39 protein-coding genes (2 of these 39 cut by a window edge) are annotated in these 57,671 nt (G+C 65.6%); 37 read left to right on the plus strand and 2 right to left on the minus strand.

Annotated elements, in window-relative coordinates; genetic code table 11:
* From DSM100688_RS06445 to DSM100688_RS06455, 3 genes are all read left to right on the plus strand, one after another.
* Nucleotides 1–289: the 3' portion of a gluconokinase gene (locus DSM100688_RS06445; protein ID WP_239519313.1), read on the plus strand. 275 nt of this gene lie to the left of the window's left edge; only the last 289 of its 564 coding nucleotides appear in the window; the start codon falls outside the window, past its left edge; the stop codon is at nt 287–289.
* A 111-nt stretch (nt 290–400) separates the two neighbouring features.
* On the plus strand, nt 401–1,294 hold the full coding sequence (gene gnd / locus DSM100688_RS06450; protein WP_152358325.1) for a phosphogluconate dehydrogenase (NAD(+)-dependent, decarboxylating): 894 nt from the start codon (nt 401–403) through the stop codon (nt 1,292–1,294).
* Between the two features lie 393 nt (nt 1,295–1,687).
* Nucleotides 1,688–2,173, plus strand: a complete 486-nt coding sequence (locus tag DSM100688_RS06455) for a GNAT family N-acetyltransferase (RefSeq protein ID WP_163146798.1) — start codon at nt 1,688–1,690, stop codon at nt 2,171–2,173.
* A 516-nt stretch (nt 2,174–2,689) separates the two neighbouring features.
* Here the strand turns inward: DSM100688_RS06455 and DSM100688_RS06460 are convergent.
* The gene (locus DSM100688_RS06460; protein ID WP_152358327.1) at nt 2,690–4,120 is read right to left on the minus strand and encodes an amino acid permease; all 1,431 of its coding nucleotides are present in this window, start codon (nt 4,118–4,120) and stop codon (nt 2,690–2,692) included.
* Nucleotides 4,121–4,372: 252 nt separating this feature from the next.
* Here DSM100688_RS06460 and alr point away from each other — a divergent pair, with 252 nt between their 5' ends.
* The 27 genes from alr (at nt 4,373) to DSM100688_RS06590 (ending at nt 45,872) form a co-directional block, all read left to right on the plus strand.
* Nucleotides 4,373–5,731 (plus strand): alanine racemase, encoded by a 1,359-nt coding sequence (alr, locus tag DSM100688_RS06465; protein ID WP_152358328.1) that lies wholly within the window; start codon nt 4,373–4,375, stop codon nt 5,729–5,731.
* Nucleotides 5,732–5,802: 71 nt separating this feature from the next.
* Nucleotides 5,803–7,080 carry a deoxyguanosinetriphosphate triphosphohydrolase gene (locus tag DSM100688_RS06470; protein WP_152358329.1) on the plus strand — a complete coding sequence of 426 codons (1,278 nt, stop codon included), beginning with the start codon at nt 5,803–5,805 and terminating at the stop codon, nt 7,078–7,080.
* Between the two features lie 57 nt (nt 7,081–7,137).
* Nucleotides 7,138–7,827, plus strand: a complete 690-nt coding sequence (locus DSM100688_RS06475; RefSeq protein ID WP_152358330.1) for a TetR/AcrR family transcriptional regulator — start codon at nt 7,138–7,140, stop codon at nt 7,825–7,827.
* A 613-nt stretch (nt 7,828–8,440) separates the two neighbouring features.
* Nucleotides 8,441–12,571 (plus strand): PD-(D/E)XK nuclease family protein, encoded by a 4,131-nt coding sequence (locus DSM100688_RS06480; RefSeq protein WP_338070087.1) that lies wholly within the window; start codon nt 8,441–8,443, stop codon nt 12,569–12,571.
* Nucleotides 12,568–15,870, plus strand: coding sequence for an ATP-dependent helicase (locus DSM100688_RS06485; protein WP_163146797.1), 3,303 nt, complete (start codon nt 12,568–12,570; stop codon nt 15,868–15,870). Before DSM100688_RS06480 ends, DSM100688_RS06485 begins: the two co-directional genes overlap by 4 nt.
* 68 nt (nt 15,871–15,938) lie before the next feature.
* Nucleotides 15,939–16,814 (plus strand): PD-(D/E)XK nuclease family protein, encoded by an 876-nt coding sequence (locus DSM100688_RS12370; RefSeq protein WP_170286281.1) that lies wholly within the window; start codon nt 15,939–15,941, stop codon nt 16,812–16,814.
* A gap of 140 nt (nt 16,815–16,954) precedes the next feature.
* A complete protein-coding gene (locus tag DSM100688_RS06490; RefSeq protein ID WP_239519311.1) occupies nt 16,955–17,680 on the plus strand; it encodes a GNAT family N-acetyltransferase in 726 nt (241 codons plus the stop codon).
* A gap of 110 nt (nt 17,681–17,790) precedes the next feature.
* Nucleotides 17,791–18,975 (plus strand): MFS transporter, encoded by a 1,185-nt coding sequence (locus DSM100688_RS06495; protein ID WP_239519325.1) that lies wholly within the window; start codon nt 17,791–17,793, stop codon nt 18,973–18,975.
* A gap of 208 nt (nt 18,976–19,183) precedes the next feature.
* Entirely contained in the window at nt 19,184–19,936 is a 753-nt protein-coding gene (gene dapB / locus DSM100688_RS06500; protein WP_152358332.1) for a 4-hydroxy-tetrahydrodipicolinate reductase, read from the plus strand.
* Nucleotides 19,937–20,213: 277 nt separating this feature from the next.
* The gene (dapA, locus tag DSM100688_RS06505; RefSeq protein ID WP_420837490.1) at nt 20,214–21,104 is read left to right on the plus strand and encodes a 4-hydroxy-tetrahydrodipicolinate synthase; all 891 of its coding nucleotides are present in this window, start codon (nt 20,214–20,216) and stop codon (nt 21,102–21,104) included.
* Between the two features lie 88 nt (nt 21,105–21,192).
* On the plus strand, nt 21,193–23,220 hold the full coding sequence (locus tag DSM100688_RS06510) for a ribonuclease J (protein ID WP_420837487.1): 2,028 nt from the start codon (nt 21,193–21,195) through the stop codon (nt 23,218–23,220).
* Between the two features lie 78 nt (nt 23,221–23,298).
* Nucleotides 23,299–25,908 carry an aminopeptidase N gene (gene pepN, locus DSM100688_RS06515; RefSeq protein WP_152358334.1) on the plus strand — a complete coding sequence of 870 codons (2,610 nt, stop codon included), beginning with the start codon at nt 23,299–23,301 and terminating at the stop codon, nt 25,906–25,908.
* A 240-nt stretch (nt 25,909–26,148) separates the two neighbouring features.
* The gene (locus DSM100688_RS06520) at nt 26,149–27,768 is read left to right on the plus strand and encodes a PucR family transcriptional regulator (protein WP_152358335.1); all 1,620 of its coding nucleotides are present in this window, start codon (nt 26,149–26,151) and stop codon (nt 27,766–27,768) included.
* Between the two features lie 324 nt (nt 27,769–28,092).
* Complete coding sequence (locus DSM100688_RS06525; protein WP_204316639.1) at nt 28,093–29,391, plus strand: aspartate aminotransferase family protein; 1,299 nt, start codon at nt 28,093–28,095, stop codon at nt 29,389–29,391.
* Nucleotides 29,392–29,461: 70 nt separating this feature from the next.
* Nucleotides 29,462–30,412, plus strand: a complete 951-nt coding sequence (locus DSM100688_RS06530) for an ABC transporter permease (RefSeq protein WP_163146795.1) — start codon at nt 29,462–29,464, stop codon at nt 30,410–30,412.
* A gap of 2 nt (nt 30,413–30,414) precedes the next feature.
* On the plus strand, nt 30,415–31,314 hold the full coding sequence (locus DSM100688_RS06535; protein WP_152358337.1) for an ABC transporter permease: 900 nt from the start codon (nt 30,415–30,417) through the stop codon (nt 31,312–31,314).
* 2 nt (nt 31,315–31,316) lie between these two features.
* Entirely contained in the window at nt 31,317–32,273 is a 957-nt protein-coding gene (locus DSM100688_RS06540; protein WP_152358338.1) for an ABC transporter ATP-binding protein, read from the plus strand.
* 1 nt (nt 32,274) lies between these two features.
* On the plus strand, nt 32,275–33,102 hold the full coding sequence (locus tag DSM100688_RS06545; protein ID WP_152358339.1) for an ATP-binding cassette domain-containing protein: 828 nt from the start codon (nt 32,275–32,277) through the stop codon (nt 33,100–33,102).
* 80 nt (nt 33,103–33,182) lie between these two features.
* Nucleotides 33,183–34,745 carry an ABC transporter substrate-binding protein gene (locus DSM100688_RS06550; protein WP_163146794.1) on the plus strand — a complete coding sequence of 521 codons (1,563 nt, stop codon included), beginning with the start codon at nt 33,183–33,185 and terminating at the stop codon, nt 34,743–34,745.
* A 102-nt stretch (nt 34,746–34,847) separates the two neighbouring features.
* Complete coding sequence (locus tag DSM100688_RS06555; protein ID WP_152358341.1) at nt 34,848–36,872, plus strand: amidase; 2,025 nt, start codon at nt 34,848–34,850, stop codon at nt 36,870–36,872.
* Nucleotides 36,873–36,884: 12 nt separating this feature from the next.
* Nucleotides 36,885–38,534: an amidohydrolase gene (locus tag DSM100688_RS06560; RefSeq protein WP_152358342.1), complete on the plus strand. Its 1,650-nt coding sequence runs from the start codon at nt 36,885–36,887 to the stop codon at nt 38,532–38,534.
* A gap of 13 nt (nt 38,535–38,547) precedes the next feature.
* Entirely contained in the window at nt 38,548–39,906 is a 1,359-nt protein-coding gene (locus DSM100688_RS06565; protein ID WP_163146793.1) for an MFS transporter, read from the plus strand.
* A gap of 97 nt (nt 39,907–40,003) precedes the next feature.
* Nucleotides 40,004–41,047, plus strand: coding sequence for a zinc-binding dehydrogenase (locus tag DSM100688_RS06570; RefSeq protein ID WP_152358344.1), 1,044 nt, complete (start codon nt 40,004–40,006; stop codon nt 41,045–41,047).
* A 64-nt stretch (nt 41,048–41,111) separates the two neighbouring features.
* Complete coding sequence (locus DSM100688_RS06575) at nt 41,112–42,167, plus strand: phosphotransferase (protein ID WP_163146792.1); 1,056 nt, start codon at nt 41,112–41,114, stop codon at nt 42,165–42,167.
* Between the two features lie 82 nt (nt 42,168–42,249).
* Nucleotides 42,250–43,626 (plus strand): aspartate aminotransferase family protein, encoded by a 1,377-nt coding sequence (locus DSM100688_RS06580; RefSeq protein WP_152358346.1) that lies wholly within the window; start codon nt 42,250–42,252, stop codon nt 43,624–43,626.
* 152 nt (nt 43,627–43,778) lie between these two features.
* On the plus strand, nt 43,779–45,164 hold the full coding sequence (gene glmM, locus DSM100688_RS06585; RefSeq protein ID WP_152358347.1) for a phosphoglucosamine mutase: 1,386 nt from the start codon (nt 43,779–43,781) through the stop codon (nt 45,162–45,164).
* A 54-nt stretch (nt 45,165–45,218) separates the two neighbouring features.
* Nucleotides 45,219–45,872, plus strand: coding sequence for a peptide deformylase (locus DSM100688_RS06590; RefSeq protein ID WP_152358348.1), 654 nt, complete (start codon nt 45,219–45,221; stop codon nt 45,870–45,872).
* Between the two features lie 136 nt (nt 45,873–46,008).
* On the opposite strand, the gene DSM100688_RS06595 is transcribed toward DSM100688_RS06590, so the two are convergent.
* On the minus strand, nt 46,009–46,872 hold the full coding sequence (locus DSM100688_RS06595; protein WP_163146791.1) for an AraC family transcriptional regulator: 864 nt from the start codon (nt 46,870–46,872) through the stop codon (nt 46,009–46,011).
* A 218-nt stretch (nt 46,873–47,090) separates the two neighbouring features.
* Here DSM100688_RS06595 and DSM100688_RS06600 point away from each other — a divergent pair, with 218 nt between their 5' ends.
* The 7 genes from DSM100688_RS06600 to DSM100688_RS06630 all read left to right on the plus strand — a co-directional run.
* On the plus strand, nt 47,091–50,438 hold the full coding sequence (locus DSM100688_RS06600) for a DUF5107 domain-containing protein (RefSeq protein ID WP_152358350.1): 3,348 nt from the start codon (nt 47,091–47,093) through the stop codon (nt 50,436–50,438).
* Nucleotides 50,439–50,856: 418 nt separating this feature from the next.
* Entirely contained in the window at nt 50,857–52,110 is a 1,254-nt protein-coding gene (locus DSM100688_RS06605) for an ABC transporter substrate-binding protein (RefSeq protein ID WP_152358351.1), read from the plus strand.
* An 11-nt stretch (nt 52,111–52,121) separates the two neighbouring features.
* On the plus strand, nt 52,122–53,108 hold the full coding sequence (locus tag DSM100688_RS06610; RefSeq protein WP_204316637.1) for a carbohydrate ABC transporter permease: 987 nt from the start codon (nt 52,122–52,124) through the stop codon (nt 53,106–53,108).
* A 74-nt stretch (nt 53,109–53,182) separates the two neighbouring features.
* Nucleotides 53,183–54,010 carry a carbohydrate ABC transporter permease gene (locus tag DSM100688_RS06615; protein ID WP_204316648.1) on the plus strand — a complete coding sequence of 276 codons (828 nt, stop codon included), beginning with the start codon at nt 53,183–53,185 and terminating at the stop codon, nt 54,008–54,010.
* Between the two features lie 180 nt (nt 54,011–54,190).
* A complete protein-coding gene (locus tag DSM100688_RS06620) occupies nt 54,191–56,500 on the plus strand; it encodes a beta-galactosidase (RefSeq protein ID WP_152358352.1) in 2,310 nt (769 codons plus the stop codon).
* A 110-nt stretch (nt 56,501–56,610) separates the two neighbouring features.
* Complete coding sequence (locus DSM100688_RS06625; RefSeq protein ID WP_163146790.1) at nt 56,611–57,513, plus strand: AraC family transcriptional regulator; 903 nt, start codon at nt 56,611–56,613, stop codon at nt 57,511–57,513.
* A 96-nt stretch (nt 57,514–57,609) separates the two neighbouring features.
* Nucleotides 57,610–57,671 carry the beginning of an HAD family hydrolase gene (locus DSM100688_RS06630; protein WP_152358354.1) on the plus strand. Its footprint extends 610 nt past the window's final position, so the window shows 62 of its 672 coding nt (coding positions 1–62); its start codon is at nt 57,610–57,612; its stop codon lies beyond the right edge, outside the window.

The following is a 57,671-nucleotide window of genomic DNA, read 5'->3' on the forward strand; positions in this document are numbered from 1 at the left end:
GGGGGAGCCGGCCGTCGTCACCTGCTCAGCGCTCAAGAAGGTCTATCGCGACCGCCTGCGCCGCAAGGGCGTCGTGTTCGTGTACATGAAGGGCACCTACGACGAGGTGCTCGCGCGCATGTCCGGCCGCAAGGGCCACTTCATGAAGACCAGCATGCTCCAGTCGCAGTTCGACATCCTCGAGGAGCCGGGTGCGGATGAAGTGCACGTCGACGTCGAGATCGGCCACGGCACCACGCCCGATCAGGAGGCCGCCGCGGTCGTTGCGGCGCTTGGGCTGCACGACTGAGCCGTGCGGCCTGCGGGACTCGCCCAATCCCACCCAACTTCAACCCACTCACTCAAACAGTTCACCCAACCAACTCACCCCAACAACCACACCAAGGAAGGTGCATCCATCATGCAAATGGGAATGATCGGCCTCGGCCGCATGGGCGGCAACATGGTCAAGCGACTGCGCGAAGGCGGCCACGAGATCGTCGGCTTCGACATGAACCCCGACTCCGGCCGCGACGTCGACTCGCTCGAGGCGCTCGTCGGCGCGCTGAAGACCCCGCGTGTCGTGTGGGTCATGGTGCCGGCCGGCGTGCCCACCGAATCCACGATCGCCAAACTCGGCGAGCTGCTCGAACCGGGCGACATCGTCGTGGACGGCGGCAACTCCAAGTACACCGAGGATCGCGAGCATGCGGCCTCGCTCGCCCAGCGCGGCATCGGCTTCCTCGACTGCGGCGTCTCCGGCGGCGTGTGGGGCGCGGAACGCGGCTACGCGCTCATGGTCGGCGGCTCGGCCGAGGACTACGCCACCGTGCTGCCGATCTTTGAGACCCTGAAGCCGAAAGGCGAGTATGGCCTCGTGCACGCCGGCCCGGTCGGTGGCGGCCACTTCGCAAAGATGGTGCACAACGGCATCGAATACGGCATGATGCAGGCGTTCGGCGAGGGTTTCGCCACGATGATGCGCAGCGAATACGTGACCGACCCGGCCAAGACGATGGCCTCGTGGCGTTCCGGCTCGGTCGTCGCCAGCTGGCTGCTCGACCTGTTCGAGAACGCGACCAAGGACGACCCGACCCTGCACAACGTGCCGCCGGTCGCCAACGAATCCGGCGAGGCCAAGTGGATGGTCGAGGCGGCCCTCGAACTCGGCGTGCCCACGCCAACCACCGCGGCGGCCCTGTGGCAGCGTCAGGATTCGCGCGGCGCGGCCGACGACATCCTGCGCGTCGTCACGGCCCTGCGCGCCCAGTTCGGCGGCCACGTCACCAAGGTCGACGAGATCGCCACGCATTGACGGACGTGCCGGTCTGGCGTGCCGCATCCGTTCCCGGACGGCCGTAACTCAACACTATGACGAATCTCATGTTGAGTTACGGCCGTTTCTGGGCTTGGAAACGGCCGTAACTCAACATGATGGCGTTCCTGTCATTGAGTTACGGTCGTCCGCGCCTGCTGAAACGACCGTAACTCAACAGGACAGTGACGTTGTTGTTGAGATACGGCCTCCGCGGCGGTGCGATGACCGTACCGGATCGCGCCGACGGGCGACAGCGCGGATCGGACATGGAACGCCCGGACGGTTTGTGTAATGGGCGTGGTAGCCTATCGGCTCAGTTACGTATTCGCCAAGTCCGTGAGGTGAGCCGTGGTCGCCAATGCGTCCCCCAGAAAATTCCGTCATGCGACCATGCGTGACTTTCCGCAGATGCAGAAAATCTACGCCCACGCCCGCGAACTCATGGCCCGCAACGGCAATCCGACCCAGTGGGGCAACACCTTCCCGCGCGAGGAGGTCGTGCGCGACGACATCGCGCACGGGCGCACCATGCTGCTCGTCGACACCGTCGGCGGCCACGAACGCATCCTCGCGCAATTCGCCCTCTGCCCCGGCGAGGACCCGACCTACCAGCATATCGACGGCGCGTGGCTCGACAACGACACCTACGTCACCATCCACCGCATCGCCTCATCCGGGCTGGTCAAGCATGCCGCCCGCGACTGCATCCGCTGGGCACTGAAGCATTACGGCAACGTCCGCGCCGACACCCATCCCAACAACAAAGCCATGCAGCACGTGCTCGAAACCAGCGGTTTCGCCCGCTGCGGCCTTATCCAGCTCATCGACCGGCCCACCGACACCACGCGTATCGCCTACCAGCGCCACGAGTGGTAACGAAAACGGCGTGCCGATGGTGTGTCGTCTGCGTTGCTCCTCGGTCGACGTACGAAGTACGCCTTCCCTCGGCGCGCCTTGATGCCGCACGCATCGGCACGTCGTTTTCGAGATTGGCATGTGTACGCCTTCGCGCGTTTTCGGCTTCGGACGGCCGTCTCCGCACGCGTCATCGTCGTTTACCGCTAATGCCCTCTAACGGACATACAGCCGACAATGAGGGTGTAATCGGCTGGTTGTCCGTTAGGGGGACGTGAAGGCACGGGATTTCCTGTGACCTGCATCGCCCAAAAGGATCACCGCTGCTTGCGTCAACCCAAAAACGGACAGTCAGCCGATTACGAAGGTGTAATCAGCTGACTGTCCGTTGCAATGGAAGGAACCAGCCAAACTCTAACGGACATACAGCCGATGAGATATGTCATTTCGGCTGGTTGTCCGTTGAGGTTGAGCGGCATGCGAATCAGGAATGCAATGATGCGTGGAAAAACGTCGTGCTGCCGGAGAAACGGCGCGCTACGCGGCGACGGGTTCGTCGTTGAGCTTGGAACGCTTACGGCTATAGCCGAAGTACACGACCAGACCGAGTCCGAACCAGACCGCGAACCGCAGCCACGTCTCCCAGTTGAGTCCCGCGATCAGGATCAGACAGAACACGATCGCGCAGATCGGCGTGAACGGCACGAGCGGCGCACGGAAGCCGCGGTGCGCATCCGGCTGCGTCCTGCGCATCCACAGGATGCCGGCGGAGACGATGATGAACGCGGACAGCGTGCCGATGTTCACCAGCTCGAACAGCACGTTGATGTTGATGAAACCGCCCGCGATTGCGGTCAGGATGCCGAAGAACCACGTGCCCTTGAACGGCGTGCGGTACTTCGGGTGCACCTCGCCGAAGAACTTCGGGAACAGACCGTCGCGGCTCATCGCATAGCAGATGCGGGACTGGCCGTACAGCTGCACGAGCATCACGGTGGTCATGCCGATGAGCGCGCCGAGGTTCACGATGAACGCGAGCCAGTTCATGCCGGTCGCGAGGATCACGCCGGCCACCGGCGCGTCGATGAAGTTCGCGAACTCCTGATACGGCACGATGCCGGTCATGATGAACGTCATGACGATGTACAGCACGGTCGACACGGCCAGCGACAGCAGGATGCCGCGCGGCAGCGTCTTGTTCGGTTCGACGGTCTCCTCGGCGGACGACGACACCGCGTCGAAGCCGATGAAGCTGAAGAACACGATCGACGCGGCCGGCACGATGCCGTACGGCTGGGTCGAGCCGGGCTGGAACGTGTACACGCCGTACGGGGAGAACGGCTTCCAGTTGGCGGGGTTCACGTACCAGACGGTGCACACGATGAACAGCACGATGATCGCGAGCTTGATCATCACCATGATGTCGTTGGTCTTCTTCGTCTGGTTGATGCCGATCGACAGCACCCACGTGATGAGCAGCACGATCACGAAACCGGGCAGATTGAAATACGTCGTCACGCCCGGCGTGGTGCCGTACGCGGCGGTCAGTTCGACCGGCAGATGCAGGCCGAAGCCTTCGAGGAACTTATTGAAATAGCCCGACCATCCGGCGGACACGGTGGCCGCCTGCAATGCGTATTCGAGAATCAGATCCCAGCCGATCACGAACGCGATCAGTTCGCCGAACGCCAAGTACGAGTAGGAGTAAGCGGAACCGGAAACCGGGGCCATCGACGCGAACTCCGCGTAGCACAGACCGGCGAAACCGCAGCAGACCGCGGCCAGCAGGAACGATACGGACAGTGCCGGGCCGGCGGTCAGCGCGCCCTTGCCGGTCAGTACGAAGATGCCGGTGCCGATGATCGCGCCGATGCCGAGCATCGTCAGATCGAACGTGTGCATCGTACGCTTCAATGGAGTGGATTCAGCGACCAGCTGATCCACCGATTTCTTGCGAAAAAGATCCATGATGAGTCTTCTCTCAATACGGAATGGATATGGGCTGGACCGGACGGTTTTCCGGGACCCCGGCACGCCTCAACGCCGGGAATCAGAGATGTTCGCATCGTATGTGCGTAAGGTTACGACGATGCGAACGAGTGGTGCCCAGTGTATTGCCGTGCCATGGACAAGGGCTGGATTCGCGTGGTATTCGTCTCGATTGGTGGGATGCGGCGGTTTGCCGCCGATTCGTCATTGTGCCGCGCCACAATAGGGCGTATGACTTTGAGCGCAGTATCGAATTGGCAGTTCTCATCCCCGGCCGGCGAAGCGAATTATGAGGCCGCGCGCCGACGGTATCCGGCGCAGGCGATCGTCGACCTCGCCGCATTGCGCGACAACATGCGGCATCTGGTGGACGTGGTCGGCGGGCCGCACTCCGGCACCGCGGTGATGGGCGTGGTCAAGGCGGACGCGTACGGTCACGGCCTGCTGCCGACCGCGCTGGCGGCGCTTGCGGGCGGTGCGACGTGGCTCGGAACCGCGCAGTCGCATGAGGCGCTGCTGCTGCGCAAGCTCGGCATCGGCCCCGACCGCTGCCACATATTGACGTGGGTCTATAACGGCATGGAAGTGCCGTTCGACGAGCTCATCGCCAACGACATCGACGTGTCGGTCGGGTCCCTGCCGGGCATCGACGCGGTGGCCGCGGCCGCCCGCAAGCTCAATAAGACGGCCCGCGTGCACGTGAAGGTCGATTCCGGCTTCGGCCGCAACGGCTTCACCGAGGAATCGTTCGACGCGGCGCTGGCCAAACTCGTGCCGCTCGCCAGGGAAGGCGTGATCCATGTCGTCGGTCAGTGGAGCCATCTCGCGGTGGCCGATTCGCCGGACGTGCCCGAATTCGTGGCCGCCACCGACCACCAGATCGAGAACTTCAAGGCGTTCACCGCACGCATGGAGGCCGCCGGCATTCCGCCGGAGATCCGCCATCTGGCCAACACCGCCGCCACGCTCGATCGCCCCGAGATCCATTTCGAACTCACCCGCCCGGGCATCGGCCTGTACGGCTACGAACCCGACCCGGCGATGGGCACGCCGCGTGACTGGCATTTGAAGCCCGCCATGACCCTGCAGGCGCAGCTCGGCACCGTCAAGCACATCGACAAGGGCCACGGCATCTCCTACGGCCGCACCTACCTCACCCCCGACGACACGTCCACCGCGATCGTGCCGCTCGGCTACGCGGACGGCATCCACCGCTCCGCATCCGGCTTCGACATGCAGGGCGCCAAGCACGTCGAGAAGCTCGGCGGCCCGGTGCGCGTCATGACCACCGAAGGCCCGAAGCTGTACCGCGTCTCCGGCCGCGTGTGCATGGATCAGTTCATGATCGACCTGCACGGCTCGTGCGACGCGCTCGGCGTACACGAAGGCGACACGGTCGAGCTGTTTGGGCCGGGCCGCGGCGAACAGTACGCCGAGCCGACCGCGGACGACTGGGCGCGCGCCGCCGACACGATCAGCTACGAGATCTACACCTGTCTGCGCAACCGCATCCCTCGGCTGTATCTGCATGCCGCGGACGTGCTGCCGGCCGACGACCTCGCCAAGCTCGACCCGACGACGCTGCTGTAGGCGGCGAACGGTCGGCGACCGGCGGATGTTACGGTCACGAATGACAGAAGCCGAAAGGAACGGAGACGACGATGCGCGAGATAATCCCCGCCGGTGAGGCCTACGGCGCCGCCGACGAGGAACGCTGGGCCCCGGAGCCGCCGAAGTCGCGTTCGCGCACCGCGTTCGAACGCGATCGTGCGCGGCTCATCCACTCGTCCGCGCTGCGCCGGCTCGGCGCCAAAAGCCAGGTGCTGGTCGCCGGCACCGACGACTTCGCGCGCACCCGGCTCACGCACACGCTCGAGGTCGCGCAGATCGGCCGGCAGATCGGCAAACTGCTCGGCTGCGACCCCGACGTGGTCGACTGCGCCTGCCTCGCCCACGATCTCGGCCATCCGCCGTTCGGACACAACGGCGAACGGGCGCTGGCGGGGATCGCCGCGAACATCGGCGGCTTCGAAGGCAACGCGCAGACCCTGCGCCTGCTCACCCGGCTCGAACCGAAGATCTTCCACCCCGACGGCCGGTCCGCCGGGGTGAATCTCACCCGCGCCTCGCTCGACGCGGCCGTCAAATATCCGTGGACGTTCGCCGAAGCCGGCAGGCTCGCCGTCGCGCACGGCGCGAAGCCCACGAAATTCTGCGTGTACCCGGACGACGAGCCGGTGTTCCGCTGGCTGAAGGCCGATGCGCCGGCCGCGACCAAGCCGATGGAATGCCAAGTGATGGATCTGGCCGACGACATCGCATATTCGGTGCACGACGTCGAGGACGCGATCGCCACCGGCGCGTTCAACCCGATCGCGCTCACCGACACGCGCGTGCTCGACCATGTCGTCGAGGCGACGCGCGCATGGTACGGCGAGCGATGGGATCCGGACCGGCTGCTCGCCGCATTCGCCCGGCTGCAGCGGCTGCGGCTGTTCCCCACGCATTTCAATGGGTCGCGCGCCGCGCTGGCGCAGCTCAAGAACATCACCAGCGATCTCATCGGCCGGTTCGCCTGGTCGGTCGAGGAGGCGACGCGCGCCACGTACGGTGACGGGCCGCTCGTGCGATACACCGCGAATCTGGTGATCCCCGAGGAGACGAGCTACGAGATCGTCGCGCTCAAGGGCATCGCTGTGCATTTCGTCATGGCGCCGCGCGAACACGAGCCACTGCATCGGGAGGAGCGGCGGATCATCGAGGATCTGGTCGACGTGCTCATGGCCGATGCGCCGCGTCCGTCCGACGCGCTCGAAAGCGTGTTTCTCGACGACTGGCGCGAGGCCGCGAACGACGACGAACGGCTGCGCGTCGCCGTCGATCAGGTCGCGTCGCTCACCGACAACTCCGCGCTCGCCCTCCATTCGATTCTCTGCTGAACGTCGCCCGAGGCGTCGCATGTACCGTCGCCCATACTGTCGCCTACACTGGGCGATATGTCGACAGCAGTGTCCAGTCAACGACCCTCCAACCAGCGCGGTTCCGATGCCGAAACGATCGAACCGCGTCCCAAACGCGTCCGCAAGGATCCCGACGAACGTCGCCGCGAAATCCTGCGCGCCGCGGTGCGGCTGATCTCGGAACGCGGCTACAACGGCATCTCCATCCAGGACGTCGCCGACGAAGTGGGCGTCACCAAGCAGGGCGTGCTGCGGTACATCGGCAGCAAGGACAACCTGCTCGCCAAGGTCTACCGCGACAACTACAACGCCACCGGCAACGTCGAGGACTTCCTCGAGTCCGGGCTGCCCGGCTCGCGGCCCGACGACCTGCGGTTCCCCGCCTACCTGCGGTATCTCGTCCGGTACAACGCCGGCCGGCGCATGCTGGTGCAGCTGTTCTCCATGCTGCAGGTCGAGTCGTTCAACCCCGATCACCCGTTGCATGATGAGTTCGCGGGGCGGCAGGACGCGATCTGGCGGTATTACTGCGGGTTCGACTGGCGTATTCCTCCGGCGGTCGGCGCGTGGGAGGAACGGATGCGACCGACCGTGCGGCATGCGATGGAGATCATGGACGGCGTCCAGCTGCGGTGGCTGCGCGAGCCGGCCATCGATCTGGTCGACGAATGGCTGGAGCTGGAGCCGATGATCTTTCCGTCGCCGCTCTGGGACGGCTATCGCTGACGGGCTGCGCTGTTGGCTGTGTGCTGTTTACTTTTGCTGTTTGCTGACAGATGATTTGGCCTGTCTGCTAACGGGTAATTGGCCCGTCGGCCGTCCTGCCGCTCGACCTCAACGGACATCCAGTCGACAGGGGCGTCGAAATCGGCTGGATGTCCGTTGAGGGGAGCGACGGAGACACGCCGGTGACCGCCGGTCGTAGCGGTCGTATGTGTGGATTGTGTTCAGCATCATCCCCCCGTAACGGACATGCAGTCGAAAACGATGCCCGAATCGGCTGGATGTCCGTTATGCGGGGGAGCCGATGGAATCGGCGTCTGATTGAATGGTAGTGACCTGCGGATCGGATGGCGTCGGATAAGGAGCGTGGACCATGACGGGAACGACGGGCGTGTGCTACGGGTTGCGTGAGTTGTGCGGCGACACGCGCCGTACGACGCGCGATGGTGCGGCCGACGTTGCCATGGTCGGTGGCGTTGCGGCGGCTGGTGACGCGGCGTCGCGCGACGACGTGCCGGTCGATGACGTGCTGGCGTTGTTGTGTTCCGACGATCCGGGCACGACGGACGTGTTGCTGGCGGCCGGCGCGCCATGCGTGGGCAAGACCGCGTTCGCCATGGACGCATTGACCTACGGCCTGCGTGCGTTCGGCCAACATGCGGCGGTGATGGCGGTATCCGGCCGACAGGAGGCCGATCGGCTCGGCGATGCCGTCATCCGTGAGTTCGGTTCGATGACGCAGGCCCGACCCGTCACCACGCTGTCGGCCATCGCCTTCCGGCTTATCGCCGACCGTCGCGCCGCGCTCGGCGAACCGCTGCCGAAACTGCTCAACGGTGCCGAACAGGACGCGTTGCTGCGGCAGGTGGCCGTCGCACACGTCCGTCATATGGAGGCCGGCGAACCGTGTGACACCTGCGCGCTGCTGCGCGAATACTTCGCCTCCGATGATTGGGCCGACGTGGTGACGCGCGAGGACGCGACCGTTCCGCGCCGTCAGCGCCGCGGCACCGGAGCCGGCGACACCGATGCGCAGGACCGTCCGTCGTCGGCACGCGGCATCAACGACGCGTTCGTTCGGCAGCTGCGCGACATGATCGCTCGCATGAACGAACTCGGCGCGGCGCCCGACCGCGAGGCCGCACTCCTGGGCGCCTTGGGGGAGTGGTCGCCGCGAACGGAACGCCTGCACGTGCAGTGGCGGTTGGCATTCGAATTACGTCGGGAATACGCGCGGACCGTCGTCGCCTCGTACCCCGGCGAATACCGTCTCGATTCGTCCCGACTGCTCGCCGAAGGCGTGGCCGTCGTACAGGCCGGCGTCGAACTGCCGCGGCTCGTGGTGGTCGACGACGTGCAGGATCTGACGCTCGCCGGCTTCGCGTTCCTCGACGCGCTGCGGCTGCACGGCGTGAAACTCGTGTTGGTCGGCAATCCGGACGAGGCGGTGCAGATCTTCCGCGGATCCTATCCCGAGTACGTGTTCGCGCAGGTGCGTGACCGGTTCGGCGCACGCGAGCTGCGCATCGTACCGGCGACTGCGGGGCGGGAAGCCGCGACGACAGCCGTGCGGCACACGTACCGTGATCTGGTCGCGTCGCGCGTGTCGCTGTCGATCCGTTCGCCGCAGGACGAACCGTTGCCCCTGCCGGACCGCCCCGGCAAACTGCCGCGATGGGATGGCAGCCTGCCGATCGCACGGCTGCATGGCGGTGATCCGCTGCCGGAGGACGGCAGCGTCATCACCGCGCTATACCGCTCGCCGGCGGAGGAACTCGACGACGTGGTGTGGCGCATCACCCGCGAGCATCTCCTTGCCGGTCGCGATTGGAACGACATGGCGTTGATCGCCCACGACAACGCGACGGTGCGCTTGTTCGGCGAACGACTGCGCCGTGACGGCGTGCCGGTGCGCTATTCGTCGGTGACCCGCCCGCTCAAGGACGAACCGTTCGTTCAGGGATTGTTCGCGTTGCTTGAACTGGCCCGGTTGCGCAACCGCGTCGCCGAAGGCGGGCCGGCCGCGATGCCGATGGGACTGTCCGGCACGGCGGCGTTCGTACGGTCATGCGTGACCACGCTGATGTGCTGCCCGCTGATCGCCGTCGGCGGCGGTCGCGATCACGAGGGCTATCCGGCGCGGCTGACCGGCGTGGAGGCTGCCATGACCGCACTCGGCTCCCTCGCCGCCGTACTCGGTGACACGGATGACCCGCCGTCCGAGTTTCCTCTGCCGGAGGAAACCGCTCGGCACCATGGGGCCGAGCGCGCGCAAACGCCGGCCGCCCACTCCCTCGCCCGTCTCCTCGACGCATGGCACGCCATGCGCTCCGCGGCACTTACCGCCCGCAGCGAGGCCACCGTCACCACCGACGACAGCCTCGTCACCCCGGCGGCCCCATCCGACGACGATCTGCCCTTCGGCACACAGGCACTCTATCTCCTGCTCGCCTTCGGCGACACCGACGCGGCGCTCGCCTCCATCCAAGCCGTCTGCGGCGTCGATCCGCATGCACAGGCATTCGCCCGCCTGTGGAATCTCGTCGCCACGGTCGCTAAAGGGTTGCGCGACCTGCCGTCACCCGAACCGCAATACGCGCTGTGGCTCGCATGGGACGCCTGCGGCGTGGCCTCCCGTTGGCAACGCGAAGCGCTGAACAACACCGATGCCGGCCGTGCCGCCAACGATCGGCTGGATGCGGCGATGCGCCTGTTCGACTACGCCTCCGGCTCGGCAGCCGCCAAGGACCTCACCGGATTCATCGCACAGGTGCGTGCCATGCGCATTGAAGCCGACTCGCTCGCCAAAACCGCGCCCGTCGATCAGGCGGTCACGCTCACCACGCCGGCCGGCGCGGCGGGCCGGCACTGGCCACTCATCTGGATGCCGGCCCTGCAACAGGGCGTATGGCCGAATCTCGCGGCGCGCAACACGATGTTCGGCGGCGAAGATCTCGCCGACGTGATCCTTACCGGCGCGCTCGCGGACACGGTCGACGCGCAGCTGGAATCCGTGCTTGCCGGCGAGCAGAAGGGTCTGCTGGTCGCCGTCACCCGTGCCACGGAACGGGTGACGATCAGCGCCGTATACAGCGACGATCTCACGCCGTCCGACTTCCTATACGCCTATCTGCCGGAACGGTTCGACCGTGCTGTGCATGCCGATCCCGCACGGCGTGCCTATGCGGAGGTCGGCGAGTCGAGCCGTTTCGACGGATTGGACATGACGCCGCGCGGACTGGTCACGGCGGCGCGCGTCGCGTTGGCGACGTTGCCGGACGACGCGCCGGCACGGCGGGATGCGCTTGCCGCGTTGGCGGTGCTGGCGGATGGTGGTATCGGTGCGGCCGATCCGGCGAACTGGCCGTTTGTCGGTGGCCTCGATGCATCTGACGCACGTGACGCGGGTGATGCCGGCGGTGCGAGCGAGGATGCGGATGCCGATATGGCCGACGACATCGATCCTGCAGCCGCCGGCCGCGTCGATGCCCGATCCGGCGCGGCCCCATCCGCGTATCCGGCCGACGGGCCGATCGTCACGCTGTCGCCGTCGTCGGTGGACGGCATCTGGGCGTGCCCGGTCTGTTGGCTGCTCGAAAACCGGTTCTCGGGGCCACGCGCCGGCAGCACCGCCACCGCGTTCGGCTCACTCATTCACGCGGTCGCGCAGCGGGCCAGCGAACAGGGCCTCGACCTGCCGGGCAAGCGCGCCGACGCCGCCGGCACGGTGTTGCCCGATACGCCGGATGCACGCATCGACGCCGTACGCGACGCGATGACGGCCATCTACCAGTCCATGCGCCCCGACCCGTCGCAGATCGTCGACCCGGTCGAACGCTACCGCGCCATCGTCAAGGACCGCGACGCCGATGCCGTGCTCGGCCGCATCGCCGGCTACTTCGTCAACTCCAATACCGTCGACTATCCGACGAAGAACACGAAGAACTTCACCGTCGGCACGCTCGACCACGCCGAATGCGAGCGTCAGTTCCGCGCGATCATCACATTGGACGACATTCTCGCCGCCTATAATGCGCTCGACGGCGTCGATCCGATCGATCGTGCCACGCTGCGCGCCATCATGGGAAGGCTCGTCGACGGATGGCCTGAAGGCATGCGTGACGATCTGCGCGTACGGCTCACCGGCCGCATGGACCGCGTCGAATACCGTGTCATGCCTGGCGGCGCCATGCGCATCCGCCTCATCGACTACAAAACCGGAGCGGTGCCGACCGCCAAGGCCATCGTCAACGACCTGCAGCTCGTGTGTTACCAGCTGGGGCTCACCTTCCCCGAAACGCCGGACGGCCGACGGCCGCAGCCCCCACATATCGCCCAAAGCGTACTGTTCCACGTAGGCGCCAAGGATGCGCCGGCCCTGAGCTATGGCGCCGAAAGCCTCTACCAGCCGCCGCTGTTCGACGGCATGAGGCTCAACGACCACGGTTTTCTCCCGCGTGCCGGATACCGCGACGCGGCCCGGTTGCTGGACGTTCCCGACCTCGACGGGCCGACGCCCGAAGGCGTGCCCGAAGCGGCCTGGCGGCAGCTCCTCGCACTGCGCGGCACACAGGCCGTCTGGTCGCTCACCATGATCGCCCGCGTGTTCTACGCGGCCGCGGCCAGTCGGTCCGCGCATCTTACGGCCCATCCGCAACCATCCCATGTGGCGTTCTGCCGCATGTCCACCGTCTGCCCGGCCTGCGCCGGTCAGATCGACACCGTCTTCGAAACGAGGCAGGCATGAACGACACCGCAGCTCATTCGTCCGATTCCGCCGACCCGATCGCAGTCCGCCCATCCGCCGCTCCCACCGACAGCCCCGAACAGGCGCGGGTCGTCAACGCGCCCGCCGATGACACCGTGCTTGTCGTCGCCGGCGCCGGCAGCGGCAAGACCTACACGATGACCCGGCGCATCATCAACCTCATCGCACAGGGCGTGCCGCCCGAACGCATCCTCGGCCTCACCTTCACCCGCAAGGCAGCATCCGAGTTGCTCGCCCGTGTGTCCGCCGCCGTGGTCGCCGGTGACGGTACCGGTGACCACGCCGGTGTCGGCACCGCCGCACGCCGCGCCTTCCTCAAACCGGAGGTCGCCACTTATGACGCGTTCTTCCAGTCGATCGTGCGTCAATACGGCCTGCTCGTCGGTTTCGACCAGAACACGCAGCCGTTGAGCGAAGCCGGTGCGATGCAGCTCGCCTCCACGGTGATCGACCGGCATATGGACACGCTGTTCGCCTATGATTTCGGTTCGTTCGCGAGCGTCGTACGGCAGGTGCTTGGCTTGTCGCATGCGATCGGCAACGCGATGATCGGCGGCGGCATCGTCACCGTCGATCAGGCCATCGCACGCATTCGTGCATGGGACGCCGACTTCCTGCGCCAGCTCGACACGGCCATCGGCGACCAGCTGGTGCCCGAGTCCGAGCCCGCGCCGAAACCGCCGCGTCGGCTTAAAAAAGACACCGACCGGCAGTATGCGGCCAAATGCGAGGACTATCGCGCCGCACTGCACGACCTGTGCGTCTACCGGTGCGCCGCGTTGCGCGACGTCACGCGGCGCCGCGAGATCCTGCTGACCCTGGTCGAGGATTACGAGCACGAGAAACGCCGGCAGAACATGGCCGAATTCAGTGATTTCACCCTCGCCGCATACCGGCTCGTGTCACAGTTCCCGTCAATCGGCGAACGCTACCGCCGCCGGTACACGCACGTGCTGCTCGACGAATACCAGGACACCTCCACCACACAGGCCATGCTGCTTGCCGCGCTGTTCCATCCCGATACCGGTCACGGTGCGGCCGTGAACGCCGTCGGCGACCCGTTCCAGTCGATCTATGCGTGGCGTGGCGCCAGTCCGGGCGCGTTCCGCATGTTCCAGCGCGATTTCGACATGGGGAAGGACGCGCGGCCGTTCCCTCTGAGCGTGACGCGCCGCAATGCGCGCATCGTGCTCGCCGCGGCCAACGACCTCACCAAGCCGCTGCGCATCACGCCGCGACGGCCGGGCAGCTCGCTCATGCACGAGGTCGGCGTGACCGAACTGACCGCGCTGCCCACGGCTCCCGAAGGCACGCTCGGCGTGCTGGGCCTGACCACCTTCGGGCAGGAGGTAGACGCGGTGGCGCGGTTCGCCAAACGGGCGATCGCACGGTACACGCCGGGCGGTGCCGAGGCGGTGGTCGATGCCAGTGCGAAGGACGTGCGCCCGCACGTGGCGGTGCTGTTCCGGGGCGGCAAGGAGCGCATGGCCGATTTCGCGCAGGGACTCGAACAGGCCGGGCTGACCACGATGGTCGTCGGTTATTCCGCATTGCTCGACCGGCCCGAGGTACGCGACCTGCTCGCCCTCCTGCACGCCGTGGCGGACCATACCGACACGAACGCGCTCATGCGGCTGCTCGCCACGCCGAGGTTCGGGCTGCGCGGCGCCGATCTGGCGGCGTTGGCCGATCTTGCGGACCGGTTGGACACCCAGTACCGGTACCGCGCGCTGGTCGAAGCCGGCGTGATCGAAGGCTGCGCGGCGTCCGGCGGCGTATCCGATCTTACCGATGCGGAACGGGAACGTCGCGCCCGCATCGTCAAGGAATACCGCGATCAGGTGCCGCACGCCGTGTTCCTTGCCGATCTGCTCGCCCGCAAGGATTTCCCCGATCTACTCGCCGACGATCCGGCATTCGGCGCGGCGGCCGCGGCCGGTCTGACACGCGCCGGCGCGATGATCCGGCAGGTGCAGGCCGTGGCGAACCATCCGCTCGCCACGGTCATCGACACCGCCGTGCAGGCCCTCGACCTTGACATCGACCTTGTCGTCGCGCAGGCGATCAACCACCCCGACCGCCCGGTGAACCCGACACGGGCGCGCGGCGCACTCGACTCGGTTGCCGCTCTGGTCACCACGTACACGCAGGAGATCGTCGAAGGACAGAACCCGACCCTGCGCGGCTTCGTCGGCTGGGTGGATTCCCTCAAACAGATCGAGGAGGAGACGCCGGAGGCGCCTGATACGCCCGTTGACGTGGTGCTCATGACCATCCACCAGTCCAAGGGCTTGGAATGGGATGCGGTCGCCGTGGTCGGCATGGCCGACGGACGGTTCCCCAGCGGTCAGGGAGGCCTGTCGATCACGCCCGACGAACGACATCCGGGCGGTGCCGACGGCGATGTATGGACGCCGCCGGAATACCATGCCACCGTGCCGACGTGGCTGGATGACCCGTCCTCGGTGCCGGTGCCCGTGCGCGTGGACGCAGGCATCCTACCGAGGTTCCCGCACGACGCGGAGCCCGGCGGCGATGCGACCGACGCGTTGCGGATGCTCGACGACGTGGAAGTCATCGACGACGAGATCTACGGCGACCTGCGCGCCGCCGACCTTGGCGACGAGACGGACGCCGTGGACCCGGACTCCTGGTACCTCACCCAGCAGGAGGAGTACGGCCGGCGGTTGTTGGCCGACGAACGCCGGCTCGCGTATGTGGCGTTGACACGCGCCCGGCGTGACGCGTTGCTGACGTACAGCGTGTATGCGAGCGCCGATCGGGACCCACGGCCATTGTTTGCCGACGGCAAGCCGCGCGGTGCGCGCAAGCCGTCCGTGTTCTGGACTGAAGTGCATGACGCGTTGGCCGGACACGCTGGTGCGATCGGCGTTGGCGGCGGTGACGGCATGCCTGATGGGCCGTCCGGCATGGGGGGCGGCGATGCCGGCCAGCCGGCGGCTCGGGAATCCGGTGCGGCGGGGGAGCCGGAGACATTGGCTTCGATCGGCGCGGACCGACCTGAGGGATTTTTCATGGGGGAGGCGGCCGAGTCCTATGCACACGCCGTGGTGGACGATGCGTGGGATGCGCCGCTCGAACCGCATGCCGCCGATACCGCAGCGCTCGTCTGGCCTGCTGCATTGTCCGCCGAGGTGCGCGCCAAACTGGGTGTGGAGTCCACCCCCCCTGCTCCCCTCAGGCCGCTGCGCGGCCAGCTCCCCTCGCCGAGGGGAGCCGCGTTGCAGGAATCGACTCCCCTCAGTCAGCGCAGCTGACCGAGGGGAGCGGCGCCACTACCTCCGGCGCCGTCCCAGCCTCCGACTCGCTCCTCACCCGCGCCCGCATGCTCGTCGCTGACCACGACCTCATGCCGTGGTCCGTTGTTGATGACGTCCAACTTGACGCGCGTGTACGCAGCCAGGCCGAGCGGCTGCTCGCCCGTGGCCGTCAGAACGTCACCTCGCTGCAAGCCCGCGCCGGCACGCTCAATGCGCGCGAATCGCGGCTGCTGTGGCGCGGTCTGATTCGCCCCATCCCACGCGTCGCCTCGCCGGCCGCCGAATCCGGCACGCGTTTCCACGCGTGGGCCGAGCGGTTCATCGATGCGTACGACGACGATCAGATCATGGATGCCGCCTCGATCGGCACGTCCGCAGATGCCACGGCATCCGATGCCGTCGGCACCGGTCGCGTCGCACAGTCGCGCGATGCGATGCTCGCCGATCTCGACGCGCGCGAGGCGACGGCCGACGGCAAGGAACGACGGCTCATCCTGTGGCAACGCCGGCTCGCGGCGTCACGGTGGGCAAGCCGACGGCCGGCATGGACGGAACGGCAGATCGTCGTCGCCATGCCGCAGCTGTCCGGATCCATCGTCAACGGCAAACTCGACGCCGTCTTCTACGGCGGTCTCGACGATGCGGATGGGGCGGCGGGCGACACGCAAGGCGTCACGAAACGCTACACCATCGTCGACTGGAAAACCGGCAAACGTCCGACGTCGCCGGACGACATCGCGGAAAAGCTCGTGCAACTCGACTGGTACCGCCTGCTGCTCGCCGCCGTCGAACACGTGCCGCTGGACAGTATCGACGCGACCCTCTACTATCTGAATGAGCCCGATGAGGGCCGGCGCGAGCTGCACGCCCGCGCGAAAACCGAAGATGAGATCCTTGCCGAGTTGAGCTCCGGTATCCCGGAACAATCCGACAACGACTGACGCCGCGGCGAACAAGGGCCGCGGAGCTGCCTGCGGAGGGAACGCATCGCAGGCGTCGTTGCGGATGGGAGCCGCGACCCTTGGAAGCATGTGTGGGCGGGCACACGTGCAGGACGCAACACAGTTAAGGAGAACAACCCATGGCTGCGACGAACGCAACCACCATCACCGCCGAGCACGGCGGTTCCGCCAACCTCAATCCCACCCATCCGAACGCTCCCGGCGCATCCGGCATCACCTACCGCCGCATGGCATGGAGCGACGTCGACGCCGTCGTCAAGGAATTCGACGACACCTGGGGCGACTGGTCCAGTGCCGCTGGCACCCCTGCTTCGATCGCCCTGTCGCGACACTTCGTCCTGCACTACCTCGAACCGGCCACCGGCGCGACCATCGCCGAACGCGACGGCCGGTTCATGGGCGTGCTCATCGTCCGCGTACCCGGACGGCCCATCCTCTTCCCGCAGGCGAAGCAGACGCTCGCCGACACCGATCAGGCGCTCGCCGCCGACAAGGCGCACGGTGCGGCGGCCCTGCGCGAAACCCTGCAATGGCATGCGCTGGAAACCGACCTCGAACGCGACACGCACGTCAACGACACCACGCAGGCCGAGATCGAGCTGTTCCTCGTCGCCGGCGCGGCACGCGGCCACGGCGTCGGCGGCACCCTGTGGCGTGGCGCGATGCGCGACTTCGCCGGTCTCGGCGTCCGCCGGTACTATCTGCACACCGACTCGAGCTGCGACGTGAGCTTCTACGACCATCAGGGTCTCGACTGCGAGATCGCATGGTATGCGGCCGACCATCCGCAGTACGGCGACGACATGGACGACATCTTCATCTACAGCGGGGAGGTGGCCGCGTGACCGCCGCCACCGCAACGCAGTCCCGGCCGTCGCCGTACGCGCAGCTGTTCCGCATCCCCGGCACCAAGGCGTTCTGCGTGGCCGGAGCGGTCGCCCGACTGCCGATCTCCATGATGAGCCTCGGCATCGTGCTTGCCCTCAATCATCTGTACGACAACTGGACGATCGCCGGGTCGATGAGCGCCGCGTACATCCTCGCGGTCGCCGTCGTCACGCCGTTCTACGCACGCCTGTTCGACCGGTTCGGCCAACGCCGCGTCGGCGCGGTGGCCCTGAGCGTGCAGGTGATCGCCATGCTGTCCTTCGCCTTCGCCGCGCTGAACCGTGTGCCGATCCCGCTGCTGTTCGCGCTGGCGGTCGTCATGGGACTGACGCAGTTCTCGTTCGGCGCGCTCGTGCGCACCCGCTGGGCGTACGCGTTGCGCGATTCCGGCAACGAATCGCTGCTGAACACCGCGTACGCGATGGAGTCGGCCATCGACGAGATCGTGTTCATCGTCGGGCCGATCCTGGCCGCGTTCCTTGCCACATCGGTGCACCCGGTGTCCCAGCTGTTCGTGCCGACGCTCGCATGCGGCATCGGCGGCGCAGTCTTCTTCTCGCTGCGGCGCACCCAGCCGCCGGTCCTCGAGCCGGTGAACGTCGGGCCGGCCGGTGCGCCGGCCGGTGCGCGGCAGGTCGACGATCTGACCATGCGCCAGCTGCGCACCGGCGCGCCGAAGGCGAAAAGCGCGTTGCGATACCCCGGCGTGCTGCCGATCCTCATCGTCTTTCTCGTGTTCAACATGAGCTTCACCGCGTTCGACGTGTCGGTCACCGCGTCGATGAAGGCCGCCGGCGTCGAACAGTGGCTCGGCCTTCAGCTCGCGATGTTCGCGGTCGGCTCGTGCATCGGCGCGGTGATCTTCGGCTCGCACGAGGTAAAGGGGTCGCACTGGCGGCACATGGTCATGTTCCTGACGTTGCTCACCGTCGGATTCGTACTGCTGCGGCTCATGATGGACAGCTTCGTCGTGCTCGGCCTGCTCGAAATGCTCACCGGCCTGTGCGTGTCGCCGCTGTTCGCCACCGGCAACCTCATCGTCAAGGACGCCGTTCCCGCGCGTTCCCTGACCGAAGGCCTGTCGTGGCTCACCACGGCCGGCTCGGTCGGCACGTCGTTCGGTTCGACATTCGCCGGCGCGGTGCTCGACGCGGCCGGTCCGCACGTGAGCATGATGATCCCGTGGATCGCCGTCGGCTGCTCGGTGCCGCTCGCCCTGCTCGGCTGGGCGTTGGCGCGTCGTCGCGGCTGACATCGGCCGTGTGCCGCCAGCGGACGCACCGCTGGCTTGCCGTGGTGTTGGACGTGCGATATCGGACGTCCAACACCGGATGGTATTGACGGATGATACGTGCGCCGGTCGGCGGTCGTGCGAACGATACGATGGTGCACGTATCTGATTCAGCCGATGGACGCGGGCCGGCACCGCCGGAACATCGGCCCGCACGCAAGGAGGACATATGATTCGAGTTTCCGTGGTCGGCGCCAAGGGGCGCATGGGCTCGCACGTGGTCGAGGCGGTGAACGGTGCGGCCGACATGCAGCTTGCGCTCGCGCTCGACGCCGGCGATGATCTCACCGCGATCACGCCCGACAACACCGACGTGGTGGTCGAGTTCACCGTGCCGAGCGTCTCGCTGGGCAATGTGCTCGCACTCGTGAGGCAGGGCGTGGACGTCGTCGTCGGCACCACCGGCTGGGCCGACGAGAAGCTCGATCAGGTGCGCGCCGCGTTGGACGGGGCGCCGCGTGAGAGCCAGACCGTGTTCATTGCGCCGAACTTCGCGATCTCCGCCGTACTCGCCGATCATTTCGCCAAGGTCGCCGCCCCGTACTTCGAATCCGCCGAGGTCATCGAACTGCATCACCCGACCAAGGTGGACGCGCCGTCCGGCACCGCCATCCACACTGCGCAGGCCATCGGCGAAGCCCGTCGCGCGGCCGGACTCGGCGAGATGCCCGATGCGACCCAGACCGACGGCGGCTCGCGTGGTCAGGTGGTCGACGGCGTGCACGTGCACGCGGTGCGCCTGCGTGGCCTCAACGCCCACGAGGAGGTGCTGTTCGGCAACGCAGGGGAGCAGCTGGTCATCCGCGCCGACAGCTTCGACCGCATCAGCTTCATGCCCGGCGTGCTCCTCGCCGCCCGCAAGGTCGCCTCCGGCGCCTACCCGGGCCTCACTGTCGGTCTCGACCACTTCCTCGACCTGTGATCCTGTAATGCAGGTAATGCGCGTGGCCTCACCGCAAGAGCCTCGTCTCATGCGGCTTCGCTTCGTGCTCAATCCCTCACCCCCCTCCAACGGACATACAGCCGATTCTCCCACCCGAATCGGCTGTATGTCCGTTGGAGGGGAGAGGTGATGAAGCGTTGCCAAGCGCCTCGGGGAGGCTTATGCCTCATCGGGAGCGGGCGGCGGATGGGCGGTTCGGGCCGGCATCGGGCACGCGTCCCGGGCGAGAAGTACCGTAAACCATATGAGTGAGACGATGCATCTTCTTGATCCGGCCCCGTTCGGGCGCATTCTGCCGGCCATGGTCACCCCGATGAAGGCCGACGGCTCCGTCGACTACGAGGCGGCCCAGAAGCTGGCCAAGCAGCTGGTCGCGGACGGTGCGGACGGCATCGTCGTCAACGGCACCACGGGCGAATCGCCCACCACGCATATGGACGAGAAGGTCGAACTTGTCACGGCCGTCCGCGAAGCCGTGAACGTGCCGATCATCTCCGGTGCCGGCTCCAACGACACCGCGCACACCGTGCGCATGGTCGAACAGACCCAGGAGGCAGGCGCCGACGCGGTGCTCGTCGTCGCGCCGTACTACTCGCGCCCGTCGCAGGACGGCGTCTTCCAGCACTATCAGGCCGTCAACGAGTCGGCCGACAAGCCGATCATCATCTACGACGTGCCCGGCCGCACCGGCCTGCACATCCAACTCGAAACCTATCGCCGCATGGCCGAACTCGACCATGTCGCGGCCGTCAAGGACGCCACCGGCGACATCGCCGGCGCGGTCCGCAAGCGCATGGAGACCGGCCTGACCTGGTACTCCGGCGATGACGGCCTCTTCCTGCCGTTCCTGTCGGTCGGCGCGGTCGGCATCATCTCCGTGATCGCCCACGCGGCCGCCGGCCCGATGCGCGACCTCGCCAACGCGTTCGACCGTGGCGACATCCACGAGGCGCAGCGCCTCGCCGTCCAGCTCGCCCCGCTCGTCGAAGCGATGAACGGCAACGGCTTCCAGGCCGTCATGGCCAAGGCTGCGCTCAAGGTGCGCGGCATCCTCGACGACACCACCATGCGCCTGCCGAACGTCGGCCCCGGTCCGGAGGAACTGCACCGCGCCGAAGAGGGCATGAAGGCGTCCGGTCTGCTGTAACCGCAAACGGCCCGCATCCGGCGCCGCCCCGACATACGTCGTTCCCAGCACAGGCGGGAACACCAAGTAACAGAAACCCAACAAGGAAATGGTCACAGAACAAGCAACCACTACCACCGCGCGCAAACGCGCATCCAAGCACACCGACAAGCCGACCGAATCCGAGCAGATGGCCGCCGCACAGGCCGCCGTCGATCTGCTCGATGATCTCGATCTCGGCGTCGCCGACAAGAAGCCGGCCAAGTCCACCCGCACCCGCAAGTCGTCCGCCAAGGCCAAGACCGCCGACCGTGACGACGCCAAGTCCTCCGGCCGTAGCCGTTCCTCCCGCTCCTCCAGCCGAGGCGGCACCCGTTCCGGCAATGCCGGCGGCCGCCGCGTCTCCCGTGCCGGCCAGCCGGCCACCGCGCCCCAGCAGGACGCCGTGCTCATCGCCCCGCCGAAGTACCGCAAGGGCTCGCTGCGCATCGTGCCGCTCGGCGGCCTCGGCGAAATCGGCCGCAACATGAACGTCATCGAATACAATGGCCATCTGCTGCTCATCGACTGTGGTGTGCTCTTCCCCGAGGAGGAGCAGCCGGGCGTCGACCTGATCCTGCCGGACTTCGACTACATCAAGGACCGTCTCGACAAGGTCGAGGCGCTCGTGCTCACCCACGGCCACGAGGACCACATCGGCGGCGTGCCGTACCTGCTCAAGCTCCGCCCGGACATCCCGCTCATCGGCTCCAAGCTCACCCTCGCGTTCGTGGAGGCCAAGTGCAAGGAGCACAACCAGCGCCCGACCATGGTGCCGGTCACCGGCCGCGACAAGATGAAGGTCGGCCCGTACCAGCTCGAGTTCATCAACGTGACGCACTCCATTCCGGACGCGCTCGCCGTGTACGTGAAGACCCCGGCCGGCACGCTCATCGATACCGGCGACATCAAGCTCGACCAGCTGCCGCTCGATCACCGCATCACCGACCTCGTCGAATTCGGCAAGATCGGCGAGCAGGGTGTCGATTTGCTCATGATGGACTCCACCAACGCCGAGGTGCCGGGCTTCGTCAAGCCGGAGACCTCGATCGGCCCGGCACTCGACCAGGCGTTCGCGCAGGCCAGCCGCAAGATCATCGTCGCGAGCTTCTCCTCGCACGTGCACCGTGTGCAGCAGGTCGTCGACACCGCCCACAAGTACGGTCGCAAGGTCGTGTTCGTCGGCCGTTCGATGGTGCGCAACATGTCCATCGCCGCCGACCTCGGCTACCTGCACCTGCCGGAGGATACCGTCATCGACTTGAAGCAGGCGCATGACGTGCAGGACGACAAGATCGTCTACATGTGCACCGGTTCGCAGGGCGAGCCGATGGCCGCGCTGGGACGCATCGCCGACGGCAACCACCGTGACATCACCATCAACGAGTTCGACACGGTCATCCTCGCGAGCTCGCTCATCCCGGGCAACGAGCACGAGGTGTACAAGGTCATCAACAAGCTCGTGCAGCTCGGCGCGCGCGTCGTCAACCGCGACAACGCGGCCGTGCACGTCTCCGGCCACTGCAACGAGGGCGAGCTGCTGTACATGTACAACATCGTCAAGCCCAAGTGCGCGATGCCGATCCACGGCGAGAACCGCCATCTGGTCGCCAACGGACTGATCGCGGTCAAGACCGGCGTGGACCCGGACAACGTCGTGCTCGCGGAGGACGGCGACGTGGTCGACCTGTACCACGGCAAGGCCGCGGTCGTCGGCTCCGTGCCGTGCGGCTATGTGTACGTCGACGGCGACTCGATCGGCGAACTGACCGACGAGGAGCTCGAGAAGCGCCGCATCCTCGGCACCGAAGGCTTCGTGTCGAGTTTCGTGGTGGTCGATACCGACAACCGCGAGGTCGTCTCCGGCCCGAAGATCTTCCTCAACGCCGTGGCCGAGGACGAAAGCGAATTCGACAAGGTGCGCCACCAGATCGTCGAACAGCTCAACGACGCGATGATGAGCGGCACCCGTGACACGTACAAGCTGCAGCAGATCATGCGCCGCACGCTCGGCGGCTGGGTCGCACGGCAGCTGCACCGCAAGCCGATGATCGTGCCGGTCGTGGCGGACATCGCCACCGACGTGATCGAACGATAATCCCACAAGTTTGCAATAAATCCGAGGCGGCGTGACCGGCATAACCGATCACGCCGCCTCACGTTGACAAGGAGTGACATGCCAGGAGCAAACCTCACCCGCATCGAGGCCGAGGAGCGAGCCGGAATCGTCCTGAAGCCCATCCACTACGCCGTCGCGCTCGACCTGACCGTCGGTGCGAAGCACTTCGGTTCGACCGCCACCATCACGTTCGACGCGACGCCGGGCGCCACCACCTTCCTCGATCTCATCGCTGACGACGTGAGCGCCATCACGCTCAACGGCCAGCCGCTCGACCCAGCCACGGCCTACGCCGACAGCCGCATCACGCTGCCGAACCTCACCGCACACAACGAGGTCACCGTCACCGCCCTGTGCCGCTACTCGAACACCGGCGAAGGCCTGCACCGCAGCGTCGACCCGTCCGACGGCAACGTCTACTTGTACTCCCAGTTCGAAGTGCCGGACGCCCGCCGCGTCTACGCCGTCTTCGACCAGCCCGACCTCAAGGCCACGTTCGACTTCTCCGTGCTCGCCGCCTCGAGCTGGATCGTCACCTCGAACATGCCGGTCAAGTCCGTCACCGCGACCGACCACACCACCGCGGAAGGCACGCTCGGCGATCACGAGGCCGAAACCACCAAGGAATGGGTGTTCGAGACCACGCCGACCATGAGCTCCTACCTCACCGCGATCTGCGCCGGCCCGTACGCCGAATGGCACACCGCCTACCGCAACGAGGACGGCCGCGTCGTGCCGATGGCCCAGTACTGCCGCCAGTCGCTCGCCGCCGCGTTCGCCAAGGACGTCGACTACCTGTTCGACATCACCAAGAAGGGCTTCGCGTTCTACGACAAGACGTGGGGCGTGCCGTACCCGTACGCCAAGTTCGACCAGATCTACGTGCCCGAATACAACGCGGGCGCGATGGAGAACATCGGCATGGTCACCATCCGTGACTCCTACGTGTTCGAGTCCAAGGTGACCGACGCGCTCGCCGAGCGCCGCGTCGTGACCGTCCTGCACGAGCTCGCGCACATGTGGTTCGGCGACTACGTGACCATGAAGTGGTGGAACGACCTGTGGCTCAACGAGTCCTTCGCCGAGTTCACATCCACGCTCGCCACCGCCGAGGCGACCGAATGGCACGACGCGTGGGCCACGTTCTGCTCCGGCGAGAAGAGCTGGGCGCTGCGCCAGGACCAGCTGTCGACCACGCACCCGATCGTGGCTCCCATCAACGACCTCAACGACACGTACGTCAACTTCGACGGCATCACGTACGCCAAGGGCGCCTCTGTCTTGAAGCAGCTCGCGTTCTACGTGGGCCGCGACAAGTTCTTCCAGGGCATCAACGCGTACCTCAACAAGCACGCGTACGCCAACGCGACGCTCGCCGACCTGCTGCACGAGCTGGAGCTCACCTCCGGCCGTGACCTTAAGGCGTGGAGCGCGCAATGGCTCGAGCAGTCCGGCATTAACACGATCACCACCGAGGTCGCTACCGCGGCGGACGGCACGATCGAACAGCTCACGCTGCGCCAGAGTGCGCCGGCCGAGCATCCGGTGCTGCGCGCTCACCGTCTTGCCGTCGGCTTCTACAACGAGGATCCGGCGACCGGCAAGATCGTGCGCACGGATCGTTTCGAACTCGACGTGGACGGCGAGACGACGGTCGTCGCCGAGGCCGCGGGCAAGGCCCGTCCGGCGCTGATCCTCGTGAACGACGACGATCTGACCTACACCAAGCTGCGCTTCGATGACGCGTCGCTGAAGTTCGCGATCGACAACCTGCACCGCTTCGACGACGCGCTCGCCCGCGCCGTGATCTGGCTCGCCCTGTGGGACATGACCCGTGACGGCGAACTGGCCGCCGCCAAGTTCGTCGACACGACGCTGCACCTGCTCGCCACCGAAACCGAGTCCACCACGTTCCGCTACGCGCTCTCCTGCATGAGCACCGCCGCCTGGCACTACACCGCGCCGGCCGCCCGCGCGTCCGTGATCGAGCACGTGGCCGCCGAACTGTGGAAGCTCGCGTCCGCCGCTCCGGCCGGTTCCGACCAGCAGTTCCAGCTCGCCACCGCCTACCTCGGCTACGGCGAGGAGGGCGACGAGGCGTTCGCCGCGAACGCCCGCGGCCTGCTTGACGGTTCCGTTGCGCTGGAGGGTCTCGAGATCGACAACAACTTCACGTGGACGCTCATCAACGCGCTCGCCTCGGTGAACGTGTTCGGCGAGGCCGACATCGACGCGCAGCTCGCCAAGCGCGACACCACCGAGAACCGTGAGTTCGCCTACGGCGCGCGTGCGGTGCGCGGCGCCGCCGATGCGAAGGCGTGGGCGTGGGATCAGGCCCTGCACAACGACGAGCTGACCAACTCGCAGCTCGAGGCCGTGGCCCGCGGATTCGCCGCGACCCCGCGCGCCGACCTGGCCGAGCCGTACGCCGAGAAGTACTTCGCGACCGTCGACTGGATCTGGGAGCACAAGACCTTCCACATGGCCGAGGCGCTGCTCGAGGGCCTGTACCCGGGCTACGCCGATCCGGCCACGCTGGTCGAGCTCGGCAACGAGTGGCTCGCCAGCCACGAGACGGCCGACAACGCGCTGCAGCGCATCATCCGCGGCAACGTCGAGTCCTCGCAGCGTACGCTCAAGGTCCGTGACTTCAACGCGGCGCTGTAACGCGGCGCGATTCGGCCGATCGGTGACGGCAGACCTGGGCGGCCGCCACCGATCGCCGCGACTTGCTCACGGCGGGTTCCCTGCGCACCCTGCGCATCACGGGGAACCCGCCGTTGTCGTATCCGGACCTCATCCGACCGTATCCAGGCGGTCTCAATCGTGATCCGGCCGACATTGACGTCATGTTCCGGTAATCCGCGGGCAATACCGCCGACATGCATCCTGCCGCACTATGGGAGCATGCCCATCACCATCAGACAGCTGCTCGACGATCCGCAGCTCAAGCTCGTCACCGTCTATGACGGCGGCGGCGAGACGCTCGACAACGGTGTGATCTGGGTGCATCCGACCGACGTGGTCAACGCCGCGCGGTACGCGGAACCCGGCGAGGTGCTGCTTACCTGTTCCACGAATTTCCCGCTCGAAAGCATGGGCAATGTCAACGACCTCTCCCTGCTCAAACGCGATCTGCGCAAAATGGGGCTGCCCACGTCGATCAAGAATCCGCAGGAGGCGTACGCGCGCCTATATATGCAGTACGTGGCCGATCTGAGCCGCGCTGGCGTGCTGGCCATCGGATTCGGCGTCGGCATCAAGCACGACCGGATTCCGCAGGCGCTGACCGACGCGGTGCGCCAGCATCACATGGTGCTGTTCGAAGTGCCCGTCGAGATCAATTTCTCGCAGATCGTCAAGACCGTGCTGCGTGCGCAGGCCGAGGAAAGCGAGAACCTGCAGCGCGTCATGTATGCCGCCCAGCGTGAGCTGTTCGAGGCCTCGAACGCTGCGGAACCGATCGAATCGGTGGTGGACGCGTGCGCCAGGCTCACCGGCGGATGGGCCGCATTCGCGCGCCCCGAAGGCGATATCGTGGCCATTTCCAATCAGGTGATGCACCGGCAGGCGTCCGATCTGATCCACCAACTGATCCGTGCCCGCAGCCAGTCCGGCTCCCGGCAGAAGACCATGTTCGGCTCGGCGAAATCCCGTGGCCAGTACTGCGTGTGCGCGGTGGAGCATGATGGTACCCTGTTGGGCATGATCGTGGTGATGGCCGACCGGACGGAGTCGGGAGGCGCGCTGCTGCGGTCGGTGGATATCGCCGCGGCGGATGCGTTGGCGTGCGCGCTGCCGCGCAGGATGAACGAATACCGGATGCGCTCGCGGCTGCGTGCCATCGTCATCGAACAGATCATGGCCGGGCGGGCCGAAGCGGGAGCGGCGTTCGCCGGCGAGCTGTGGCGTTGGCGGTTGCGGTTCCCGGTATGCGTCTACTGTTTCGAATGCGCGCATGACGACGGCCGGATGCTTGATCTGCTGGATTCGATGATCGCGGACGAGGCGATCTACGGCCAGGTGAACGGACTGATGTGGATCGTGACCGGCCATGAGTACGCGCTGCATGTGGAACGGTTCGTATCCGACCAGCTCAGCGACGGCGAATACGGTCGGGCCGAATCCGGTTCGATGCCGATGCTCGCCGAGGCGTGCCGCGAGGCGCAGCAGAACCTCAGGCTGCGCTGCGCCTCGGGCAGGGACGGCGTAGTCGATATGCCGGCGCACGAACTGGTCAGCCCGGGCATCGCGCAGCTGTATGCGAAGGAACTGTTCTCGCCGCTCGGCGCACTGACGGACGACGACCGTGCGTCGCTGATCGGCACGCTGCGCACTGCGCTGGCCACCGCGTTCAACGTGGGCGCGACGGCCACTCGTCTCGGCGTGCACCGGCATACGGTCGAAAACCGGCTCGGCAAGCTCGAACGGCTGCTCGGATTGGATTTCTCGAAGGAATCCGACCGGGTGAAGGTGTGGATCGCATGCTCGTTCATGCGTGACGGCGCCATGTCAACTTTACGTTAACTTCGATGACGAAGTGAGGTCGCCCCGCGTAACACCGCCGATACGCGGGGTGACCTCGTATCTGCCTCATATCGAATCCCGGCAAGACGAAAACGGCGTCGTTGCAACGTTGCGCGATCGTCGTCGACGCTACGACATCAATCGGTAACATCCAGCACGCGTTGGACACGCCGTCCAGCCCGCCCGCCCGCCGCTGGCGGATCGTCCATTGAACGCGCATGCCGGACGGCGGACAATACACCGTACCAGCGCTTGAAGTGCACGGCGCTCCTCAACCATCACCCATCATCACACGGCAAACGACAACCAAAGGAAGTGTTGCAGATGTCACAGGAAATCAAGGATTCGGATATCGTCTTCGCCGACTACAAGGAATACCTCAGCCCGGCCCTGTCCAAGGCCACTAGCCTGGTCGTGGAATCCGGCAAGGGCATGTACCTGACCGACGTGAACGGCAAGCGGTACATCGACTGGGTGCAGGGCATCGCCGTGAACGCGCTCGGTCACGCGCATCCGCGCGTGATCGCCGCCGCCAAGGCACAGATCGACAAGCTCGTCACCGCGAGCTTCAACGTGGTCAACTATCCGTCCACGCTGAAACTGGCCAAGCGCATCGCCGAGGTCACGCCCGGAAACCTCGATTCCATGCTGTTCGCCAACGGCGGTGCGGAAGCCACCGACGCGGCCATCAAACTGGCCCGCGTGCTCACCGGCCGTCCGGCGGTCATCGCGTTCAAGGGCTCCTTCCACGGCCGCACGATGGGCGCGATCAGCATCACCGCATCCAACTCGTTCTACCGCAAGGGCATCGAACCGCTGATGGGCGGCGTCTACTTCGCCCCGTACCCATCCAAGGACCTGTGCCCGGCCGGCTACGACGCCAAGCAGCGTGCCGACTGGTGCCTCGACGAGGTGCGCCGGCTGTTCAAATACTGCGTGGCCCCCGACCAGGTGGCGTGCATCTACGTCGAGCCGGTGCAGGGCGAAGGCGGTTACGTGGTGCCCGACCCGAGCTTCCTGCAGGGACTGCGCGAGATGTGCACGGCCAACGGCATCATGCTGGTCTTCGACGAAATCCAGTCCGGCTATGGCCGCACCGGCAAGATGTTCGCCGGCATGCACTCCGGCGTGGTGCCGGACATCATGACGGTCGGCAAGGCCATCGCCGGCGGCTTCCCGATGAGCGCCGTGATCTCGACCACCGAAAACATGAACCGCTGGCTGCCCGGCATGCACGGCGGCACCTTCGGCGGCAACCCGGTGGCTGGCGCCGCGGGCCTGGCGGTGCTCGACGAATTCGCCGAGAAGGACATCGTCGGCAACGCGGCGAAGGTCGGCGCGTACTTCAAGACCCGCCTGCTCGAACTGCAGGCCAAGTACCCGTTCATCGCTGACGTGCGCGGTGTGGGCATGATGCTGGCCATCGAATTCGGCTCCAAGGGCGAGATGAACGGCGCGGACATCTTCCACGCCGTCTCCGCCGAAGCGTTGAAGGAGGGCCTGCTGCTGCTCGGCTGCGGCGCCGACCATGACGCGGTGCGCTTCGCCGCCCCGCTCAACTCCACCACCGACGAGATCGACGAGGGCCTCGAGGTGCTCGACAAGGTGCTGGCCACCATCTGAAGCCGTCCGGCCGCATGACGCGATCCGGCGAGGTTTTCGGACATACAGGATGCAAGGAAAGGAGAGAACGATGCTTCGGTATCTGGGAAAGCGGCTGCTGTCGGCGATTCCCGTTCTGATCGTGGTGGGCGTCGTGGCGTTCCTGCTCTCTCATATGAGCGGTGGCGACCCGGCGCGCGTGATCGCCGGCAACGACGCGACCGACGCGCAGGTCGAGGCGATCCGCCAACAGATGGGACTGAACCAGTCGGTGCCCGAACAGCTGTGGTCGTGGTTCATGAACCTGCTGCACGGCGACCTTGGCTACTCATACGTGCTGGGGGAGGGCGTGACCCCGACGATCCTGTCGCACGTGTTCCCCACGCTGTCGGTGGCGGTGCTCGGCGAGCTGATCTCGCTGATTGTCGCGATCCCGCTCGGCGTGCTCGCCTCCGACAAGCACGGACGCGCGGCCGACCGCGCGGTGCTGGCATTCGCCACGCTCACGACCTCGCTGCCCAGCTTCCTCGCCGGACTGCTGCTCATGATCGTGTTCGTGCTCAACATGAAACTGCTGCCGGCCAGCGGATTCGTCTACCCGTCCGACGACATCGGCGGCTACTTCTCGCACCTGATCCTGCCGGCGCTGTCGGTGGCCACGCTGCAGATCGCGATCATCATCCGCATGACCCGGTCCTCGATGATCGACTCGCTGGGCAGCGACTACATCCGCACCGCCGAGGCGAAGGGCCTCACCCGAGCTCGCCAGCTGTGGGTCCACGCGTTCAAGAACTCGTCGATCTCGATCCTCACCATCGTCGGCCAGTCGTTCGGCGAACTGATCGCCGGCGCGATCGTGGTGGAAACCGTGTTCAACGTGCCTGGAATCGGCCAGTTGGTGTCCAACTCGATCCTGCGGCGCGACTACCAGATGGTGCAGGGCATCCTGATCTTCGTGGCTCTGGTGTTCATCGTCGTTAACCTCATCACGGACGTGCTCTACGCGGTCATCGACCCGAGAATCCGAGAAAGGTCGTTCTGATCATGTCAACCGCAGCTCGTGCAACTTCCATTCCGGCAGGAGTCCCCGCCGACGTGGCGGCCGACGGCAACGGTCCGCGATGGCTCAAGGCGCTGCTCGCCTCGCCCACCACGCTGGTCGGCGGCGTACTGCTCGCCGTCATCGCGCTCGCTTGCTTCCTCATGCCGTGGCTGGGCCACATGGACGCCTACGCCACCAACACGTCCGCCATGCTGGCCGCGCCCGGCGCCTCTGGGCACCTGATGGGCACCGACAACGTCGGACGCGACCTGTTCGCCCGCGTACTGCTCGGCGGCAAGGCATCGCTGACGGTGGGATTCAGCGCCGCGCTGATAGCCGGCATCGTCGGCCTGGTCGTCGGCCTGTACTCCGCATACTACCCGCGGCTCGGCTACATGCTCATGCGCATCTGCGACGGTCTGATGGCGTTCCCGGCGATCCTGTTCGGCATCGTGTTCGTCGGCTCGTTCGGCCAGACCACCCGCAGCGTGGTGCTCGCCCTGTCCATCGTGTTCATCCCGATGGTCGCCCGCGTGGTGCGTTCCGCGACGCTGGCCAATATGAACGAGAACTACGTGCAGGTGCTCGTCAACCTGGGTGCGGGCGGCAACCGCATCCTGTGGCGCAACATCGCGCTCAACGTCATCGGCGAATGGATCGTGGAGGTCACGTTCGTGTTCGCCGACGCGATCCTGGTGGAGGCGGCCATGAGCTTCATCGGCGCCGGCATCCCCCAGCCGCATCCCAGCTGGGGCAACATGCTCTACGACAGCCGCACCTACATCTACTCGGCGTGGTGGCTGACCGTCTTCCCCGGTGTGGCGCTCGCCCTGACCGTGTTCGTCATCAACATGTTCGGCGACGGTCTGCGTGAAGTGCTCGACCCGAAGAAGAGGAGGTAGCCATGAGCCAGGTCAACGATCTTTCCGCACCCCTCGATACACAGGATGATACTCAGGATGGTACGCAGGATGCCCAGGCGCAGCCGCTGCTGAGCGTAGACGGGCTCACGGTCAGCTTCAAGGCGGGCCGCAAGGACTGGATCACCGTGGTCAAGGGCATCGACTACACCGTCGGCCGCGGCGAGGTGCTCGGCATCGTGGGCGAATCGGGCTGCGGCAAAAGCGTCAGCTCCTTCTCCATCCTGCGCCTGCACAACGAGCGCACCACGAAATACGGGGGCTCCATCCGCTTTGCCGGCCGCAACGTGTTCGACATGTCGAACAGGGAACTGCTCGACTTGCGCGGAGGCGACATCGGCTTCATTTTCCAGAACCCGATGTCCAGCCTCAACCCGCTGATGACTGTGGGCAGCCAGCTGCGAGAAACCGTCAGGGCGCATCGTAGGGGCCTGGGCAAGGACGAGATCGAGCAGCGCTGCCTGTCGGCGCTGCGCAAGGCCGGAGCCGACACCCCCGAAGAGTGGATGGGCAAGTATCCCTACCAGTTTTCGGGCGGCCAGCTGCAGCGTGTGGTCATCGGCATGGCGCTGATCAACGAGCCGAAGCTGCTGATCGCCGACGAACCGACCACCGCGCTCGACGTGACCATCCAGATGCAGCTGCTCAAGGTGCTGCGCCATCTGCGCGACGAACTCGGCATGAGCATCATCCTCATCTCGCACGACATGGGCGTGGTGGCGCAGACCTGCGACCGCGTGGCCGTGATGTACCGCGGACGGATCGTGGAGACCGCATCGGCGGCACGGCTGTTCTCCGATCCGCAGCATCCGTACACCAAGGCGCTGCTGTCGGCCACGCCGCCGTTGGACGGTCCCGAACCCAAGCGGCTCAAGACGGTGGCCGATTCGATGGCCGAGATCGAAGCCGCCTATCGCGAACAGGAACACAAGGAGGCGTGACATGGCAACGCAGCATCGGCCGATCCTGCAGGTGAACAACCTGTGCAAGGACTACGTCACCCGAGGATTCTCCCACAACGCGGCAAACATCTTCCACGCGCTGAAGAACGTCTCGTTCGAGGTCGACCACCGGCAGACCTACGCGCTGGTCGGCGAATCAGGCAGTGGCAAAAGCACCACCGCCAAGATCATCAGCGCGCTCGAGAAGCCCACCTCCGGCACCGTGGTGTTCGACGGCGACAACTACACCGACGATTCGCCACGCCAGCTGCGCCGCGACATCCGCGGCAACATCCAGATGGTGTTCCAGGATCCGTTCTCCTCGCTCAACCCGCGCAAATCCATCGCGGGTGCGCTGCTCGAGGCGATGGAGATCCAGAACGTCGGAAACACGAAACGCGAACGGCTCGACGCGGCCGAATCCATGCTCGAGAGGGTCGGACTCGGCTCGTGGGCGCTGAACCGCTACCCGTACCAGTTCTCGGGCGGCCAGCTGCAGCGCATCAACATCGCACGTGCGCTGGTCGTCGAGCCGAAACTGCTGATCCTCGACGAATCGGTCTCCGCGCTCGACGTGTCCGTGCAGGCGCAGGTGCTCAACCTGTTGCAGGACCTCAAGGAGGAATTCGCCCTGAGCTATCTGTTCATCACCCACGACCTGAGCGTCGTGCGCTTCATCGCCGACCGCGTGGGCGTGCTGCGCAAAGGCACCCTCGTCGAGGAAGGCACGGTCGGCGAGGTGTTCGCCAACCCGCGCACCGACTACACGCGCAACCTGCTCGACAGCATCCCGCTGCCGGATCCGAGCCGGCACCAGCTGGCCGGATGAGCCCCGATTCCAATATCCACGTCAACCATCCACCAATCCACAGATCTGTCCCAACCGGTTTCAATGAAAGAGAGGAAATCATGAACAGGCTAGGCAAGAAGATGGTCGCCCTCGCGGCGGCCGCGGCAACGATCGTATCCCTGGCCGCGTGCGGCAGCGGCGGCTCGTCGTCGGGAACCCCCACGGACGGCGGCACGGTGCACATCGCGCTCAACGCGACCGTCACCAGTCTCGATCCGATGATCACCGGCGCGTACGTGGCGCGCGACACCATGCGCAACATCTACGAGACGCTGGTCACGCTGAAGAAAGACGGCAGCGTCGCGCCGCTGCTCGCCAAAAGCTATGAGGTGAGCAAGGACTACAAGACGTTCACGTTCAAGCTGCGCACCGGCGTCAAGTTCCACAACGGCCAAACCATGAAGGCCGAGGACGTGGTGGCCTCGATGCAGCGCTGGATCAAGCTCTCGCAGATCGGCAGCACGTTCTTCACCGGCTCCACCGTCAGCTCGCCCGACGCCGACACCGTGGTCATCACCTCGCCCAAGCCGGTCTCCACCGGCCTGTACCTGATGGCCGACACCGCGCGCATCGCCGCCATCATGCCCAAGTCGGTCATCGATAAGGCCACCGACACCGGCGTGAGCGAATACGTGGGCACCGGCCCGTTCAAGTACGCGTCGTGGAAGAAGGACACGAACATCGTGCTTGAGAAGTTCGCCGATTACCAGTCCCCGGACGGCGACACGGACGGATACGCCGGCAAGCGCGAGGCGCACGCCGACAAGCTCGAGTTCGACTTCGTGACCGACGGCACGACCCGTATGACCGGCGCGCTGTCGGGCCAGTACGAGATCGGCTATTCGCTCGCCGATTCGCAGTACGCGCAGGTCAAGGCCAGCCAGGACGTGACGATGGAAACTGACGAAATGCTTGAGACGATCCTGTTCAACAAGAAGCAGGGCATCTTCAAGGACAACCAGAAGCTGCGCCAGGCCGTCCTCGCCGCGCTCGACCTCGGCAAGATCGCCAAGGCCGGCCATCAGAACGCCGACCTGTACAAGAACGACGGCGCGCTGATGCCCGAAGGTAACCCGCTGCGCTCCGAATCCAGCCTCGACAAGTACAACCACCAGGATCTCGACCAGGCCAAGGCACTCATCAAGGAGGCTGGATATGACGGCTCCACCATCAAGTTCCTGACCACCAAGGACTACCCGTACATGTACGACGAAAGCGTGGAGGTGCAGAACGAGCTCCAGGCGGTCGGCATCAAGACCGACCTGCAGGTGCTCGACTGGGCCAGCGTGCTGCAGAAGATGTTCCAGCCCGAGGCTTGGGACATGATCATCTCCAGCTACTCCTACTCCGCGAACCCGATCTGCTACTCGTTCTTCCAGGCATCCGGCGCCGGCTGGAACACCGACCTGAAGTTCGCCGAGATCACCGACAAGATCAACTCGGCCACCTCCGAGACCGATCAGAAGGCCGGCTACGACGAGCTGCAGGACTGGTTCTATGACTACGTGCCGAACATCATCATCAGTAAGTACCAGCAGATCAGCGCCGTCTCCAAGAAGGTCACCAACTACAGCGACGGCATGCAGGGGCCCGTCTACTACAACATCGAGCTCAAGCAGTGAATGTGACGGCGGGCCGCCCGGCCGGGCTTCGGTTCGGGCGGCCCGCCCGTCGCGCACACGTACGGCAACGCAACGGCAACGTAACGAAAGCAGGGGATCGTAATGGGAGCCAACAGCGAACAGCGTGACGTGAACGTCATCGAACTGTCCATCGAAGACATGGCCGCGATGATGGAGCGCGGGCAGACTACCTCCACCGAACTGACGGTGGCCTATCTCAACCGCCTGTTCTACTACGACGTCAACGGCATACGGCTCAACTCCACGCCGATCATCGCCCCGGACGTACTCAAGGAGGCGATGGCCCGCGACGAGGAACGGGCCGAGGGACGCACTCGCGGCCCCCTGCACGGCGTTCCGTACAGCGTCAAGGACAGCTACATGGCCAAAGGCATGACGATGGCCGCCGGCTCCCCGGCGTTCGCGCACGTCGTGGCCAAAGAGGACAGCTTCTCCGTGGGCGCGATGCGCAAGGCCGGCGCCGTGCTGGTCGGACGCACCAACATGCCGCCGATGGCTGCAGGCGGCGTGCAGCGCGGCGTCTACGGTCGCGCCGAAAACCCGTACAACGGCGACTACCTGGCCGCCGCATGGTACTCCGGATCCTCCAACGGCTCCGCGGTGTCGACCGCATCCAGCTTCGCCGCCTTCGGCCTGGGCGAGGAAACCGTCTCCTCGGGGCGCTCGCCGGCCGCCAACAACGGCCTGGTGGCGTACACGCCCTCGCGCGGTGTCATCTCGCTGCGCGGCAACTGGGTGCTGCACGCCACCAAGGACGAGGTGGTGCCCCACACGCGCACGGTGCGCGACCTGCTGGCCCTGTTGCCGACGCTGACCGCGGACGATCCGGACACCCGAGGGGATCTGTGGCGCGGCCAGAAGCACGTGCGGCTCGAAGCGGCCGAGCGTCTGCACGCCAAAGGATTCGGCGGCATCGAGAACGTGGACGCGCTTGCCGGAGCGCGCATCGGCGTGGTCGGCGCCTACGCCGGACGCCTCGGCGACGCGCTGCCCGCCGTATACACCCGGCCGAGCGTCAACGCGCTGCTGCTGCGTGCCATCGACGATCTCAAGGCGCTCGGCGCGCACGTGCGCTGGACGACGTTCCCGCTGCGCGATGCCTACGACATCGAGCCGCGCACGCTGAAGACGTTCGCCGACGAGGGGTTGATCCCGCACGACTGGATGGACCACGAATGGCTGCAGCTCAACGCCGCGGCTCTCGAGGAATTCATCCGCGGGTTCGACATCGACGGGCTCGACAGCCTGCTCGACGTCGACCCCGACGACATCTTCCCCAACCCGTTCGATTCGATGGCCCGCCGCACCGGCTGGCAGTACGGCTTCTACCAGCAGGCGGCGCAATACATGCGCGAAGGCAGGCTGCTGCCGCTGTACAAGACCCCAGAACTGGCCGCCGGGCTTGCCGGCCTTGAAGCGATCCGCAAACGCCACCTCGAACAGTGGATGCGCGCCGAACAGCTCGACGTGCTGATCTTCCCGACGAACAGCAACATCGCCCATGCGGACGCCGACGTGGACGAGGTGCACAACACGGAAGCGTGGCAGGACGGCACCTGGTTCTCGAACGGCAACCGCATGATCCGCCATCTGGGCATCCCCACGGTCAGCGTGACGATGGGCGTGATGGATGACACCGGCGTGCCCGCCGGACTGACGTTCATGGGGCCGGCCGGCAGCGATCGTCTGCTGCTCGCGTGCGCGTCCGAATACGAACGGGCCACGAACCGCCGCGTCGCACCGCGTCGCACCCCGGCCATCGAATCGTTGAACCGCATCGCGTTCGATCGTGACTCCTCGGCGCCGACCGGCCGCACCTTCGCCGCGCACCTCGACGCCGCCATCCGCGACGGGCGCCTGCATTACGCGGTCACGGCCGCCGATCCCGACGATCGCGTGGCCTGTCGCATCTTCGTCAACGGTCTGATGATCGAGCAATGGGACGGCACACAGGCCTGGGACGGGTCGATCTCGCTGGCCCGCGTGTTCGACGCGCGCAAGGTCGCCGTCGTCGCGCTGTTCACCGGACGCGGCCGCACCGTCGGCGCGGACGTCGCCGTATTCGACAACCCCGACCCGCATCCGGCCGGAACCTCGCTGATCTGAAAGGAAGCCAGCATGTTCACCATCGACGCGATCTTCGACAACGCCGACATCCACACGATGGACCCCGCCCATCCCCGAGCCAGCCGCATCGGCGTATACGACGGTAAGATCGTCGCGCTCGACGACGACCTGGACGGCGTGCCGGCCCGGCACCACGTGGACCTGGGCGGCAGGTTCGTTTGCCCCGGCTTCAACGACGTACACCTGCACTTCTCGCTGCTCGGCGCGAACCTCAACCAGGTCGACCTGCGCAAGCAGACCGCATCCACGCTCGACGAGGTCTACCGGCGCATCGAGGAGGCCGCCGAGCGCACGCCCGACGGCGAATGGGTGCTCGGATGGGGCTTCGACCAGTTCTCGCTCGGCGCGTTTCCCGACATCGCCGTGCTCGACCGCATCTCGCACGGCCACCCGCTGCTGATCCTGCATCTGTCGAACCATGCGGCCGTCATCAACACCGAAGCCTTCCGCCGCGCCGGCTACGAGCATCCCGACGACATCGACCAGCCCGATCTGGTCATCAAGGAGCACGGGCACGTCACCGGTCTGGTCAAAGACAAGATGTGCTTCATGTTCACCGGACTGGCGAACCGGGTGAGCGAGGCCACGCTGCTGCACCAGCTGGAACTCGCCGCGCAATACACGCTCTCGCTCGGCATCACCAGCTTCACCGACGGCGGCACCGGCACCGACCGCAACTGGGAGGGCATCGGTCAGACCCCCGACGACATCGGCCTGTTCCAGGAGGCCTATGACCGCGGACTCATCCACCAGCGCGGCACGCTCATGCCATACTTCTCCGCGCTGCACGATCTCGGCCAGCTGACCGGCGACCTCAAGCACGGCTTCGGTCTCGACCTCGGCATCCGCACCGGCTTCGAAGGCGGACTGCTCGACATCGGCCCGTTCAAGATCATCCTCGACGGCGCGTTCTCCAGCCTGTCCGCCTACCTCAACGAGCCCTACCTGAACATGCCCGACAACAAGGGCGTCTTCAGCTGGGACCCGGACGAATTCGCCCGTCAGGTCGCCATCCTGCACCGCGAAGGCTGGCGCATGGCCATCCACGCGATCGGCGACCACGCCATCGCCATCGCGCTCGACGCCATCGAGCACGCCCAGCGGCTCTACCCGCGGCAGGATGTGCGCCACCGCCTCGAACACTGCGGACTATCCAGCGACGCCACGGTGGAACGCATCATCCGCGACGGCATCATCGTCAACCCGCAGGGCAGCTTCATGAAGAACAACGGCGACGCCTACGTGCGGCTGCTCGGCGAGGAACGCGCCCGCCGCGCCTACCGCATGGGCTCGTTCGTGCATCGCGGCGCGATCATCCCCGGCAGCACGGATGCCCCGTGCGCGCCGGTCGCGCCGATGATCTCCATCGAAGGCATGGTCACACGAAAGACCGCCGGCGGGTTCGTGCTCGGCGACAACGAACGGCTCACTGTCGACGAGGCATTGCGCGCCTACACGTACGGCAGCGCGTACGCGTCGAAGAAAGAGCGGGTGCTCGGCACGCTCAGTCCCCGCAAATACGCCGACTTCGTGGCGCTCGACGCCGACCCGCACACGGTCGATCCGGACTCGCTGCACGAGATCGGCGTCGCGGCGACGGTGATCGGCGGGCAGGTGCGCTATGAATCCGCCGGCCGCTGATCTCATCTTCGAGATGGGAACGGAACGGGGGCTGCCCGGCCGTATCGATGCCGCTTCCGTATCCAAGGAGCGTGATGCGCAACGCGGCGGCATCAAGGCGTACCTGATGTGGTCGCTGGCCATGGTCGGCTACCTGTTCGCCATGGCCTGCCGTTCGTCGATGTCAGCCACCGGCATCCAGGCGGCGCACCATTTCCACACCACCAGCACCGTGCTCTCGTCGTTCGTCTACCTGCAGCTGTTCGTGTATGCGGTCATGCAGATACCCGCCGGGCTGCTGCTCGACCGATACGGGCCGCGGCGCCTGATCTCGGCCGGATGTGTGCTCATGTCGGCCGGGCAGACCCTGCTGGCGTTCGCGCCAGCCGCATGGATGGCGGTGATCGGACGTGCGGTGGTGGGCAGCGGTGACGCGTTGATTTTTATTTCGGCGATCCGGTTGGTCGCCGCATGGTTCCCAGTGCGCAGACTGCCGTTGATGAACCAGTTGACCGGTCAGCTCGGCAGTTTTGGCCAGCTGATATCGATCTACCCGTTCGTCTGGCTGATGAACCTGACCGGCTGGAGCGCGGCGTTCGCGGCCGCCGGCGGCATCGGCATGATGATCGCCGTGTGTGTGCTGCTGTTCCTTGCCGACCGTCCGGGGACGGCTCGTGACGATGGGCGCGCGGCCGCACGGCATCCGGCCGGCATCTGGCCGTCGATCGCCGTGGCGGCGCGCCAACGCGGCACGATCTGCGGGTTCTGGGTGCATTTCACCAACGTGTTCTCCAACAGCATGATGAATTCGCTGTGGGGCGTGCCCTTCCTGCTGACCGTGGAACGGTACACGCGCCAGCAGGCCAGCGCCTATCTGGGAGCCGGCATCGTCATGTGCGCCGTATGGGCCGTGGTGTTCGGGCGCATCGCCGGAATCCATCCGATCCACGGCCGCGCGCTGATCGTCTATGGATCGTCCGGAGCACAGATGATATTGTGGGCGGCCGTCCTGACGACCTCCGGTCCCCACCCGTTCTGGCTGACGGCCACATTGCTCGCCGCCGTGTCCAGCGGTTGGCCGGCGGCCGGCGTCGCTTTCGACTATGTACGCGACTCCAACGAATCCGGCAACCTTGGACTGGCCACCGGCATCGCGAACATGGGCGGCTCCTTCTCCGCATCCATCGTCATGCTCGGCGTTGGCGTCCTGCTCGATATGCAGGGTGCATCCAGTCCCACGCTGTACACCGACCATGCCATGCGCGTCGCGCTGCTCGCCCAGTATCCGCTATGGATCGTCGGACTTGTCGGATTCGCGCTGATGCTGCCGGCCACGCTCGCCGCGGTGCGCCGCAGATACGCCGACATCAGCGCCGGACGCTGGCAGGACTGATCCGCGCGCGTGGAACACCCGTGGCTAGGCATCCCTTCAGTCCACATTCTTCGTTCAGTTCACATTCCATCCAGTCAAGCCAAGAAAGGCGGCAATCATGAAAGCCACTGTCTACCACGGCAACCACACGGTCAGCCTCGACGAGGTCCCCGACCCCGTCATCCAACATCCCACCGACGCGATCGTCGACATCGAATACGCCGGCGTGTGCGGCTCCGATTTGTGGACGTACCGGGACCAAGGAGCGGCCGCGCCGAACCGCATCGGCCACGAGTTCGTCGGCACCGTGCGCGAGATTGGATCCGAAGTGCGGTCCGTCAAACCCGGCGACTGGGTGATCGTGCCGTTCCGCTACAGCGACGGCACCTGCCGGTTCTGCCGGCAAGGATTGGAAACCAGCTGCGTCAATGGTGGGTTCTGGGGGCGTGAGACCGCAGACGCCGGTCAGGGGCAGGCCGCGCGCGTGCCGTTCGCCGACGGCACGTTGGTCAAGGCATACGCCGACGGCCATCGTCCCGACGAATCGCTGGCAGCCGGCCTGCTCACGCTGACCGACGTGTTCACCACCGGATACCACGCGGCCGCCAGCGCCCACGTGCAGCCGGGCGACGTGGTCGCGGTGATCGGCGACGGCGCGGTCGGCCTGTGCGCCATGATGGCGGCCAAGCTGCTCGGCGCGGATTGCGTGATCAACGCCGGCAGCACACACGCCGACCGCAACGAGCTCGCCCTGCGCTTCGGCGCGGACCAGATCGTCACCGAGCGCGGCGACGACGCCGTGAAACATGTACTGTCGATCACCGGCGGCGACAGGCCCGACAAGGTGCTCGAATGCGTGGGATCGGCACAGTCCTTCGCCACGGCCATCCATATGGTCGCGCCCGGCGGCACCGTCAGCTACGTTGGCCTGCCGCACGGCGTGAGCATCGACGTGCGCGACCTGTTCTACTCCAACATCACCGTCACCGGAGGCATGTCGCCGGCCCGCCACTACATCGCCGCAGTGCTGCCGGCCGTGCTTGACGGCCGCATCGACCCCGGTCCGGTCTATACGAAACGGTATGCGCTCGCGGACATCGCCCAGGCCTACGACGACATGGACAACCGCCGCACGATCAAGCCGATGATCGTCGTGCGCTGAGCCGGCGGTCCGAAACCGACCATGAATGACCGGGAGAGACAAGGAACGGCAAGGAGGTCTGGCAATGCATGACTTCGACGGATACCGGACGCTGGGACAGCCGCATGAGCCGGTCGACGAGCGCGAGGCCGGTGCCCTGCTGGTCCGCGACTACGGTCTGGACGGGGCTCGGCTCACCCGCATCGCCACCGAACGCGACGACACGTTCGCCGTGACGGTGCAGGGCGAACGTTCGCCGCGCTACCTGCTGAAGATCGAGCATCCGGCCGAGGACTACGGGACCGTGCGCATGCGTGCCCGCGCGCTGCGCATGCTGGAACGGCGGGCGGTCAACGTGCCCGTGACCAGACTGGTGCCGTGCTCGGACGACGGCATGATCGCGAGATACGACGCCGGCGGACGCACCCGGTGGGCCACGCTGACCACGTTCGTTCCCGGACGCATCGTCTCGTCCCTGCCGGGCCGCCCATCCCCTGCGCTGCTCGCCGGCATCGGCGACCGTCTGGCGCGCATCCAGCGGGTGCTGGCCGACGAGCGCGGGTATGCGGATCGGTTGGGGCGCATCTTGTGGGATGTCCGGTTGCTGCCGGCGATCGCGCAGGACGTGCTGCCGATGATCGACGACGCGACGGCCCGCAGAGCGATCGAACAGGCGGCGGCGACGTACGAATCCGTGGCCGGCCATATCGATGCGTTGCCGCAACAGCTGTGCCACGGCGACTTCCATCCCGGCAACATCACGGTGCGCGACGATCGTCCGGACGAAATCGCCGGCATCATCGACTTCGGCGACATGCACATGATGCCGGCCGTATGCGATCTGGGTACCGCGTTGTGCTATCTGGTGGACGACGTGCTCGCCGATCCGCTCGAACCGTGCCGCATCGCGCTGGCCGCGTACCTGAACGTGAACCCGGACTTCGATCGGGGTCTGCTGCCGCTGCTCATGCCCGTCATGCAGGCGCGCGCCGCGCTCGTCGTGCTGCTGCCGCTGCTGGCCGAACGCCGCAGCGGCACGTCGCCGGAACACTATCTGTTCCGTCCCGAGTCCAGAATCGTCCGACTGCGACTGCTGCAATCGTTGTCGGACGGAGCTTCGGACTCGTTCGCCGGCGCATGAACGGATCGAAATCGGATCCGTCCGTCATGGCTCCAGTCATTTCAGTCATCAATCCAGTCGCAGCACAAGAGAGGAACATATCATGAGCAACGTCGATGCAGGCGTCCCCGCCCCGGTGGCCGGGCGCAAGGGACTCGCGAACGGATTCGATTTCTCCAAGGGCACCGCCGGGCTCTCCCCGGACACGGTGGCGCTGATCGAACGGCGCAAGCGCACGCTCGGCACGCTGGGGCCCTTGTTCTACAACCGGCCCATCCACGTGGTGCGGGGCAGTGGCGCGCATCTGTTCGACGCGGACGGCGTCGACTATCTCGACTGCTACAACAATGTGGCCTGTGTAGGGCACGCCAACGCGCATGTGCGCGAGGCGGTGGCCGACCAGCTCGCCAAACAGGACACGCATTCGCGCTACCTCCAGGACGAGGTGCTCGACTATGCGGAGCGTCTGCTCGCCCTGTTCCCGGAAGGGCTCGACCGGGTGAGCTTCACCAATTCCGGTTCCGAATCCAACGACCTGGCCCTGCGCATGGCCCGCGTCTACAGCGGGCATCAGGGCGTGGTGGTGACCGCCAATGCCTATCACGGCATCACCGCGCTGGTGTCGTCGGTGTCCCCGAGCTTCGGCACGGCCATACCTCTGGCCCCGTTCCTCGCCACGGTGGAGGTGCACGACGTGCTGACGGGAGACATGCCGGCCGATCGGGTGCGCGCCGTGCTGCGCGAACGGTTCGTCGCCGCGTTCCGCAAGCTGCACGACGCGGGTTATGGCGTATCAGCCGTGCTGCTCGATCAGATCTTCTCCTCGGACGGCGTGCTGCCGGGTGCGCAAGGCTGGGTCGCGGACGTCGCCGACATGGCGCACCGGGCCGGCGGCCTGCTCATCGCCGACGAGGTGCAGTCGGGGTTCGCGCGCACCGGCGACGCGTTCTGGGGATTCCAACGTCATCATGCGGACGCGGACCTGGTCACGATCGGCAAGCCGATGGGCAACGGTATCCCCACCGGAGCGGTCGTCTACAAGGCGGCGATCGGTGACGCGTTCGCGGCCTGCACCAGATATTTCAACACGTTCGGCGGCAACCCGGTCTCCATGCGGGCGGCCGAAGCGGTGCTCGACGAGATCGAATCGCGCGGATTGCTCAAGCAGGCCAAGACTGTCGGCGACTACATTTGCGACGGGTTCGCGTCGCTGCTCGCCGGCCGGCCGAAATTGGGACAGATCCGCCACGCCGGCATGTTCATCGGCATCGACATCCGCTCCGACGACGGCTCTCGTCCCGATCCGGCCGGTACGCAGGCCATCGTCGACGCGCTGCGCGACCGTGACATCCTGATCTCGGCGTCCGGGGCGGACGGCAGCGCGCTCAAGGTGCGCCCGCCGCTGGTCTTCACGACCGCCGACGCCGACCGGCTGCTCGCCGCGATCGGTGAGCTGCGCGACCTCGGATACTTCGGCTGACGCCTCGGCCGGGCCGCATGCCGCAAGTGTGGAATCCGCAAATGCGGGGAAACCGGGCAGCATTGCGCGTGGGGGAGTGACGTTGCCGGGCGTGTTGAGTACGATGGTGCTCGGTATCACGACTGACAACGAAACAGCGAGGAAGTAACGATATGCCACGTATGTTCGGAACCGATGGCGTTCGCGGATTGGCGAACAAGGACCTGACGGCACGGCTGGCGCTCGATCTGGGCGACGCCGCCGTGCGTGTGCTGGGTGACTCCGGCACGAAGGACGACCAGCCGGAGGGCCGTCGCCGTGCGCTCGTCGGCCGCGACACGCGCGTGTCCGGCGACTTCCTGTCCGCCGCGCTCTCCGCAGGTATGTCCGCGGGTGGCTTCGACGTGATCGACGCGGGCATCATCCCCACGCCGGGCGTCGCCTACCTGACCTCCGTGCTCAACGTCGAGATGGGCGCCGTGATCTCCGCCTCTCACAACCCGATGCCCGACAACGGCATCAAGTTCTTCGCCCGTGGCGGCTTCAAGCTGCCCGACAGCAAGGAGGACGAGATCGAGGCCGTGCTCGGCCAGGACTGGGAGCGTCCGACCGGTGCCGGCGTCGGCCGCATCAGCCACGACACCAAGACCGCCACCGACCTGTACATCAACCACCTCGTCTCCACGATCGCGCCGATCGGCGCCGACAAGGTCCAGCCCAAGCCGCTCAAGGGCCTCAAGATCGTGGCCGACTGCGCCAACGGCGCCACATCCGTGGTTGCCCCCGAAGCCCTGCGCCGCGCCGGCGCCGAGGTCATCGTCATCAACGCCTCGCCGGACGGCTACAACATCAACAAGCACGCCGGTTCCACCCATCCCGAGCAGCTGCAGGCCATGGTCAAGGCCACCGACGCGGTGATGGGCGTCGCGTTCGACGGCGACGCCGACCGTTGCCTCGCCGTGGACGAGGACGGCACCATGGTCAACGGCGATCAGATCATGGGCATCCTCGCCCGCGCCAAGAAGCGCGCCGGCAAGCTCAACCACGACACGCTCGTCGTGACCGTCATGAGCAACCTCGGCCTCAAGCTCGCGCTCAAGGACATGGGCATCAAGACCGTGCAGACCGCCGTCGGCGACCGCTACGTCCTCGAGGAGATGCTGCGCGGCAATTATTCGCTCGGCGGTGAGCAGTCCGGCCACGTCATCAACCGCGAGTTCGCCACCACCGGCGACGGCACGCTCACCGCGCTCACCCTGTGCAACGAGGTCGTGCAGTCCGGCAAGAGCCTCAAGGAGCTCGCCGCTGACTTCCCGCAGCTGCCGCAGCAGCTCGTCAACGTGCCGAACGTCGACAAGATGGCCGCTTCCACGAACGCCAAGGTCCAGGCCGCCGTCGAACGTGAGGAGCAGCTGCTCGGCGACACCGGCCGCGTGCTGCTGCGCCCGTCCGGCACCGAACCGCTCGTGCGCGTCATGGCCGAAGCCGCCACCCAGCAGCAGGCCGACGAGGTCTGCGCCCGCCTCGCCGCCGTTGTGGCCGAGGAACTCGCACTGTAAACCCGCCCCTCACAGTCCCGCATAAGTCCCATATACAAGGAACCACGTACCATCATGTTTGGAAAGAACTCCAAAGTCGACATCGCCCTCAACCGCGACGTCGAACAGCTCATCAAAACCGGCGGCAAGGAGCACATCCTGCCGATCGTGCAGGCCGGCGAACCCGTCCTGCGCCAGCAGACCGTCGCCTACGCCGGCCAGCTGAGCCGCAAGACGCTCGACAAGCTCATCGACACGATGCACACGACCATGCTCGAGGCGCCCGGCGTCGGCCTGGCCGCCACGCAGATCGGCCTCGGCCTTGCGCTCGCCGTCGTCGAGGACCATATCCGCGACGACGAGGACGATCCGCGCGAGATCGGCGAATTCCCGTTCCACGTCATCATCAACCCCAGCTACGAGCCGATCGGCGAGGAGACCCGCAGCTTCTACGAAGGCTGCCTGAGCTTCGACGGCTACCAGGCCGTACGCAAGCGCTGGCTCGACATCACCGCCCGCTGGCAGGACGAGGACGGCAAGCAGCACGAGGAGCATCTGCACGGCTGGCCGGCCCGCATCTTCCAGCACGAGACCGATCATCTGAGCGGTGAGCTGTACATCGACAAGGCCGAGATCCGATCCCTCGCCACCACCGAGAACCTCGAGGACCTGTGGGCAGACGATCCGGTGCCGACCGAGGCGGCCGAGGAGCTCGGTTTCGCGCTATAAGGCACGGCGACACGCCGATGATGTGCGCACGACACGCTAGATGCATATTCCCCAAACCAGGAATCAGACCGATCCGCTCAATGCATCTAGCGTGTCGTGCGCACCCCATCGGCGTGTCGCGCATCACACCCGCCGGTCAGAGCTGCCGCAGCTCGCCCTGCCGGCGAAATTCGATGGGTGACATACCGTTTTTGCGTTTGAACGCCGCGCAGAACGTGCTCGTGTCGGTGAACCCGCATTCGTCGCACAGCTGCTTCAACGGCATGTCGGAGTTGATGAGCAGGTATTTCGCGGCGTGCATGCGCGCGTCCACGATATAGGCATGCGGCGTGTAGCCGGTCTCTTTTTTGAACACGCGGATGAAATGGTATTCGCTCATGTACGCGCGTGCGGCCAGCTCGTCAATCGGCAGCGGCTCGCTCAGATGGCCGGCGATATAGGTGAGCACGTCCTCGATCGCATACGGCTGACGCTGCTGGGACGTGGCGCTGTCGGCCGCCGCCACCGCGAATTCGGTGAGGATGTCGGTGATGTATTTCGACATGCCCGGTTCGCTAATGCGCGAGGCGGCGTGGAACACATCGTAAATGGCGGTCAGACGGTTCAGCACGTAGGCCGGGTCCTTGAGCGAGAACACGGTGCCGAGCTTGCCGTCGATCAGATCGAAGTACGCGCGGGCCATCGTGCCGTCGAAATGCAGCCACAGCACGTCGCTGTCTTCGTCGGTGCCATATGAATGGTGCCGGTAGCAGTCGAGCAGCACGAAATCGCCTTTGCCGGCATGATGCGTGCCCTGTTCGGTGGTGATATCAAATGATCCGGAACGGATGGCCATCAGCAGAAAGCTGTCGAACGAACTGCGTTCCTGACGGTAGCCGGCCTCGTAACGGAACAGGCCGACGCGCAGCGGATACAGAAATGTCTGCAACGCCGTTTTACTGGGCGTGTAGATATAGAACTCCGATCCCTGATTGCGGATACCGTGTTCGGCTGGTTTCATGATGGCTCGTTTTCGTCGTCGATGATGCTGGGCAACGGTTTCATCATAGCAGTCCGCAACCATTTCTGTAACCGCAATTTTTTCATATCTGCAAGCAAGAAAACTCTAAATATACCGAAAAATCAGCCGTAGTCTGTAAGCAAGTAATCAATAAATTACGAATGTGATGGTCGCAAGACCGCACAGTTCCCCACGAAGTTCCAATGAAGGAGCACACTATGGCAGTGAGCATCAAGGACACCGTCATCACGATCCCCACCTACGAGATCGGCGCGGCGGACAAGAACCCGGAGTTCATCGAAAAGCGCGTCTATCAGGGCAGCTCGGGCCGCGTCTACCCGTACCCGGTCATCGAAACGATCAGCGACGTCAAGCGCGACAAGGACTACAAGGCCGTCATCATCGAGAACGAATACCTCGAAGTGACCGTGCTGCCGGAACTCGGCGGCCGCATCCAGTACGCGAAGGACAAGACCAACGGCTACGACTTCGTCTACCGCAACGACGTCATCAAGCCGGCGCTTGTGGGCCTGACCGGACCGTGGATCTCCGGCGGCATCGAATTCAACTGGCCGCAGCACCACCGCCCGACCACGTACCTGCCGGTCGACTACAAGGTCGAGGACCTGCCCGACGGCGGCAAGGCCGTGCTGTGCCACGACACCGACCAGATGTACGGCACGCAGGTGATCACCAAGATCGCGCTGCACCCCGGCAAGGCGTACATCGAGATCACCGCGCAGCTGTACAACGGCACCGCGCTGCCGCAGACCTTCCTGTGGTGGGCCAACCCGGCCGTCCCGGTCAACGAGCACACCAAGACCGTGATGCCGCCGGACGTGACCGCCGTCATGGACCACGGCAAGCGCGACGTCTCGCGCTACCCGATCGCCACCGGCACCTACTACAAGCACGACTACTCCGAAGGCGTCGACATCGGCCGCTACAAGAACGTGCCGGTTCCGACCAGCTACATGGCCGCGCACTCCGACTACAACTTCGTCGGCGGCTACGACTTCGGCGTCGGCGCCGGCATCCTGCACGTGGCCGACCACCACGTCAGCCCCGGCAAGAAGCAGTGGACCTGGGGCAACGGCGACTTCGGCCGCGCCTGGGACAGGAACCTCACCGACGCGAACGGCCCGTACGTCGAGCTCATGACCGGCGTGTTCACCGACAACCAGCCCGACTTCACCTGGCTCAAGCCGTACGAAGGCAAGACGTTCACCCAGTACTTCATGCCGTACAAGGGCGTGGGCCAGGTCAAGAACGCATCGATCAACGCGGCCGTGAACCTCGAGATCGGACCGCAGGACACGTTCGGCGCGGCCGGCGAGACCGAGGGCATCGAAGCGCAGGGACTGGCCGCCGGCCAGGGCCGCGTCACCGTGTACGCGACGAGCGTGTACGAGCACGCGCACGTCACCGTCACCGACGACCGCACCGGCGCGACGCTGTACGAGTACGTTGGCACGATCAGCCCGAACGACATCGTGCGCGCCGCATTCGACACCGGCGACGCGAAGCCGACCGACATCACCGCGACCGTGACCGACGCGAACGGCAAGGTCCTCATCGACTACACGCCGCAGCCGAAGACAATCGACAAACTGCCCGAGCCGGCCAAGGCCGCCGACGAACCGGCCAAGATCGCCACGAACGAGGAACTGTTCCTCGCCGGCACGCACCTCGAGCAGTACCGTCACGCCACCTACCTGCCCGACCCGTACTATCTCGAAGGCCTCAAGCGCGACCCGCTCGACGCGCGCATCAACAACGCCTACGGCCGACTGCTGCTGCGCCGCGGCGACTTCGCGGGCGCCGAACGATACTTCCGCGCCGCGATCACACGCCTGACCAAGCACAACACGCAGCCGTACGACAGCGAGCCGCACTACAACCTCGGCCTCGACCTGTTCTACCAAGGCGACTTCGACAAGGCGTTCGACGCGTTCTTCAAGGCCACCTGGGACGATGCGCAGAAGGAACGCGCGTTCTTCTACATGGCCGCGATCGCCGCCCGCCGAGGCGACTTCGCGGACGCGCTCGAATACGTGGACAACGCGCTCACCCGCAACACGATGAACATCAAGGCCCGCGGCCTGCGCGCCTACGTGCTGCGCAAGCTGGGACGTGACGACGACGCCGCGGCGGCGCTCGCCGAGAACCTGAAGATCGACGAATTCGACTTCGTGTCCGGCAACGAACGCGTGATCGCCGGCGCGAACCCGGCCGAACTGACGGGACTCATGCGAGGATTCCACGAGAACTACCTGCAGGCCGCCCGCGACTACGCGCTGTTCGGCGCGTACGACGAGGCGCTCGCACTGCTCGGCGAGGCCGACCAGTCGAAGCCGATGGTCAAGTACTACGAGGGCTACTATCTCGCGCAGCTTGGCCGCGACGAGGAGTCCCATGCCGCGTTCGAGGCCGCCGAGGCCGCGCCGAGCGACTACTGCTTCCCGAACAAGCTGGAGGACATCGCGCCGCTCGAGGCCGCGATCAAGTCCGTGAACGGCGCCAAGGCGCCGTACTATCTCGGCTGCCTGTACTATGACAAGACGCTCGCCGACCGCGCGATCGCCCTGTGGGAACGTTCGCGCGACCTCGATCCGGGTTTCCCGACCGTGCACCGCAACCTCGCGCTCGCCTACTACAACAAGCGGGGCGACGCGGCGGCCGCGCAGCGTGAGATCGAACAGGCCTACGCGCTCGACGAGTCGGACGCACGCGTGTTCCTCGAAACCGATCAGCTGCACCGCAAGATCGGCTGGACGTACGCGCAGCGGCTTGCCGAATTTGAGCGGCATCTCGACGTAGTGGCCGAACGCGACGACCTGTACATCGAATACCTGACCGTGCTCAATCTCACCGGCAACTACGCGAAGGCGTACGAGCTGATGGGCCGGCGTCGATTCCACCCGTGGGAGGGCGGCGAAGGCAAGATCACCGCGCAGTACCGCATCGCGCTCACCCTGCTCGCCAAGGACGCGATGGCCGCCGGCGACTGGACGAAGGCCAAGGAACTGCTCGTGAAGGCGCTCGTCTACCCGGAGAACCTCGGCGAGGGCAAGCTCGAAGGGCAGAAGGACAATGACATCCACTACTGGCTCGGCGTGACGGAACGCCACCTCGGCGACGAGACTGCCGCACGTGCCGAATTCCGGCAGGCGACGATCGGCCCCGACGAGGTAAAGGGCGCGATGTACTACAACGACCAGCCGGCCGAGATGATCCTGTTCCAGGGACTCGCCCACGCGGCGCTCGGCGAGGAGGGGCCGGCCAACGCGCGGTTCTACCGACTGCTCGACTACGGTGAGCAGCATCTCGACGACCAGGTCAAGATCGACTACTTCGCCGTCTCGCTGCCCGACTTCCTCATCTTCGAGAACGACTACACGAAGATGAACCGCATCCACTGCCTGTACCTGATGGGCCTGGCCAACATCGGCACCGGCGATCGCGAGGCGGCCGCGCGCTTCCTTGATGATGCGCTTGCGCTCGATCCGAGCCACATCCAGGCGAACCTGTTCGCCGACGAGATCGGCAGCCGGCACGTGCTCTGATCTTGCGGCGGACCTGCGCTGATCCTGTGCTGATCCTACGGTGATTGCGCAGGACGCGACGAGTGGCGGTTTTCTCTCGCCGACCGATCGGTCGGCGAGAGAAAACCGCCACTCGTCGTTGTGCGTTTGTCGCGTGCCGTCGTGTGCAGCGGTAGGGGATATGGTGATCGACGCTGCTGCCGTCGCCGCTCCAACGTTATCGATCAACATCACAACAACGTCACAGCGAGAGCAATAAATCTCTATCTCTCGGCAATTTATGGTGACATACCAAGCAAAACAGGCCATAGGATGGTATCAACAAAACACAGCGACGAACCGAACGAAGCAGTTCGACGGTCGCGGTGATTGTACCCACACCTTCGGCATGGTCGCACAAGGTAATCAGTGCGCACATGCTCTGATGAAAGGAGCCATCATGAAGCACACATGGACAACCGCGATCGGCGCCGGTGCCGCAATCGCAATGGTCGCGTCCCTCGCAGCTTGCGGATCGGGCACGGCGTCCGGCAAAACGGAACTGTCGTTCTTCGCCAACAACACGCAGGACCTGTACCAGCCGCTGATCGACGCGTTCGAGAAAGCCAATCCGGACGTCAAGATCAAGTTCAGCACCACCAACGGCGCGCAGGCCGGCTACCAGCAGACATTGCAGACGCGCATCTCCGGCGGCAAGCTCGCCGACGTCTACGTGGCCCCGCCCGAACAGCTCAGCGACCTGGTGAAGAACCATGTGGCCAAGGACCTGACCGACGAGCCGTTCATGGACCGCATCGGCGACACGAACAAGGCCCAGGCCACCGTGGACGGCAAGGTCTACAGCATGTCCGTGACCGCATGGTCGAACGCCTACGCCTACAACAAGGACCTGCTGGCCAAGGCCGGATACGACACGATTCCCGAAACCTGGGACGAGTTCATCGAGATGCTCAAGAAGCTCAAAGACGCCGGCGTCGACAAGCCCTACCTCGAGCCCAAGGCCGGCCTCGGCGCGCTCGTGGAAGGCTGGATCGGCTATGATTCCTCCAAGCAATCCAAGAGCATCGACCAGCAGATCGGCGACGGCGACTCCACCTTCGCCAAGAGCTACACCAAGTACTACAAGGAATGGGCCAAGCTGTTCGACGCCGGCGTGATGGGCTCCGAAGTCACCGGACTCGCCGACGACCAGGTGCGCTCCGAATTCGCCGCTGGCCGACTGGCCGTGATGCCGTCCGGCTACTGGGATGTGAAGACGTTCAAGGACGCCGGCCTCAACTTCGCGTTCGGCAGGATGCCGATGCTGCACACGGGCGACACCCCGTTCGCGCCCGGCGCCGCCGACTCCGGCTACGCCATCAACGCCAAGATCGACGGCAAGAAGCTCAAGGCGGCCGAAGCTTTCCTCGACTTCATCTCCTCCGAGGACGGCCTCAAGATCCTGCAAAGCAGCCTCGGCCTGATCCCCGCCACCAAGAACTACACGCCGGACATCGACGAGACGTTCACCGAACCGTACGACCTGTACCTGAAGACCGGCAACATCTACCTCAACACGCTCGGCTGGCCTTCCACCGGACGCAGCGCCCTGCGCGCCGAGACCTTCTCCCAGCTGCAGCAGGTGGCGCTCGGCTCCATCAGCCCGGCGCAGGCCACCGCCAACCTCGACGCCAAGCTCAAGACGCTGTCCTGAAGGTGATCGCCATGACAACCGCAACCGTACTGGCCGCCGCATCCAACCGCGCGGCGGCCCTGGTCCGGGCCTTGGACTCGGATCTCGAAGCCGCGCACGCCAAGGACCGCCGGCACCGCAACTTCATGGAGAACCTGACTTCCGTCCAGTTCCTCCTGCCGCTGCTGGCGGTGTACATCATCATCGTGCTCATCCCGTTCGCGCAGAGCATCGTCTTCAGCCTCACCGACTACGACGGATACGATTTCGCCAACGCCTCGTTCGTCGGACTGGCCAACTATCGGACGATCTTCGCCGACCAGACGCTGCTCGCCGGCCTCGGGTTCACGATGCTGTACACCATCGCCACCACCGTGCTCATCACGGCCATCGCCCTGCCGCTCGCCGTGACTCTCAACCGCAAGTTCTTCGGACGCAACTTCGCCCGCTCCCTGTTCTTCTTCTTTTCCGTGCCGTCGATGGCCGTTCTCGGCCTGGTCTGGCAGTACATCTTCTCCCCGCTCGGCACGGGCGCGGTCAACACGCTGCTCGGCAAGCTCGGCATCGCGCCGGTGCCGTGGCTGTCCGACCCGACGCTCGCCAAAGGCTGCGTGATCTTCATCGCCGTGTGGGTCCAGATCGGCTGGCACGCCACCCTGTACCTCGCTTACCTGCAGGCCATCCCCGCCGACCTGTACGAGCAGGCGTCTGTGGACGGCGCGTCCCGCGGCCAGCAGTTCGCGCACATCACCCTGCCGCAGATGGTGCCCGCGATGGGCGTCTCCATTTTCATGCTGCTGACCGGCGGCCTGAAGGTCTACGATCTGCCGTTCACCCTCACCACGGGCGGCCCCGGCCACGCGACCTACACCGTCACCCAATCCATCATCGTCACCGGCATCGGCTCCGGCCGCTACGGCGTCGGCTCGGCGCTCGGCGTCATGTTCTTCCTGTGCTGCGTGATCCTCGTGGCTCTGCAGCAGGTCGTCACCAACGGTATCGAAAAGAGGCTGTCATGAGTGTCGCAACATCATCCGCATCGAGCAACGGAACCTCCCGCGCATCACGCAACGGAACCTCCCGCGGACTGACCATGAGCCAGCGCGAACGCATTCGCTCCGCCATCCGCTCCGTCGTGGTCATCGCCCTCGCCCTGATCTGCGCCGTGCCCCTGTACGTCGTGGTGGTCAACACCTTCAAGAACTCGGGCGACATGGCCGCCGACCCGTTCGGCCTGCCCGCGCACCCCACCCTCGAGAACTACACGTACGCGCTGGAGAACCTGCCGGTCGTGCGGGCCACCATCAACACGCTGATCGTGACCGTCGTGGGCGTGTTCTTCATGGTCATCATCGGCGCGCTCGCCGCCTACGGCATGGTGCTCAAGCGCAGCAGGCTCACCGCCGGCATCGGCGCGTTCCTCATGCTCTCGTTCGTCATCCCCGGCCAGACGCTGCTCATCCCGCAGTACAAGATGGAGGCGCAGTTCGGCCTGGTGGACACGCTGCTCGGCCTGATCGTGCTGTACCTGGGCGGCGCCACGTTCTGCTACTTCCTCATCGTGCAGTACATGCGCGGACTGCCGGGCGAACTGTTCGAGGCGGCGCGACTGGACGGCGCGGGACCGTTGCGCATCTTCTGGCAGATCGTACTGCCGCTCATCCGCCCGATCCTCGTCACCGTGGTGGTGTTCGAGACCATGTGGACCTGGAACGACTTCATGACGCCGAACATCTACATCTCCTCCACCGAAAAGCAGACGCTCGTATTGCAGGTGTTCAACGCCATGGGCCAGTTCAGCACCAACTGGCCGCTGTTCATGACCATCACCACCATCGCGCTCATCCCCGTGTTCCTGTTCTTCATCTTCTGCCAGAAGTGGATCGTCGCCGGCCTGGTCGCCGGGTCGGTTAAGGGCTGACGCGTTAAGCGAACAGTCCGGTGGACTGTTCGTAGCGTCAGCCTGAGCGAGGCGATAGCCGAGCGAAGGCAGCATTGAGCCCGAGCGTAGCGAGGTCCGTAATTGCAGGGCCGGAGGCGGGCCGTTAAGCGAACAGTCCGCCCCGCCGTCCACGTCAATCATTCGAAAGGTACTTATCACATGTCCCACAACAACCAGCACGTCGTCGACCTGACCACGTTCCGCAAACGCGACATCCGTCCGTTCGACATCGTCGACCGCACACGCAACGTCGACCCCGACGGCACCGCGATCGACTTCACCAACTACTACATGACCGTGGGCGGCAAGCCGTTCTTCGGCGTCAGCGGCGAATTCCACTTCTCCCGCATGGACGAGTCCCGCTGGGACGACGAACTGGCCAAATGCGCGGCCGGCGGCGTGAACGTCATCGCCAACTACGTGTTCTGGAACCATCACGAGGAGCGTGAGGGCCGTTGGGACTTCACCGGCTCGCGCAACCTGCGCCGCTTCACCGAACTGTGCGCCAAGCACGGCATGTACATGATCCTGCGCATGGGCCCGTTCGACCACGGCGAGGTGCGCAACGGCGGTGTGCCCGACTGGGTGTACGGCAAGGACTACGAGGCCCGTTCGCTCGATGCCGGCTGGCTCGCCGAAGTGCGCGAACTGTACACGAAGATCTTCGAGCAGGTCGACGGATTGCTGTTCGATCAGGGCGGCCCGATCATCGGCGCGCAGCTCGACAACGAGTACATGCACTCGTCCGCCCCGTGGGAGATGACCACCGGCATCTCCCACGAATGGGTGCCCGGCGGCTCCGACGGCATCGCCTATCTGGAGGCGCTGCGCGGCATCGCCCACGAGGTCGGCATCAACGTGCCATTCTACACGGCCACCGGCTGGGGCGGCGCCCCGGTCCCCGACGACGTGCTGCCGCTGTGGGGCGGCTACGCCTACCGGCCGTGGCTGTTCTACGCGCACGGCGGCGACCATCCGAAGACCGACGAATACCTGTACCGCGACTTCCACGCCAACGACTGCCCGCGCAACGACGAGTTCGACCCGAGCTACCAGCCGGAAGACAAGCCGTACGCCTGCTGCGAGATGGGCGGCGGCATGACCAACTCGTACAACTACCGGTTCGTGCTGCCGATGAAGTCCGTCGACGCGATGACCAACATCAAGATGGGATCCGGCTGCAACTTCCTCGGCTACTACATGTACCACGGCGGCACCAACCCGACCGGCGACGGCGTCTATCTCAACGAAGGCCAGGTGCCGAAGAAATCGTACGACTACCAGGCCGGCCTCGGCGAGTTCGGCCAGGTGCGCGAATCGTACGGCCGCATGAAGACGCTGCACTACTTCGGTTCCACGTTCGCCGACCGGTTCGTGCCGATGGACGTGGTGATCCCATCCGACCAGCAGGGCATCACGCCGGACAACCGCACCGATCTGCGGTACGCGATCCGTACCGACGGCACGAGCGGCTTCGTGTTCCTCAACAACTTCCAGGACCACGACACGACCGAAGCCAAGCGGGACGAGACGCTGACGATCACGCTGGCGGACGGCCGGACCGTCACGTTCGAGGGCATCGGCCTCGCTCCCGAAGAGAACTGCGTGCTGCCGTTCAACATGGACCTCGACGGCGTCATGCTCGAAGCGGCCACCGTGCAGCCCGTCACCGCGATCACGCTGCCCGGTGCCGACCGTCGCGCGTTCGTCTTCATGCGTCCCGACGGCATGGGCAAGGCGTGGCTGCGTTTCGCGGATGGCGACATGCTCGACGTGGACGACGCGGCCGACTTCCAGACCTTCACCGTGACCAAGCACGGCACGACGATCGACATCGTGGTGGTCTGCCGCGCCAAAGCCGACGAGATGACCGTGATCGACGGCGAGGCGCTCGCGTTCGCCCCGGGCGCGCTGTTCCGCGACGGCGACACGTTCAAGGTCGAATCGCGCGATAGCGAGATCACGGTGTCGACCTATCCGGCCGGCTATCTCACGGTCGTGGACGGTGCGCAGACTGATGTTGCGCAGTCGGCTAGCGGACATGACGGACTCGGCACGACGACGGTCACGCTCGCCGGCAAGACCGTCGAACCTGCCGTCGAACGGCTCAGCGCGCAACGGTTCGCCATCACCCTGCCGGACGGCTTCATGGACGGGGCGAATCTCAAGGACGTGCTGCTGCAGGTGCGCTACACCGGCGACATCGGCTGGATGTTCGCCAACGCGGAGCTCATCAACGACAACTTCTGCAACGGCGACGTCTGGGAGATCGGCATGAAGGAGAACGCGGCCCGCGTCGCCGCCGCCGGCAACCGGCTGGTCTTCGTGATCACGCCGCTCAAGAAGGGCGTGAACGTGAACGTCGACTCGCCGATGGCCGCCCGCATGGAGCACGCCGACGAGCAGATCGCCGAACTCGGCTCCGTGGCCGCACAGCCGGTCTACGAGATCGCGCTGCGCAAGTCCTGACCCCAGATCCGACCCGCGACCCCGGCCTCCCCGCCGTCACGGTCACGTCATCCGCGATACACTGAACGTGTCGCATGACGTGAGCGCGCATGGTGAGGAGGCCGGGGTCGATGGACATCAACGAGATCGAGCATGCGGATGTCGCCTCCCATCTGGTGTGGGGAGGCGACTACCACTACTACGTGCACACGCCCAGCCTCGTCGCCCGCAACACGTTCCTCTACCCGTTGCAGACCGGCCTGTTCCACTACGAGGAGGGCCTGCTCGCCGAACGCACGCGGTTCGACAGCTTCCTGATCATGGTATTGCGCAACGGGTCGATGCTGGTGCGCACCAAAGACCGTGAAATCGTCGCGTCCGGCGGCGACTTCGTGCTGCTTGACTGCTACGAATACCACTATTACCAGGCTCTGGAGCCCAGTGACGTGCTTTGGATGCATTTCGACGGCAAGGCGGCACGGCCGTATTACGAGGCGATCCGCGAGCATCGCGGCGTCGCGTTCGCGCTGCGCAGTCCGGTGTATGCGCTCAACCAGCTGGCCCGCATCTATGAGATCTTCAAAAATGGCGAGCGCGTGTGCGAACCGATGCTCGGCAAGTACATCACCGATGTGCTGTGCGAGATCCTCGCGCTCGAAAACGACGCGGACTGCGGCGCTGCCAATGGCGACGGCGCGGGTGCCGATCGTGATGGCGTGCGCCGTGTCATGGCCTATATTCCGCAGCATTTGGACGAACCGCTGTCGGTGGGCGAGCTGGCGGCCATAGCGTACATGGGCGAGTACACGTTCATCCGGGCGTTCAAGGCGCAGACCGGATATACGCCGCACGCCTACGTGATGCAGGCCCGGTTCGACGCGGCGACGTACATGCTGGCCAACGCGCAGACGAGCCTCAAGGAGATCTGCGAGGCGTGCGGGTTCTCCACCACGTCCGTGTTCTGCTCGTCGTTCAAGAAGCGCATGGGCGTCTCGCCGCTCGAATACCGCAAGCGGGCGCGGGCTGTGCGATGACCGTTGCCGTTTTGCTTGCAACGGAACGGCAATTTTTTCCCATGATTCGGCAGACGCATACGATATGGACGGACTGCCGGCCGATACAGTGAAAGCATGCGCATGATTGACGACGATTTGTTCACACCGAAGGCCGTGCTCTGGGATCTGGACGGCAC

The sequence above is a fragment of the Bifidobacterium ramosum genome, assembly GCF_009299505.1.
In the GTDB taxonomy this organism is placed as follows: Bacteria; Actinomycetota; Actinomycetes; order Actinomycetales; family Bifidobacteriaceae; genus Bifidobacterium; species Bifidobacterium ramosum.

Bases quoted from the DNA above. Each gene is read 5' to 3' on its own strand.
- gnd (WP_152358325.1), top strand. From the start codon at position 401: ATGCAAATGGGAATGATCGGCCTCGGCCGCATGGGCGGCAACATGGTC.
- DSM100688_RS06455 (WP_163146798.1), top strand. From the start codon at position 1,688: ATGCGTGACTTTCCGCAGATGCAGAAAATCTACGCCCACGCCCGCGAA.
- DSM100688_RS06460 (WP_152358327.1), bottom strand. From the start codon at position 4,120: ATGGATCTTTTTCGCAAGAAATCGGTGGATCAGCTGGTCGCTGAATCC.
- alr (WP_152358328.1), top strand. From the start codon at position 4,373: ATGACTTTGAGCGCAGTATCGAATTGGCAGTTCTCATCCCCGGCCGGC.
- DSM100688_RS06470 (WP_152358329.1), top strand. From the start codon at position 5,803: ATGCGCGAGATAATCCCCGCCGGTGAGGCCTACGGCGCCGCCGACGAG.
- DSM100688_RS06475 (WP_152358330.1), top strand. From the start codon at position 7,138: ATGTCGACAGCAGTGTCCAGTCAACGACCCTCCAACCAGCGCGGTTCC.
- DSM100688_RS06480 (WP_338070087.1), top strand. From the start codon at position 8,441: ATGGACGCATTGACCTACGGCCTGCGTGCGTTCGGCCAACATGCGGCG.
- DSM100688_RS06485 (WP_163146797.1), top strand. From the start codon at position 12,568: ATGAACGACACCGCAGCTCATTCGTCCGATTCCGCCGACCCGATCGCA.
- DSM100688_RS12370 (WP_170286281.1), top strand. From the start codon at position 15,939: ATGCTCGTCGCTGACCACGACCTCATGCCGTGGTCCGTTGTTGATGAC.
- DSM100688_RS06490 (WP_239519311.1), top strand. From the start codon at position 16,955: ATGGCTGCGACGAACGCAACCACCATCACCGCCGAGCACGGCGGTTCC.
- DSM100688_RS06495 (WP_239519325.1), top strand. From the start codon at position 17,791: ATGATGAGCCTCGGCATCGTGCTTGCCCTCAATCATCTGTACGACAAC.
- dapB (WP_152358332.1), top strand. From the start codon at position 19,184: ATGATTCGAGTTTCCGTGGTCGGCGCCAAGGGGCGCATGGGCTCGCAC.
- dapA (WP_420837490.1), top strand. From the start codon at position 20,214: ATGCATCTTCTTGATCCGGCCCCGTTCGGGCGCATTCTGCCGGCCATG.
- DSM100688_RS06510 (WP_420837487.1), top strand. From the start codon at position 21,193: ATGGTCACAGAACAAGCAACCACTACCACCGCGCGCAAACGCGCATCC.
- pepN (WP_152358334.1), top strand. From the start codon at position 23,299: ATGCCAGGAGCAAACCTCACCCGCATCGAGGCCGAGGAGCGAGCCGGA.
- DSM100688_RS06520 (WP_152358335.1), top strand. From the start codon at position 26,149: ATGCCCATCACCATCAGACAGCTGCTCGACGATCCGCAGCTCAAGCTC.
- DSM100688_RS06525 (WP_204316639.1), top strand. From the start codon at position 28,093: ATGTCACAGGAAATCAAGGATTCGGATATCGTCTTCGCCGACTACAAG.
- DSM100688_RS06530 (WP_163146795.1), top strand. From the start codon at position 29,462: ATGCTTCGGTATCTGGGAAAGCGGCTGCTGTCGGCGATTCCCGTTCTG.
- DSM100688_RS06535 (WP_152358337.1), top strand. From the start codon at position 30,415: ATGTCAACCGCAGCTCGTGCAACTTCCATTCCGGCAGGAGTCCCCGCC.
- DSM100688_RS06540 (WP_152358338.1), top strand. From the start codon at position 31,317: ATGAGCCAGGTCAACGATCTTTCCGCACCCCTCGATACACAGGATGAT.
- DSM100688_RS06545 (WP_152358339.1), top strand. From the start codon at position 32,275: ATGGCAACGCAGCATCGGCCGATCCTGCAGGTGAACAACCTGTGCAAG.
- DSM100688_RS06550 (WP_163146794.1), top strand. From the start codon at position 33,183: ATGAACAGGCTAGGCAAGAAGATGGTCGCCCTCGCGGCGGCCGCGGCA.
- DSM100688_RS06555 (WP_152358341.1), top strand. From the start codon at position 34,848: ATGGGAGCCAACAGCGAACAGCGTGACGTGAACGTCATCGAACTGTCC.
- DSM100688_RS06560 (WP_152358342.1), top strand. From the start codon at position 36,885: ATGTTCACCATCGACGCGATCTTCGACAACGCCGACATCCACACGATG.
- DSM100688_RS06565 (WP_163146793.1), top strand. From the start codon at position 38,548: ATGGGAACGGAACGGGGGCTGCCCGGCCGTATCGATGCCGCTTCCGTA.
- DSM100688_RS06570 (WP_152358344.1), top strand. From the start codon at position 40,004: ATGAAAGCCACTGTCTACCACGGCAACCACACGGTCAGCCTCGACGAG.
- DSM100688_RS06575 (WP_163146792.1), top strand. From the start codon at position 41,112: ATGCATGACTTCGACGGATACCGGACGCTGGGACAGCCGCATGAGCCG.
- DSM100688_RS06580 (WP_152358346.1), top strand. From the start codon at position 42,250: ATGAGCAACGTCGATGCAGGCGTCCCCGCCCCGGTGGCCGGGCGCAAG.
- glmM (WP_152358347.1), top strand. From the start codon at position 43,779: ATGCCACGTATGTTCGGAACCGATGGCGTTCGCGGATTGGCGAACAAG.
- DSM100688_RS06590 (WP_152358348.1), top strand. From the start codon at position 45,219: ATGTTTGGAAAGAACTCCAAAGTCGACATCGCCCTCAACCGCGACGTC.
- DSM100688_RS06595 (WP_163146791.1), bottom strand. From the start codon at position 46,872: ATGAAACCAGCCGAACACGGTATCCGCAATCAGGGATCGGAGTTCTAT.
- DSM100688_RS06600 (WP_152358350.1), top strand. From the start codon at position 47,091: ATGGCAGTGAGCATCAAGGACACCGTCATCACGATCCCCACCTACGAG.
- DSM100688_RS06605 (WP_152358351.1), top strand. From the start codon at position 50,857: ATGAAGCACACATGGACAACCGCGATCGGCGCCGGTGCCGCAATCGCA.
- DSM100688_RS06610 (WP_204316637.1), top strand. From the start codon at position 52,122: ATGACAACCGCAACCGTACTGGCCGCCGCATCCAACCGCGCGGCGGCC.
- DSM100688_RS06615 (WP_204316648.1), top strand. From the start codon at position 53,183: ATGAGCCAGCGCGAACGCATTCGCTCCGCCATCCGCTCCGTCGTGGTC.
- DSM100688_RS06620 (WP_152358352.1), top strand. From the start codon at position 54,191: ATGTCCCACAACAACCAGCACGTCGTCGACCTGACCACGTTCCGCAAA.
- DSM100688_RS06625 (WP_163146790.1), top strand. From the start codon at position 56,611: ATGGACATCAACGAGATCGAGCATGCGGATGTCGCCTCCCATCTGGTG.